The following is a 57,671-nucleotide window of genomic DNA, read 5'->3' as shown; positions in this document are numbered from 1 at the left end:
AGCTCGCATGACCATTTGCAATATGAGCATTGAAGCCGGCGCCAAAGCCGGCATGATTGCCCCTGACGAGACTACCTTTGCTTACATCAAAGGCCGCGAATATGCGCCTGATGGTACGCTGTGGGACGAGGCGCTGGCCTACTGGCAGACCCTGCACAGTGATGATGACGCCACGTTCGACACCGTGGTTGAGCTGCATGCTGACGAGATTGCCCCGCAGGTGACCTGGGGAACCAACCCGGGTCAGGTAATTGGTGTGACATCGCCGGTTCCGTCACCGGATGATTTTGCCGACCCGATTGAACATGAAAGTGCGGTTAAGGCGCTGAAATACATGGGGCTGCAACCGGGAGACCGGCTTACTGATACGCCAGTGTCGCATGTGTTTATTGGTTCCTGCACCAACGGCCGCATCGAGGATTTACGCGCAGCAGCAGCGATAGCTGCCAAAGGTAAGGTAGCCGACTCGGTGACTGCCATTGTGGTGCCCGGATCCGGGGCGGTAAAACGTCAGGCCGAACAGGAGGGACTGGACAAAGTGTTTATCGAGGCAGGCTTTGAATGGCGGCTACCGGGCTGCTCTATGTGTCTTGGCATGAATGACGACTTGCTGCAGCCCGGCGATCGTTGTGCGTCTACCAGCAACCGGAACTTTGAAGGTCGTCAGGGACGAGGGGCACGCACCCACCTGGTCAGCCCGGCGATGGCAGCGGCAGCAGCGCTGAAAGGCCGTTTTGCAGATATCAGAGAATTCCAGGAGTAAGTAATGACAGGATTTACCCAGCATACCGGCACAGCCGCCCCGCTTGATCAGGCAAACGTCGATACCGACCAGATCATTCCGAAGCAGTTTCTGACCAGCGTAAGCCGCGCCGGTTTTGGCAAACACCTGTTTCATGACTGGCGTTATCTGGACACCGAAGAGAAGGTGCCTAACCCTGATTTCACGCTCAACAAACCCGACTATGCCGGTGCCAGTATTCTGCTGGCGCGCGAAAATTTTGGGTGTGGTTCAAGCCGTGAACACGCCCCCTGGGCACTGGCGGACTTCGGATTTAAGGTGATCATTGCAACCAGCTTTGCCGATATTTTTTACGGTAACTGCATTAACAATCAGTTACTGCCGGTTGCCCTGGCAAGCGCGGACATGGATACCCTGTTTGGTCTGGTAAAAAGCGCGCCAGATACCGCCATCACTGTAGACCTGGCTGAACAGACCGTTACCGCCGGCAACTGGCAGGCCAGCTTCGGGATTGCCGAACACCATAAGCAGAATCTGCTCAAAGGACTGGATGCTATTGGTCAAACTCTTGAGCTGACCGAGCGAATTGCAGAATTTGAACAACGCCAGCCCGCCTGGCTCTAGCGATCATTGCCGGTTACAAGGCACTGTAACCGGCATCACTTCCTGTCTGCTTAGCCTTAAGTTTACCTCCTCCTGTCATCGCATCGTGGTATACTTTCCTGTGTTTTTTTGACTATCATAAAGCAGTAAACAAGGACGAGGAATTTGCGCTCGTGAAATCCGGCAGGACCTTGATGCTACTGCCACCTGACCCTCTTTGCACACAGGAGAAACCATGCTGAAAAAGGTCGCAATCGATGAATTGATTCCGGGTATGTATGTTAACCAGGTACTCGAACAGACCGGACGTCTGAAAATGCGATCCAAAGGGCTGGTAAAAACTCAGTCGGTAATTGATGCTCTGAAAGCAAAAGGGATCCTGACGGTGGAGGTAGATCTTGATAAGTCCCGCCTGCCTGAATCTCAAGAAACCGCAAATGAGCCCAGGCCCGGGTCTGCCGCTGAATCGGCGCCAAAGGCAAAACGCACAAACCAGGAGGCGCTGAGTGAAGCCAGCGACCTGTATTCACAGGCTAAGTCCATTCAGAAAGGGTTTATTAATGCCCTGAACCGCGAAGCACCGAAAGACTTAAGTACCATGAGCGACCTTTCGGCCAGCCTGATGGACAGCGTGTTTGATAACAAAGACGCCATGTCATGCCTGACCATGATCAAGGATACTGACGCCTACCTGCTGGAACACTCTATCAACTGCAGCATCCTGATGGGCATGTTCACTGAACATCTCGGCTATGACCGCGAGACCATTGAAGAAGCCGCACTTGGCGCCCTGCTGATGGACGTTGGCATGTCTTCATTGCCTGAAGAGTTACGTATCACCAATGGCAAGTTGTCGGCGGCAGATATGGCCACGGTCAGAAGCCATGTGGAAGTGGGCCTCGATATGCTGGAACAGTGTGGTGACATCTCTGATCTGGTGCTTAACATTATCGAGCAGCATCATGAGCGCGTAGATGGTAGTGGCTACCCGAAAGGGCTGAGTGGCGAAGCGATTGAACCACTGGCAAGAGCCGCCGCCATTATCGACTCTTATGATGCAATGATCTCAAACCGTCCGCACAAACAAAGTATTACCCCGACCCAGGCACTGAAGCGCCTGACCAAAGAGAAAGGCCTCGATCAGGATTTGGTCAAACAGTTCGTGCAGTGTATCGGCGTTCATCCGGTCGGCTCACTGGTGCGCCTGGCCAGTGGCAAGCTGGGTATTGTGTCACATATCGGTGAAAACGATATGCTGAGCCCGGTAGTGATGACCTTCTACAGCACTAACGGCGACGGCGGTTACCGTGAGATTAAGCGGGTTGACCTGTCGCACAGTGACGATGAGATTGTGTCGGGGATCCGGCCCGAAGAGTTTAATATCAACCTCGGTAAATTCTTCCGCGAAGTGTTTATTCACCAGGTACCCGGCTAACCCTTACCAGTCAGTCAGGGCCGCCATCGTAAATAATTCTTCTTCAAACCCCAGCACCACCAGCTGGGGTTCAATGCTGACAATCTGCACCCGATCATCAATCCAGTCACCCTCACCCAGTTGTTTGCCGTTTACCCGTACCCAGCGATCTCGTTTTTTAGACGCATACATATGGGCACTAAAGTTCATTGTGGGTAACCGGGTCAGCAAACGCACCGGCAACTGATCCACACGCGGCAGGTTGTCATGAACCGTCACTTTCGGTTCCATGCTCTCACCGTCCTGCGCTTCATTGTCCAGCGCTTCAACCGCTTTATTGAATCTGGCCAGCAAGTCGGCCGACACTTTCACATCACTGTCCTGTGGCTGGTTCAGAATACGCCCCTCAACATCATCCGCGTTGGGCGCTGCATCGGAAGCGGATTGTTGCGCCACGGTCGTCGCCGCCGGCTCAGGCGTTGCCTTATCCTGACTGCCTTGTGCTTGCCCGGCCTGCACCACGGACTGCGTCTCTCCGGACAGCATGCCTGCGGCGTTATCCGGCTGCGGCTTCTGCAACGCCTCAGAAGGCGCTGCGGCGGACGACTGCACAGCCACCGGCGTCACTGTCGATTCGGTGGAAGACCCCGCGGTTTGCGGACCTGCGGCTTTCGGCCACCATAACGAATAGGTCGCCGCGGTAAAGCCAATACTCAGCCCGCCAAGAATAATCAGAGCAAAGACCAAGCTCTGGCGCAGGTACAGTTTCCACACCGACGGCAGGCTCTGCACGGTGGGTAAAAACAGACTGCGGTTAAACTGATCTGACAGCGTATGGTCAACCCGGGCGGTGGTGTCATGCTGACCGCGCAACAGCGCCTGAGTCTGGGTCCGATGTGTGACCGGTGTGGCAATTTCTACCGTTTGCTCAGGGTCCACCTCTACTTCCTGCACCCCCATTTCGGCCAGTCCCTGGACCATTGCTTCGCTGCTGACCAGGCCGGATTTTCGAATTTTAACCGGACCATTCTGACGGGTGATCTGAATAATCACCATGCCCGGCTTTACCTGCTCAATGCCGATACGCTCAGACATACAGCCTCCCGACACCATAGCCCACGGCAATCGCCACAATAAAGCTCAGCACCAGGGTCACCTTGCGCTGACTCTGGATACGCTGCGCCACCACATCCTCACCCAGGATCTGCTCCGCGGCAGCAATGAACATCGACTTTCTCACCACCGCGTACTGGCGGGTAAAAGACAGGGTCAGGGCGCGGTCACATAGCAGGTTAATGACACGCGGGATCCCGCCGGTTATCTGATGCACGGCTTTGAGGGTGTGTTTACTGAAAATGCTGATATCTCCGTTTGCCACCGACAGCCGGTGAGCAATGTAGGCAGAGACTTCAGGGGCTGTCAGCGGTAACAGGTGATACCGGGCTGTGATGCGTTGTGCCAGCTGACGAAGCTCATTACGCTTGAGCAATTGCTGTAACTCCGGCTGGCCAATCAGCACCACTTTGAGTAATTTTTCGCGGTTGGTTTCCAGGTTGGTCAGTAAGCGCAGTTGTTCGAGCACTTCCGGCATGAGGTGCTGCGCCTCATCCACCATTAGCACTGTGTTCAGGCCCGCCTGATGATTGTCAGCCAGTTTGGCCAGGATCCGATCGGTAAAATATTTCAGACTCGCTTTGTCTGCGTCGTAGCTCACCCCCAGTTCATCACAGACTGTGGCAAGCAGCTCCAGTGCCGATAGCGTCGGATTGAGGATCATTGCAACCTGGGTATTATCCGGTAACTGCTGCAACAGCTTACGCGACACGGTGGTCTTCCCCGTACCGACCTCTCCGGTCAGCATCACAAACCCACCACTTTCGCGCAATCCAAAGGTGAGGTGCGCCAGCGCCTCTTTGTGACGCGGGCTCATGTAAAGGTAATCCGGGTTGGGCGCAATCGAAAACGGGTTATCATTCAACCCGTAATAGTTGAGATACATGCACTGCCTGACTGGAATGAAATTAGTGTCTGGAAGTAAACTACCAGAGCCATGCAAGATGTCAAAACTTGCCAGCAATCTGTGTACAGGTAAGGCATAATTAACCCCGAAAATTCGCAATAAAGAGACTTTCAGCAACATGCAAACGTATTTGGTTGGCGGCGCCGTTCGAGATGAATTACTTGGCCGACAGGTGACTGAACGCGACTATGTGGTGGTTGGCGCCACCGAGCAGGAGATGCTTGACCGCGGTTTTACGCGGGTGGGTAGCGATTTCCCCGTCTTCCTGCATCCGCAGACCAAAGAAGAATACGCCCTGGCCCGTACCGAGCGTAAAAGTGGTAACGGCTACACCGGGTTTGTGTGCAATGCCTCGCCCGATGTCACGCTGGAGCAGGACTTACTACGCCGGGACCTGACGGTTAACGCCATGGCGCGCGATGAACATGGCGCACTTATCGACCCCTACCACGGCCTTGACGATCTGCATCAGCGTACGTTGCGCCATGTGTCCGGGGCGTTTGCAGAAGATCCGCTGCGGGTGTTCCGGGTTGCACGTTTCGCTGCACGGTATGCGCACCTGGGGTTTCAGGTACATGCCGACACCCTGTTGCTGATGCAAAAGATGGCTGCCGACGGTGAGCTTGCTCACCTCACGGCCGAGCGGGTATGGACCGAAACCCGTCGCAGCCTGATGGAAAACGATCCCGATGTGTATTTTCGTGTGCTTGCCGACAGCCAGGCCCTCACGGTGTGGTTCAGTGAGCTCCCACCGCCGCCTCACGCGGCGTATGATGCACTTCGTCGCTGTGGTTCGATGGCGTTACCGCTGGAAGCGCGGATGGCTGTGCTGTGTGCGACACTCAGCGTGGATGAGGCCACCCGGCTTTGTGCAAGGCTAAAAGCACCGAACACGGTATCTGCCCTCGCGGCACTGGTGGCCGCGCATTTGCCGCAGGTTTGTCAGTCGCGTCTGTCTGCCTGCGACGTGCTGACGCTGTTCAACCAGACCGACGCCTGGCGCAAGCCTGAACGATTTACTCTGCTGTTAAAAACCATCAGGTGCTACTGCCCCGATGCCCATACCGATTACCTGCAGTCCGCCCTTACCGCAGCGCAGGCCGTCGACGCTGGCGCTATTGCCAGACAGGGGCTGAAAGGCCCTGACATCAAAGCTGCCATTGCCAGCGCCCGGCACGATGCCATTGCAGACGTTATCGGTGAATTTTGAGCGGCATTCGCGCCGGTAAATGCTACAATACGCGCCATTAATGACAGGTAACGATTATTCATGACTTTCGAAGATCTCGAACTCGACGATGCAATTATCCAGGCGGTAACTGACCTGGGGTACAAACAACCCACCACCATTCAGTCTGAAGTGATCCCCGTGGCAATGGACGGTAAAGACGTGCTGGCCAGTGCCCCTACCGGAACCGGTAAAACAGCCGCATTCCTGCTGCCGGCCATTCAGTTTCTGCTCGACTTCCCGCGTCAGAATCCGGGTGCATCCCGTATTCTCATTCTGACACCAACGCGCGAACTCGCGCTGCAGGTGTATGAGCAGGCGCTGGCACTGACCAAACACACCGACCTGATTTGTGGTGTGATCACCGGTGGCATTAACTACGGCACAGACAAGGAAATCCTTAGCAAGCGACTGGATATTCTGGTAGCGACCCCGGGCCGGTTGTTTGAACACATTCAAAAGGAAGCGGCAGACTGTCGCGACATCGAATGTCTGATTTTGGATGAAGCCGACCGCATGCTGGACATGGGTTTTTCCGGCATTGTGAATCAGATTGCTGCCGAAGCACGCTGGCGCAAGCAAAACATGCTGTTTTCCGCCACGCTGGAAGGCACAGGTGTAATGACCTTCGCACGCGATATCCTCAAGGATCCTGAAGTTATCCAGGCCAGTCCGTCGCGTAAAGAAAGCAACAAGATCCACCAGTGGTACCATCTTGCCGACGATCTTGAGCACAAGCAGGCACTGCTGGAACACATTCTTAAACATCAGGCTAAAACGGCCATTGTGTTTGTTAAAACCCGCGATCGTCTGCAGGCGCTCAAAGACGAGCTGGCCCGGCGCGACATTCCGGTCTGCTGGTTACAGGGTGAAATGCCCCAGGACAAACGCATTGCAGCACTGGCCCGCTTTAAAAGCGGCGAGGTACCGGTACTGCTGGCGACCGACGTCGCGGCTCGCGGTATTGATGTTCCCAATGTCAGCCATGTCATCAATTTCGACATGCCGCGCACTGCCGACGTATATGTTCACCGTATTGGCCGCACCGGCCGCGCAGGCGCAAAGGGCACCGCTATCTCTCTGATTGAGGCACATGATATTGATATGGTCGGTAAAGTCAGCCGGTATACCGGCGACGTACTGAAGCCGCGCAAGATTGAAGGCCTGGAACCGAAGCATAAGGCTCCGAAGGCAGCGCCGAAGAAAAAGAAAGTGAAAAAGAAAACCGCGAAAAAGAAAAAGTAAGTAACAGGAGTCACTATGGCATTTCCTCAGAAGATTGTACTGGCTACCGGTAACCCGGGTAAGGTCAGAGAATTCGCCAGCCTGTTTGAGGCCTTTGACGTAGACATTGTGCCCCAGAAAAGTCTTGGCGTGAGTGACGCGGACGAGACCGGCACCACCTTTGTCGAGAATGCCATTATTAAGGCCCGCCATGCTGCCCGAGAAACCGGATTGCCTGCCATTGCTGACGATTCCGGTCTGGTGGTTGAGGCCCTGAAGGGCGCGCCGGGCATTTACTCTTCGCGGTTTGCCGGCGTCGGCGCCAGTGACGATGACAATATCGACAAGCTCCTGAGGGAGTTAGGCAGCACCCGCGAGCGTAACGCGCATTTCTTCTGCACGCTGGTATTTATGCGTCATGGCGACGATCCGGTTCCGCTGATGAGCCAGGGTCGCTGGAGCGGCCGTATTCTGACCGAGCGCAGTGGTGAGGGTGGCTTTGGCTATGATCCGGTATTTTACGTTCCCAGTGAGAACAAAACCGCTGCCGAGCTGGAAAAAGCCCGCAAGAATACGATCAGTCACCGCGGTCAGGCACTGCGCGCACTGCTTGAAACGATGAGACAAACCCTTGCGTAATCCACCGCTTGGTCTGTATGTGCATATTCCGTGGTGCGTACAGAAATGTCCGTATTGTGACTTTAACTCACACGGCGTGAAGTCAGCCATTCCTGAACAGGAATATATCGCTCACCTGCTCGACGATTTGGTCATTGACGCAAAACGCGTGCATGGCCGGACTGTGTCGACCATTTTCATTGGCGGCGGAACACCGAGTTTGTTCAGCGAAGCCGGTATGGCGCGCTTGCTTACCGGGATCCGCGAGCGGATTGATGTCGCCCCGGACGCTGAAATTACGATGGAAGCCAATCCCGGTACGCTCGAAGCCGGTCGCTTTGCAGGCTTTTATGATGCGGGCATTAACCGTATTTCCATTGGGATCCAGAGTTTCCAGCAACGTCATCTTAAACTGCTCGGCCGGATCCACGACGATGCCCAGGCGTTGTCGGCGATATCACAGGCAAAAGCCACCGGGTTACCGACCTTTAACGTCGACTTAATGCACGGTCTGCCGGATCAGAGCATCGACAATGCCATGGATGATCTGCACACCGCGATTGCTCAGGCGCCTTATCATTTGTCCTGGTATCAGTTAACGATCGAACCCAATACCGCCTTCTATTCGAAGCCGCCGGTGTTGCCTGACGACGATATTCTGTGGGAAATACAGGAGCAGGGTCACCGGGCGCTGGAACAGGCCGGGCTGCATCAGTATGAAATTTCGGCGTACGCACGACCGGGACACCAGTGCCAGCACAATTTAAATTACTGGCGCTTTGGCGACTATCTGGGAATTGGCTGTGGGGCGCACGGTAAGATTACCGACGCCGACACCCAGCGCATTTATCGCACGGTGAAAGTGAAGCACCCTCGTGGCTACATGGAACTCAGTCGTCCGTATCTGGACAGTGAAACACAGGTGGCGCAAGAGGACCTCGCCTTTGAGTTTTTTATGAACCGTTTCCGACTGACCGAGCCCTGCCCCAAAGCCGATTTTACCGCGCTGACCGGCGTGAGGCTTGACGAGGAACAGCTTCAGGCACTCAACAACGCAATAACCGATGGGCTGCTGACAGAGAATGAACGCAGCTGGCAGGTGACGGAGAAAGGCCGACGCTATCTGAATACGCTGCTAAGCGCCTTTGTTTAGGTGTCAGCCTTGTGTGACGTAATGATATTGAATTTCTGAAATGCCGGTACGCTCTCTCTGAGCTTCTCTTCGGCTTCATCCAGTTGCTTAAGCTTGTTACAGAACCACTGTGCTTTGTTGCGCAAACTGGTCGCTTTGGGCCCGACATCGCGGCCAAGCTGTTCGCCCATGGCTTCCAGCTGACGGGTCAGCTCGGCAACACGTTCGCTGTCGACTTCTGCCCCGTTCGTGTTAATGCCACTGATGGCAGACAGGATCCCGCCGATAGACGTGGAAATGGCCTCTTCCAGTTGCGCTTCTATTTCTGAGTCAACAAACTCATCAACACTTTCAAGCGATCCCGGACCAATAAAGTAGTGGTTGCTGGCGTGACGGAACTTATCCTTCACACGGTTCTGAACCCGCTCCATGGCTTTACGCAGTCGTTCATAACTGTCGTGGTCGCTGCCCACCAGCCCTAGGTAAACATGGTCAATGGTATCAATTGCAAGATCGACGCCCTCGGTCGCCAGCACAATCATTTTAGGCACCACGTAATGCAGGCCGCTGGCGTATTCCTGAAGCCAGACCTGCTGCTGTTCGTTAAGCTGTTGCCAGCGCCCCTCAACAAACAGCTGTGACTGATCGTTAATCTGCACCAGCGTCCGTGACTTTTCCATCACCCGAAGCTGGCTACTGTTGACTGACAACCCATAGGCAAAGTCGATGTCGCAGGTAAACTCGGCACGCGCGGCTGCCGGCCAGACCAACAGCAAACAGAAAGCGACCAGCGCGTGGGAGTAAGGAATACGCAATTTCATAGCAATATTGTGGACAGCTTGCAGGTAAATAGGAAGGTGTTATGAGTTTAATACCCAAAAAATCAGGTCGAAACCGTCGGGCGTTACACTCCGGTCTGCTGGCGTGATGCCCGCTCTAATTCTTCGCTGCGGGTAACCTGCAGGGCTTCGAGCTGTTTTTTACCAATCGCAATGTCCGTCATGTCATAAATCATCATGCTGATATGTTCCACCTTACCATTGGCAGACACCAGTGGCGAGAGAGTAATATTCTGATACATAAAGGATTCACTGCCGGTAATAGGCCGGTAATTCGGGAATTTAAACAGGTACGGGCGCTGCTCCCAGGTCATAAACGCACGGGTTTTCAGTTCGAATACCGGACGTGCTTTTTGTGCAAACCACTCTTCATTGATGGCAGGGAACAGCGAAAATAAGGGTTTGTCGCGCACATCACTGGGTAGCAGGCCGCTGTGGCTCTCCATAAAGCTGTTCCACACTTTTACCTGAAACTCACGATTCAGCACCACTATGCCAACGTCCACGCTTTGCAGCATGTCCATCATCCAGTGAAATTCCTGCAGGTCATCCAGCGGAGTCGACATTACATATCCTCCAGCAAATGGGCGAGTTTTGAGTTCATTGTCTGCATCGATTCTTCGGTAAACAGCAGGATAAGATCGCACTGCACATTATAGCCTTCGAGCCCGTAGCTCAGTTCGATGGCCAGCGTGCGTTTCCAGCGGATCCGGTTCATGGCAATAATTTCGGTAATTGCGCGGTGTTGTCCCAGTACAATCGGGTGGCCCTGACTAAAGTTAATGTCCATCTGTTCGGCCAGACCTGATAAACAGGTACCAATCAGAATGCTGGCCGCATCCATCAGCAGCTCCAGCTGCAGCTGATCATCAACCTCCTGGCTGATATTAAGGATTTTTGCGACATCATCGAAACTGGAGTCACTTAAGATACACAGCGCTTCACCGCGGATACCCGGCCCCAGGAAGCCCTGACACACGGCAGTCACCTCTTCATGACTTTCAATATCAGACAGCATCATATGCAGTTCGGATACTTCAATGAGGTTGACATTCGGAATCGGCAAACGGACGAAGACATTCATGATGCGCGCGAGGTGATCACCCGCCTGGCCCATCGCGATGTTGGTAATTTCCTGATAACAGTCACGAATATCCGGTGCCAGCAGACCTTCTTCGGTGGCAACGTCTTCTTGTGCGTCAAAAATCTTGTGCTTTTTCAGCACGTCGTGCAGCACATCGGGCTTCACGGGCTTCTGAATGAAATCAATGGCACCGAGTGACGTTACACGCTGATGGGCTTCAGGCTGGATATCACCGGAGATAACAATAACACGGGTGGCGTAACCGGCTTTTTTGATGGCTTCGAGGGTGGCATAGCCGTCCATCACAGGCATATTCAGGTCAAGTAACAATAACTGCCCCTTACCCTGCTCGATGGCTTCAATCGCTTCTTTTCCATGCTTGGCAAAATGCAGGGCAACTTCCCAGTCCTGGGGCAGACATTTTGCGACCTGTTTTCTTGCTACCAGTGAATCATCACACACTAACACTGAATACATGAAAAATTGCTACCATCCTGACGTTGAATACACGCTGCACCCGCAATGACTTTGCTCTGACAATGCAACGACATACGTTTCGCTCTGAGCATTGTATCGACCACACCGGCATAACCTGAAGCGGCGATAACTACCGGGTAATAAGACTAGCTGAAAAAAAGCCGTAACGTCATTAGCCAAAAGAACAAATTTCCTGCGTTACCCTTGGATAAATAGCAGTTCCTCTGCAAAATGCCATATCCATCAGGCACTATGCCAGCAGCAACGGAATAATAATTGCCGTCATAATGCCGTTTACACACAGCCCCAGTGTCGACATAGCACCCGCCTGCTCAGATAACTGTAGCGCTCTTGCGGTGCCGACAGCATGCGCCACTGATCCCAGCGCGATGCCTTTCGCATGCTCATCGGTGACACCGGTCAGACGAAATACCAGGTTACACGCCATCGCACCCACAATACCTGTAACAATAACAAACACCGCGGCCAGCTCGGGCACACCGCCAATCAGCCGGCTTGCCTCCATTGCCAGTGGTGTGGTGATGGACTTCAACAGCATGGTGAGCTGCATGGCGGTGGGAGCGTCAGCAATGAACAGGGACGTCCAGGCCAGGACCGGGGCGATGACCCCGCCGATCCCGATCGCCAGCGGCAGCCGCCAGCCAAGATGACGGATCTTCTGCCACTGGTTAAACATGGGTAACGCCAGCGCCACCGTGGCCGGTCCAAGCAGCCAGTGTAACAAACTGGCGTACTCACGATAGGCGGTCATCGGTGTCTGCGTCAGCGCTGTGACACCGCCAACCAGACAGGCTGTAACCACCAGCGGATGCAATAACGGGTTACCACGACTGGCCAGGTGAAGGCGTAATGCCAGCACATAGCAGGTTACGGTGACGAGTAGCCACAGGGCTCCCTGCAGACTGAACGTGTGACGTATAACATCAGGAAGCGGCGAAAAAACAGCATCAGTGAAGCCTGCACTCATTGCGGCTTCTCCGGCTTAGCGCGCAGAATTTTATCGGCAGATATGGCCGTGATGGCAAGACTGATAATGGTGGTGATAACGATACTGACAAACAGCGCCAGTGCGTGGGCCTGAATATCGCTCCAGTAAAGCGTTACACCCAGCACGGCGGGAACAAACAACAGCGACATGTGTTTTAACAGAGGGGCGCCGGCCAGCGCAACCGCTTCGGCGGGGCGTCCTCTCACTATCAGAAAAACCAGCAGTGTCATCAGCCCGATCAGCGCGGGCGGCAGAGGAATATGGGTCACGGCCACCACCGCGTTGCCGAAAAAGAAACACCCCAGAATGCCTGCCCAGCCCATCACATAGTGACGCAACGTCGACATGTTTTCTCCTGCTGATACACCATGATGCCAGTGTACAGCAGGTCTGCCTGCACAGCTACACGACCAATGTCTTACGCTTCGACAGGCTGCGGCGCCGACGTCGCCAGCGGATGGTGCTGCCAGTATGACGCGTAGCACCGGCGACTGATCTTGAGCTGCACGCCGTCATCCAGAACCGCCACCAGCATTCCGGGTGCAAGCCATTTCAGCGCTTTAACGTGTGCCGTATTGACCACCACTGAGCGGTTGCAGTGCACAAACTCGGCGCGCTCAAAGCGTCGGATCAGGGCGCTCATGGTGGAGCGAACAATAAGCTGCTCGTGTGTCGTGTGCAGACACATATAATCCCCCGCCGCCTCAATCCAGCGAACTTCTTCCGCCCCCAGACAACACCAGCCTCTACTGCTTTTAATGCCAACTTTATCTGGTGCACAACGAGCGCGATGCTGACGACGCAACAAGGCCGACAGCGCCGCCTCTCCCAGCCCGAACTGCCGGCACAGGCCTGAGGCCAGCGTACGATACTGTTGCCGTTTGCGCTGTGCAGAGAAACGGCGCAACAACAACGCGCAGCAGCGCTGCAGTGCATCGGAACACAAAGGGACATTTAAAAACCCCATGGCATGCAGTGAAAAGGCACTCAGGGCTTCCTCGTTAGAGGTCCCAAGAATAGTCCAGTTTGCATATTCACGGACATGATATTTAAGCCGTTCGGCGGTGGTCAGGTCGGTAAAAACAAACGCATCGGGATACTGCGCACTAGCCTCTTCCAGCGCTTTATATGTGTCACACTGAATCATACTGAGTCCGGGTTCACCGTGTCGCAGTTTGCTGCACAGCGGCGCCAGTGATGTAGTGTCCGGATAACAGAGCAGTATCGTCAGCGTCGCGGACTGCTCGCCGTCATTAGATTGTGCCGGGCTGACAGACCGTCCCGCCGGGACGGACCTAACAGCCCGTGGTGGCATAAACCCTGGCCCCGGTGGGAGGTCTGTGTTGCGAAACGTCATGATGGTTACCGGCTCGCTGTCATCTGATCTTTATTGCGCAAGGTGCGACGGACAATTAAATCGGCAGCGAACGTCGCGTTATGTCTGGTAGCAAACGACAGCATATCGTCGCCATTGCAGACCAGCCCTTCATTCAGATCGCGGAAGCTGAGACGGCTTTGCTTCACCGCTTTTCTGAGTGATTGCAGACTGTTGTCTTTAATGGCGTCACAGACCGCCACCAAATCGTTCTCAATCTGAACAGGATAAGTGTTAGCCATGGCGGGAACGGCAGCCAGCGTTGTTGCAAATGCACAGCCAAGTAATACAGTTTTGAACATTTTCATAGTCATTCTCCAGGACGGATGTTTAATGCGTGGCGATACCGCTGCCTTTTGTGAACGCATTGTTAACGTAGTGGAATTTATCGCCTGAATGCCCCACAATTCGGTCAACTCCCGTTATTTGAGATAGTGCGATAAAAAGACTATAACTTCAGATAACCAGACGCATGGACGTGACGTTGGTCGCAGCCTGCACACATTCAGACACATTTACACAAGGATGTCCCATGCTCGAGAGCCAGCCCTACCATCTGGTGCGTCGGCAGATGCAACCCGGCGACATTATTGCCTTTGGCGGAAACAGCCTGTTTTCACGCTGGACCAAACTCACTACCCGCTCTGCGGTTACCCATGTAGCCATTGTGATGCACACACAAATGCGCGACGAAACCAGCCAGCGGTATTTTAATCAGGTGATGGAAGCCACAGCTTACGACGGCAAGCGCGGCGTGATGATTAATCGGTTGAGTGAGCGCATTGCCAGTTATGACGGCGATATCTGGTGGCTGCCGCTGGCACCGGAGGCCCGGCAACAGTTCGACAGCAACCGCACGGCATTTTTTGACTTCATGTTTGCCCAGCACGGCAAGGAGTATGACGTGCTGCAGTTGTTTGGTTCTGCGGTCGATGTGATTGACGACCATCCGGTGTTCGGCCGGCTGAGCTACAACAATGAAGAGTTCAGCAGCTGGTTTTGTTCAGAGCTGGTGGCCGAAGGGCTGGAAACCGCAGGAATTGTGTCGGGCGTTAACGCCTCAGAGGTGACGCCGGTCGACATCTGCCGCTTTGCCATCTACAAAGGACGATACACACAATTAAAGGGCGATGCCAGACCCATCATCGGGTATAACACCCTGTTGGCGGACAACTGGGGGCAGATTGCCTGACTGCCCCATTTGTCGGTAATGCGAGTTAAAAAATGCTGTCCTGGTGAATGCGGATGAACAGCTTGGTACCCACCTTGCTGTAATCAATTTTGTATTCTTTGCCGTTGATGGTCTGAACAAACACCAGCGTTTTTTCATCGCCAAACACATCGGAGGCTGTCAGATCCACCAGCTCCATATCCATCATTTTGGCATCACGTTTGTTGTCCGGCACTTTGCCGTCATACTCTTTAATGCCTTTATAGGTAACCAGTACCGGCGGATGGTCATCGCCGTTTACCAGCAACAGGTCGAGTTTACGAATCTTGTGAATGATGGTGTTTCGACCACTTACCAGAAAGGGTCTTTCTGTCATTATTATCTCCGAGCTGGGAAGCCGTAGTCATGAATGTGATGACGGTATCAAATCCTGGCTAAGGTTGCACCGCCTACTCATTTGATTTTAGCCATTTAATTGTCTGAATGTAAACAATAATGGCCTAATCAGCCGGCGGGCCGAAGCGTGCGTCGTGCAAAAACGACTGATCGGTCAGGCTGTTGAGAAAGTCGATCAGGGCATCTTTCTCTTCATCGGTGATCTCAAACCCCTTAACAAACGGGCTCTTATAGGGACTGAACCGGCCTGCATCACGTCCGCCGCTGGCATAGATATCAATCACCTCGGCCAGGGTTGCCACACTGCCATCGTGCATATACGGCGCGGTAACAGTGATGTTTCTTAAGGTCGGTGCACGAAACTTGCCCATGTCCTCCGGATTGAAGCTGACGCTATACAGCCCCTGGTCAGTTTCGGGATAAGCCCCGTTACCGTCGGTATTGTACAGCCCGGTATTATGAAACGGCCGTAAGTCGAGTTGCTGACCGGCGTGCTTTGAAGACTGGGTAAAATTAACCCCGCCATGACAATGAAAACACTCCAGTCGTTCTGAAAAAAACAGCGTCATCCCTTTTAGCTGTCGGTCAGTCAGCGCCGCGTCGTTGCCACCGTAAGCGTAGTCGTCAAACGGACTGGAAAACGACACCAGACTTCTGACAAAACTGGCCAGTGCTTTAACAATGTAATCCCAGCTTGGATCAGGCTCACCAAACGCCTGTTCGAACATTGCCCGGTAGCGGGGCGTATTGAAACGTTCGAGTAACGCCGGGTTGCGGGTGGAAAGACCAAGTTCTACTGGGTCGTCGTTAAACAGGGGAATGAGCAATTGCTGCTCAATGGTCTTCAGCCCGTTATGCGCCCAGGTGAGCGAGCCATTATAGGCCACATTTACCAGCGCCAGGGCGTTACGACTGACCGCCTCCCCGGTGGTCCCGACAGACTGCCTGACCGGCTCAGCAAAGCCATTGGCCTGCTGGTGACAGGATGCACAGGACTGGCGCTGATTCTGACTTAATGCCGTGTCGTAAAACAAAGCGCGTCCGAGCGCGACTTTTTCTTCGGTCATGGGGTTATCTGCAGGCACCACAGGTTCAGGCACCGAATACGGCAGTTCCCATTCATATGGCGTAGGTGAGCGCTCACACCCACCAGCCAGTAGCAGAATAAAAACGATTACTGCCAGGCGAGCCATGGGCGGGTCAGCAGGTTGCGCAGCAGCTGGTCACAGGGTGCTTCTTCTGGTGTTCTGAACATACAGCCCTGGCTGGCGTTAAGGTTAACCTGAGCAATCAGGTTTGCCATCGACAACGACAAATCCAGCTTGGAGTCGAGTTGCGTGGTAGGCAGAATCATCTCCACCCGGTTAGTAAACCGGCAGGCTTTTGCTGGCGGCCTGACCGGCGCGTCCGACTCACAGCCAATACTTCCGAGATGGTAAGAAAACGTATGCTGCGATGCGACGTTCGTCAGATCCAGTCGCATAAATTTGTGTCCCGCCTGCCATGACCAGAACATGCTGCTGTCGTTTAACGGTGACGGCTGGGTCAGTGGATTGGCATGATTCTGCTCAAATGGAACACCCACCGTAAACCGTACATTGGTGGCCAGTTGCATCAGCTTATCAGATGCCTCAAGCTGCAGCATAGTATTGGCGGCCCCGGCGTTGTTGCACAGAGAATGAAAGGACAGCAGCGCAACATCATTAGTCTGCCAGGGACTGTTTTTGAACCTGACCGGTTGCCATTTCCCGTCAATCCGCAATTCCGGTTTGCTGACATAAAACGCAAAATACCCTATCTCCCAGCGGTCCTCACCTACCGTCATGGTCATGGGACACGACGACGTATTCACGCCGGTCAGATGAACCGGGATCGCACCTGGCGCACGGGCGCCCGGCAGTTTGTCGCAGCCCGCCAGCAACATTACCAACACCAGTAACGTGCTATGACCATTTTTTATCCAGCGAGATAATTTCACTTCAGCCCTTTCTCTGCTAGTTTATGCCCATTGATTGCAAAGGATGCATACCATGAAACACCCTCTCTTCGTTGCCTGCATAGTGCTGCTATCGGGTATGGTTAGTCAAGCCGCACTGGCACACAGTGAACATGACAAAGCCCGGTTTGTGGCCCCCGACGGCAAGGACACCGGCCGTTGTGACAACCGTTTCCGTCCCTGTCAGACAATTGCCTATGCCGCCAGTCAGGCCGGAAAAGGTGACCGCGTGTTACTTGCGGCGGGCACCTATACCCTGAGCGATGACAGAGCACTGTTTTACTTCATCAGTGAACTGGTACCGGTTGTTGGCGGGTACTCACGCCTCGATCATTATCAGGTACAAAACCCTGCAACCAACCAGACCGTTTTAGAGGGGGTTCCTGCCGCGTATGCCGAGCGCCTGTATAACCAGGGCTTCCAGGTTGTGTCTGATGGCAAGGCAGGCACGCAGCCGGCTGTGAGTATTGCGAAGTCAGCCATTGAAGCCATGACCCGCTCACAGTCACAAACCACCTGTGAGAACGGCATGGCCGGAGGCTTTCCGTGCAGTAACATCAGCCTGCTTGCCCATGTGCCGCTAACCGATTTACCCACAGGTTCGTCGACAGCCAATGATATCTGGGGCCACGTAGACCTTAACACCCAGCGCGAATATGCCATCATCGGCCTGCGTCGTGGCGTGGCCGTGGTGGATGTGACGACCCCAACTGCCCCTGAGGTGGTTGGGTCCATATCAGGAGCTGCAACGACCTGGCGCGACATTAAGGTTTATCAGTACTACCACGCGCCGTCCAAAAAGTGGCGTGCCTATGCGTATGTGACTGCCGATTCAGCCAGTGAGGGGCTGAAAATTATCGACCTTAACAACCTGCCCGATGCCGTCTCACTGGCAGGCTCAACGCGCGACGACGTGCGCGCCCACAACGTTTATATTTCCAATATCGATTATACGCTGAACACCGCCCTGCCCGGCGTGACACCACAACTCCATATTGCCGGTTCAGAAAACTACGGCGGCGCCTGGCGCTCTTATTCGCTGGACAACCAGACTGCGCCCGGACAAAGCTATGCACCGGTGGGGATGAACCGCAGTGACTACACGCATGACGCGTCGTCATTACTGATCACTGACGCCCGTGCCACCACCGACTGCACCCGTGCAACCGACGCCGGCTGTACGGTAATGCTCGATTTCAACGAGGACACGCTGCGACTGTGGGATCACAGCGATCCCGCCAGCGCGACAGAGCTGGCGCAGGTTGGCTACCCCGACGCAGAATATACCCACAGCGGATGGTGGAGCGAGGACAAGCAGTACGTCATTTTGCATGACGAGCTGGATGAGGCCTACCGTAACCTCAATACTACCGTTCACTTCTTTGACATCAGCAGTTTAAGTACACCACAACTGGTCGCCACCTGGACCGGCAGTACCAAGGCCATCGATCATAATGGCTTTGTGCGCGGTGACCGTTATTACATGTCGAATTATGAGCGCGGGCTGACGGTACTGGATATCAGCGATCCGCTGGGACCTCGGGAAGCCGGCTTTTTTGATACCTTTCCGGCCTCTGACAGCAACGCCTTTAATGGCGCCTGGGGCGTTTACCCCTATCTGCCAAGCGGCACCCTGCTGGTCAGTGACATTCAGGGCGGTCTGTATATTCTCCATGACGACACCGTAAGCACAGAGCCCAACACCGCGGGTTTTGTGGCTGCGGCGGTATCAACCGACGACAACCAGACACTGAACCTGGACATCATGCGCACTGGTAGCGGCACCCTGACGGTCAACTACGAGGTACTCACCGGCTCAGCCGATGCCTCCGACTTCAGCCTGGAAAGTGGTGAGCTGAGCTGGCCGGCCGGTGACAGCACCGGTAAAACACTGACAATTCCAATTACCGAAAATACTGCTGACGAAGCCGAAGAGCTTTTCGCGATTAAGCTAATGAACCCACAGGGCGGCTCAATTATTCCCGGAAAAGGTATTACCCTTGTCACCATTAATAGTGACGCCGTGTTTAAAGGGGCGCCGAGCTTTGAACAGGACAGTATGAGCGTTAATGAGAACAGCGATGCCTTTTCGGTTCCGGTTAACCGTCAGGGCGGCAGTGACGGCGAGCTTACCGTGACATATCGGATCCAGAGTCAGACCGCCGTCGCCGGCGAGGATGTTGTCGAGGCAACCGGCGAGCTGCGCTGGCAGGATGGCGATGAGACTGCAAAATCCTTCAGCATTTCACTGATTGATGACGAGAGTGAAGAAGATGACGAGGCCTTTCAGGTGGTGCTGGAGTCTGACAGTGACGGTGAATTCAGCACGCTCACCGTGACCATTCGCGATGACGAGTCTAACCTGCCACCTGTTGTCAACGCGGGCGGCGACCAGGAAGTGAACCCGCGTGCGAATGTCGCACTGGGCGGCTCGGCGCAAGACCCGGACGGCAGTATCACCGCCCTCGAATGGCAACAAACCGAGGGCCCGGCCGTGTCGCTCAGCAGCACACAAAATACGGTGACCACCTTTACCGCGCCAGATGAAGCGGCTGAACTGACCTTTAGCTTTACCGCCACCGACGAGTTTGGGGCCAGTACCACCGACAGTGTCAGCATCAGTGTGGTGGTACAGGACAATACCAGCAACCCGGGTACGGGCAATGGCGGCAGCTCGCCCGAGCCGGTCACCGTCAGCGAACCCTCAAGCAGCGGCGGGGGTAGTGTCAGTACCGGATGGCTACTGCTGCTTGGCCTGTTTGCCATGCGACGAGCAAGGCGCTAAACCGGATTGTCGAGGATTTAGTCGGGCGGACGAATTCCGCCCTCTGATGGGGTGACAAGGCAAAAAAAACTGCTTATACTGCGCCCCGCTTATAAAAACAGCCGTTTTTATATCACACACTTCATATGGCCCCATAGCTCAGTTGGTTAGAGCATCCGACTCATAATCGGCAGGTCCCCTGTTCAAGTCAGGGTGGGGCCACCATTTTTATCTTTCTTATCAATTCACTTTTACCTTTCTATTGATGTAGATCGGCGCGCTTCCCCTGAACACAGACTATAATTAGCAATTAGGGAGGAGCGCATGTTCACCAAGCACCGTTGGTTAGAAATTTTTGTTATTTTTATGCTGCTAGTGCCGCATGGACAGGCTGGTGCCGATGTTTGTGAGTGTAACGAGGATGATTCCGTCAAAACTCACGCTAATCTGTCGCACGCTTCTTCAGGAATGAATCCAGACCCTCAAACGCACTACCTGAAAGCCGAAAGCGAACATTGTGCTTCTCATTGTGACATGTGTGATCCTGAAAAATGTTTGTGTTGTGAAGGAGGGTACACCGGCTTTCACCTCTTCGCACTTAGCCCTATTGATGGTGACATTTGGTTCCAGAAGGCGTTTTCCTTTTCGTCGATAACCACAAAAGCTCAGTCACTTGCGCCTGGCTTTTCAATCCCACCATATCACCCTCCAATTAGTTGTTAACCGCAGCATCGCTGTGCCTGACAGCCGCAAATATGGGCTATTTGCACAGCCAATAGCACACTTTTTCACATCGGGTAATCAGGAAGCCTTGACCTGTGAGTCAGACACAGTTTTACGCTATACATTGAGATTACCCATTTTAAATAACTGCGGAGCAAATATGACAGTTAATGAAATTGCCACGTTACTAGCGACAACCGCCGATACTGTGCGTTATTACACGCGTTTAGGACTGGTAACACCCGGCAAATCGGACAACGGTTATAAGTTCTATTCAAACAGCGATCAATCAAGGCTTCGGTTCATTCTGAGTGCCAGGCAATTGGGCTTTTCCGTCAAAGATATCGAGCAGATCCTGCAAGAGGCAGATCATGGAAAGACCGCCTGTCCGCTGGTTCGCAAACTTATTAAAGCGCGATTAGATGAAACTGAAAAACAATTTCAGGAAATGTTGCAACTGAGAAAAAGGATGAAAAGCGCTCTGAAGCAGTGGGAGGTAATGGCAGACAAAGCGCCTACCTCTCATATGGTATGTCATCTGATTGAAAACGTTGATAACACTGGTAGCGGGGAGGCGTAAGATGAATAAACCCACTACAGAACAACAACTGATAATTGAAGGTGCAGGCTGTGCCAGTTGCGTTGGCAAAATAGAAACGGCGCTAAAAAATGTTCAGGGCGTTGAACGTGCCGAAATGAACTTTGCAGACCGGACGGTACTGGTTTCAGGTACAGCAGAAACAAAAGCCCTGATTACCGCCGTTGAGTCTGCGGGTTATAACGCAAAAGCCCTTAGCGACTCGCCTGGTAGCGACGCGCTAGACGAAAAGGAAGCTGCTGACTGGGCATATTATAAAAAGCTGATCAGAGACACCGTGATTGCTTTGTCACTGGGCATTCCACTTATGATTTACGGTCTCCTAATCGGCGAAATGACGGTAGAAACAACCTTCCAGCGTGGGGCATGGCTTGTTGTCGGATTACTGACTCTTGGTGTTATGTATTTTTCAGGCAGGCATTTTTATGTTGGAGCATGGAACAGCCTGAAGAACCATTCAGCCAATATGGACACGCTAATTGCACTGGGTACCGGCACAGCCTGGATCTATTCCATGCTGGTAGTGTTTATTCCTGACGTTTTCCCATTAATGGCCAGGCATGTTTATTTTGAAGCCACTGCCATGATCATCGGGTTAATAGATTTGGGGCTTGCGTTGGAACTGAAAGCGCGAGGAAAAACCTCAGAGGCAATTAAACGTTTGATTGGATTACAGGCGAAAACCGCCACGGTCATTCGCGACAATAAAGAGGTCCAGATTGCTATCGAGCAAGTGCTTCTGAACGATGTCATCAAGGTCAGGCCCGGAGAGAAAGTGCCCGTAGACGGTGTCGTTGTCGAAGGCCACACGTCAATTGACGAGTCCATGCTTACCGGCGAACCCATGCCGGTTGAAAAAGCACAGGACGATGAAGTTGTTGCCGGAACTCTCAACAAGTCTGGAATGATTCTGTTCAAAGCAACGCGAGTAGGCAAAGACACCGCGCTGGCGCAAATTATTGCAATGGTTAAACGGGCACAAAATTCAAAGCCGCCCATTGGGCGCTTAGCCGACGTGATATCCGCTTACTTTGTGCCTGTGGTGATGATCATTTCGGTGCTCAGTGCACTGGCATGGCTGAATTTTGGACCTGAGCCCGCACTGGCCTTCGCTATCGTTTCAGCCACCACAGTACTGATCATTGCCTGCCCTTGTGCGCTTGGTTTGGCCACCCCGATGTCAGTGATGGTAGGGGTTGGCAAAGCCGCGGAAGCCGGCGTACTCATTCGCAACGGCGAAGCGCTACAAACGGCATCAAAAATCACTGCCATGGTACTGGATAAAACCGGCACCATTACGGAAGGCACCCCGAAAGTCACTGACATTATTGTAGCCAATGCCAGTAACGAAAAATCCGTGTTGCAGTTAGCAGCCAGCCTGGAAAGTGGTTCAGAACATCCGTTGGCAATGGCAATTGTAGAAAGTGCCCACGACCAGGACATCGAACTGCTGAAAACCGAAGGGTTTAACGCAATTACCGGAATGGGGGTTGAAGGGCGTTGTGAAGAAAAAGCCTTGTTGTTTGGCAACAGCAAACTTATGGCAACGAAAAAGGTGGACTTAGGTAATTATTCAGAAAAAGCACAAGCTCTGGCCAAAGAGGCCAAAACACCGATGTATTTTGCTGTCGACGGACAACTCGCGGCCATCATAGCGGTTGCCGACCCGATAAAACCTGACTCTGTCTCTGCCATTAAGCGCCTTCAGGCCAATGGTATCCGGGTCATCATGTTAACGGGGGATAACAAAGAAACGGCTGCTGCCGTGGCAAAGAAAGCGGCGATAAGCGAATTTTTTGCTGAGGTATTGCCCGAAGATAAAGCCAACAAAGTACAGGAACTCCAGCAGCAGGGCGACGTTGTTGGCATGACGGGCGATGGCATTAATGATGCCCCGGCTCTTGCCCTGGCTGATGTAGGCTTTGCCATCGGTACAGGGACAGACGTTGCCATTGAAAGTGCCGACATCACGTTAATGCGCGGCTCGCTGCACGGACTGGCAGATGCAATAGCGGTCAGTAAGGCCACGTTGCTCAACATTAAGCAAAACCTGTTTGGTGCCTTTATCTACAACGTTGCAGGTATACCTTTCGCCGCTGGCGTGCTCTATCCCTTCTTCGGTGTGTTGTTAAGCCCGGTTATTGCCGGAGCGGCCATGGCATTTTCTTCGTTAACGGTGGTGTCGAATGCGAACCGGCTTCGTTTGTTCAAAGCAAAAGACCACTAAGGAGCGTTCTTATGATGATAATTAATATTGCCGGAATTGCGGTTATCGCACTGATTATTTGGTGGTTTTGGTTGTACAAGCCTGATCAGACCGTCACTGACAGCAATGAAATAACCATAGAAGTAAAAAATGGCGTGTACTCACCAGCCTCAATTCAGGTAAGCGCAAACCAACCGGTTACGCTGAACTTTTTGCGCAAAGATGAATCTCCCTGCTCCGAGGTACTGCTAATCCCTTCATTAAATATCAGTGAGCAACTAACACTGAATGAGCTAACACCAATACGCCTCGAAAACGTCCCACAGGGTGAACACGTCTTTCACTGCCAGATGCAGATGTATCGAGGTGTTCTTACGGTGGTATAGGAGGAGTCATGAAAAACAGTCACCCCAGATTTTGGTCAACACCTACAGGGTGGGCAGCATTAGCGATGATCGCTGCCGTTACTTATTTTTTAATTTTTGAACATGGTCATCATGTCCTTCAGTTTCTTCCCTATTTGATTTTATTGCTGTGCCCATTCATGCATATCTTCATGCACAGTAGCCACGGTAAACACGGTCACGCCCACGAACATTCTCGCGACAGTGACAGCAAGCAGAAAAGTTTTCAGGAATTGAGTGATAAAAACTCGGCGTATCGTGATGGATACATTCAGGGGTTGGAGGAAGGCCGAAAGGAATCACTTAAAAAGGACAACCGAGATGAATGACACATATGATTATGGCTTATGGTCAATGGTGATACTCAACTCAGCTATTTTTATCTTTTTTGCATTCAGTTTTGTAAAGCCAAAATCTTCCACCGACTGGCGAAGCCTGGGGGTATTCTCTGCTTTTATTGTAGCCCTGTTTACCGAAATGTATGGCTTCCCACTCACTATTTATTTCTTGTCAGGGTGGCTTGCTGAAACCTATCCGGAAGTGAACTTTTACGCTCACGAAAATGGTCACCTTTTACACACTTTCTTTGGTTTTGATGGTGACGCCCACTGGGACCCGTTTCATATCGCCAGCATGATATTTATTGTTGCAGGATTCTTTATATTGTCCTCAGCATGGAATGTGCTGCACCACGCTCAGAAACACCATCAGCTAGCAAAAACTGGATGGTATGCGCGGTGTCGCCACCCTCAATACTTAGCTTTCATACTGATCATGTTCGGCTTTTTGTTGCAATGGCCAACCATTCCCACACTGGTCATGTTTCCAATTTTAGTTGTTGTGTATGTAAAACTGGCTAAGCGTGAAGAAGCTATAGTTATTGCTGAATTTGGCGAAGAGTACCTGAACTATATCAATACAACCCCAAGCTGGATCCCAATCCTCAATCTTAAATTAAAAGGTGAAAGCCATGAAAAAACTCACTAAATCAATCATTTTTTCAACTTCATTATTAATGGCTGCTGCGGTGCCCTCACAGAGTATGGACTAACATAAAAATCAACATTCTGATAAGTCCGAAATGCACATGAAAGTGGCGATGTCAGGGAAGAACAAGCAGATGATGCACGAAAAAATGGAAGGACAACCCATGCAAAGCCAAATTGATATGGCAGAAAAGCATCTTAAGATGATGGAAGTGATGATGTCGAAAATGACGGGTGCTCAATCACCCATGCCTGATATACATTCACACTAATATACGGGAAAAGACAATGAGTGATTTAGAGCACAGAGTAGGTGTAAAAGAAGTCAACTTAGTCATTCGTAATTTACGGCTCAGTAATGTCAATGAGGCGAATTGCGATGCCCTAATTGAAGAGATAGATAAGCTCTTTGGCATTGATGAGGTGAGTTACAACATCAAAGAGGGCGTTATTCACCTGGCATACGATGCAACTCATATAAATTTAGATGGTATTGAAGAGGTCATACGAAGACACGGTGCCGACCTTCACAACGATTGGTGGACTCACTCGAAGGAGGGTTATTACCAGTTTGTCGACCAGAATATTAAAGACAACTCAACGCACAAAGCGTGGAGTTGTCACACTGTCCCACCGGGAGCGCATAAGAAGAAAAAATAAATCTGGAGCGTCTTGCATTTCACTCAGTGTCCGCACTAAGTGCGGCCGCTTTATTGTTCTCAGATTTAGGAGGTATTAGATGAAAATTCAGGAAAATGCTTTTGCAATAGCCTGTGCGGCAGCGTTTGGCATTGTATGGATCGTTTGCTCCATATTTGTAATAGCGATGCCGAACATGATGTCTGATATGACAGGTAAAATGTTACACACTGACTTACAAGCTATGGGCTGGCATATGTCGGTATTGGGTGTATTGATAGGAGGCGTTTTTTGGGCTTTTCTGGCTGGTATATTGGGTTGGCTTATTGCCAGAATTTATAATATGCAGCTTCAGGGCTTATGATTGGATAATTGCGCTCAAAGTAGTTTGCTAATGTTAAGGCATGAAAACAATTGTAGTAAAAAGTGCTGAGAAATCAGGAATATTGTCCATATTGATAAGGCTTACTAAAGGAAAACAAACATGTTTAAGAAAATAGCCACAACCTTACTCTTAACAACTTCATTTTGTGGAATTGCGCATGAGGAAACACATCACAGTGATGAAGCTCAGATTAAATACATCATCAGCCAGATAGATTATGGTTGGGAAAATGGTGATGGAAAGCCGTTTAGAGAGCATTTTCTGGACTTTAAAGGTGCGCGTTATATCGAGTCTGGTGGTCAAAATGTAGGGTTGAACGACCTCGTCGAGCACCATGTTGAGCCAGAAAAAGATGCACTGGTGTTTCTGGAACTTGAATTTAATAATATCGACATTAACGTTGAAGGCGATTTTGCCTGGGCGTTAGCAGATACCGTGGTTAAAGGAGAAGTACGAAAATCTGGCAAAAAGTTTAATAAAACGGGGTTTCAGACATTCTTATTCAAAAAGGTCGACGACGAGTGGAAAGTAATCCATACCCACTCTTCTAGTCGGGACCGTGCGAAGGAATGAGGCACTGGATTTTGTAAGCGTTGCCGCCACCATTTTGAATGGCATGGCAACCATGGTCATCGACGCCTTTAGTGGTAGTGATAGGAACTCCAGCATATCCCCATCACAAGATATCTAGTGGCACCCCCGAAGCGACGGGCAGCCTTCACTTTAAAAGCAAGAAATCAACATCAAATTTGCGTATCATTGACGCGGTTTTAGTTACAGGCTCTTGGTAACAAGTAGATACTCGAGTTCACCCATACTTTCAGTCCACACCACAGTGGCTTAAAGACCAATAATCAGAAAAGAGGTAACAATGCGAAACATTATGAATGTTGGGGTCGCCGTATTACTCATGTTCAGTGCTGGCGCGATTGCACACGGTGACGTTAAGCTGGAAAGCAGCTCACCATCAGACAATGCCATGTTGATGAGCTCTCCTGAACAACTAACATTAACCTATTCCAAGCCATTGCGACTAATGAAAGTCAGCATAACAGGGAATGAAACCGGTGAGGTCGATTTTGCTTTCCGACCAACCGCTGAGAAGCAGGCCGTTTATACCTGGCAATTGACAGACTTAAAGCCAGATACCTATACGGTTGAGTGGATAGCAATGGGCGGAGATGGCCATAAAATGAAAGCGTCGTTTTCTTTTATGGTTCACTAAGCTAACCCCATGGAGTTGATTCTTTGGAAAGCATCCATCGTTGTTTCCAAAGCCATTTTCTACTTTGGCTTTGCGAGCATTGTTGGTTTTGCTTTTTTAATGCACAAGCCTGCTGAGAATCGGGCTTTTTGCAACCATGTCGTTTACCATCTGGTTCCTGTGCTGGTGCTCTCACTTTTTGCCTCTGCGGCATGGTTTTTTGCCAAGACCGGCGCGTTTTCTGAAAGCGGCTTGCAAGGGGCGTTTGATCCCATCATGCTTGAAGTGATGTGGGACTCGCCGGTGGGTGATGTCGCGCTGGCCAGAATGCTGATGTCTGCAATTGCGATCGCCTTACTGCTTGGGGCTTTAATGAAGCAAATACCATTGCTTGCCGTACGAGCAATAATGACTGTCATTATAATTTATGGCCTTTATAGCTTCACGCTCATTGGTCACATTGCAGAAAAAGGCCCCACTGATAAGCTGATACTGGCGACGCATATTGCCATTATGGGCTGGTGGTTTGGCGCTTTATTACCGTTGAAAATGGTATGTCGGCACTTCAGCGCAGAAGACACAAAAACAATAATGACTGACTTTGGCAGGATTGCAGGTTACCTGGTAACGACATTAGTCCTGCTCGGTATTTATATGGCGTACTCCCTGTTTACGTCACCAGACGATCTGATCCAGTCACAATATGGCCTTACCTTTCTGAGTAAATTGCTGATTGTCGGCTTATTACTGTTACTGGCAGCACGGCACCGCTTTATTCTGGTTCCGGCTATGCAGAATGCCGACGACAAAGCACAACTGAAACGCTCTATTAATATTGAAATACTTTTAGCCTTTGCGCTGCTGTTAATCACCTCGGTATTAACCAGTGTTGTGGGCCCCCAGTTTAACTAGGAGAATAAAAATGCGGGAACTGTTAGTGGCATGTATCTTGACTGCCGTCTCACCCACCCTTTTGGCTCATGGCAACGAAGCCGGGGAGCACGAGTCTAAACTATCTGGCAGCGAGACTGCACCGGGTCAGGTAATAATGTCGTTTCATAAGGCGTTAAAGGAGCAGGACAACGTCGTTGCAAAATCATTACTGTCAGAAAATGTCATGATTGTTGAGGGTGGTGGTATTGAACGAAGCGCACAGGAATACGCATCTCACCATATGTTGTCAGATATGAAATATGTCAGCAGCTTGTCTTCAAAACTCCTTGAGCACACAGTAACCGAGTATGGCGATTCAGCTACATCACTCTCGGTGTCTGAAAATACCACTGAATCAGGAAAAACATATCGCTCGTACGAAACGGCGGTTCTGACAAAACATGAAGGCAAGTGGAAAATCGCACACTTGCACTGGTCAACAGCAAAGTAAGTCTGTGACAGCCGGAAGCTGCGGCTTCTTGGCATCCTCCCTAATTGGTGACGCTAACCGCCGAACAATGCGATAGAATAGTGAAAAAGTAAGCATTTAAGGTAAGTTAACGTGGCCTTACAGTGGTTTCCGGGGCATATGCACAAAGCCCTGAAAGAAATAAAAGAATCATTAAGTCAGGTAGATATTCTGATTGAAGTGCTGGATGCCCGCATCCCCTACTCCAGTGAGAACCCCGAAATTGCCAAGATTCGCGGTGATAAACCCTGCCTGAAAATTCTTAATAAGTTTGATCTGGCTGATCCTGACATTACGCAGCAATGGCAGGATGAACTCGAAAGCCAGCGCGGTGTATTCACCATCACCACGTCTAACGATAAACCGACCGACAGCAAAAAAATTATCCAGTTAGTGCGTGAGCATTGTGCCCGCAAAGCGGCGTCGGTAAAGTCAATCAACGCTATGATCACCGGCATCCCTAATGTCGGTAAATCAACGCTGATCAACATTCTTGCCGACCGCACCATTGCAAAAACTGGCAATGAACCTGCTGTCACCAAAAGCCAGCAACGCATTAATCTGGGTAGTGGCATCGTACTGTACGATACACCGGGCGTACTGTGGCCGAAAATCGAAAACCCGCACTCTATCTACCGCCTGGCGGCATCAGGCGCGGTAAAAAATACCGCGATGGAATATGACGACGTTGGCTTTTTTGCGGCAGACTACCTGATTAAGGCCTATCCGGAACTCATGAAAGCCCGCTTCAAACTGGATGAGTTACCCGATACCGAACTGGAATTTCTGGAAGCCGCGGCCCGGCAACGGGGCGCACTGATGCGCGGCGGCCGGGTAAATCTGAATAAGATTTGCGAGGTGCTGATTAATGAACTGCAGTCAGGCATGCTTGGCCGGATAAGCCTGGAAACCCCTGACATGGTTGCGCAGGAAAAAATTGAGATGGCTGCCGAGGCAGAAAGAAAAGCCGCGGCAAAAGCCAAACGCAAGCAGCGGTTTAAAGAAGGCTCACTCACGCCGGACAAACGCGATCGCAAAGAGAAACGCACAGAAAAACGTGAAGCACAAAGCAAGCGAATGAAAAAAGGCGGGAGATAAGCCCCGCCTGCTGTTGTCACGACCAGGTAACCGCTGGCCGCATTACCCTTTAAAGCCTTTCCCCACCAGATAGACTTCCCGCGAGCGCGGTCGGGAGGCTGCAGGTTTACGCACAATGACCTTGTCGAATGAACGGCGAACGTCCTGCAGATATTCATCGTACCCTACGCCCTGAAAGACTTTGGCACAAAAGCTACCGCCGGGCTTCAGCACGTTGCGCGCCATATCCAGCGCCAGCTCAACCAGATACATCGCTGCATACTGGTCGGTATTTTTCACACCACTTAAGTTTGGTGCCATGTCTGACACAACGGTGTCAGCCTGACCGCCATCCAGTTCCTGCAAAATCGCTTCGTAAACGGATTCTTCGGTGAAGTCACCCTGAATAAACTTAACGTTAATGATGGAGTCCATGGGCAGAATGTCAGACGCGATGACACGGCCGCTTTCGCCGACCACCGGCGCAATAATCTGTGACCAGCCGCCGGGTGCAGAGCCCAAATCCACCACGACACTACCAGGGCGATACAGTGCATCTTTTTCGTTAATTTCAATCAGCTTGTAACTGGCCCGGGAGCGGTAACCATCCATTTGCGCTTTCTTCACATAGGGATCGTTTACGTGTTCTTCCATCCACTTCTTACTGGTTTTTGATCGCGCCATGAAGTTCGCCTGCTCCGGTATCACCAAAAGGGCGATTATTGTAAACTTGCCCGCGTAAATTGCAAAACTCACCTGTAGCAGGCCAGTGAAAATGAAATTCGATGACGTGAAAAAACTGCACCAAAAAAAGTACCGTGCAGAATTTGGTTATTACCTGGTTGAAGGTGAGCACCTCATCATGGAATTGCATAAGGCCTGTAGCAATGATGCCCGCAACATCACCCTGTACCTGACCGAGGCGCGACAGGACTGGGCGAGGCAACTTAATGCCGGTTTTAATCTGGTGGTAGTAAGCGATAAACAAATGGCGCAATTAAGTGATACCAAGACCCCGCAGGGACTGGTTGCGTGTGTGCCACTGCCGGCCAAAGACCGGTCTGCCGATGCTGCACAACATGAGCGCTGTATCTTTCTGCATGAGGTACAGGATCCCGGCAATCTGGGCACAATCATTCGTACCCTTGCGTGGTTTGGCGGCTTTCGTTTGCTGCTTAGCCCCAACAGTGTCGATCCGTTCAACAGTAAAGTGGTTCGCGCCAGCATGGGGGCTATTTTTCACCTGCCGATTGAAACTGATGTTCACCTTGATGTGTTACCACAACGCTTTAACAGGTTTGCCTGTCTGGATCTGGACGGTGAGGCAATTAACTGCGCCAACTTTGCTGAGTACGACTGCTATCTGTTTGGCAATGAAGCACGCGGCGTGCCAACCAACAGTGCTGCCATGTCGCGTGCCGACGCGTTCACCATCCCCGGCACCAACACCATTGATTCACTCAATCTGGCAAGCTCTGTGGGGATCTGTGCCTACCAGCTATCGGTACGTTGATAACCGGTTCCGGTCAGGCCGTTTTTTTAGAATATTTTACCGCGGCGTGTAACTGCTTGAGCTCCTCCTCTGTGAGGTTACGCCACTGGCCTGGCGGCAGCTTACCCAGTTTTATATGCATAATGCGGGTTCGCTTAAGCTTGGTGACTTCATAACCTAAAAACTCACACATGCGACGGATCTGGCGATTCAGCCCCTGAGTGAGAATAATGCTGAACTGGAATTTACCCCGCGCACTGACCTGACAGGGTTTGGTCACCGTGCCAAGTATCGGCACACCTTTGGCCATCTTCGATAAAAACCGCTCACTGATTGGCTGATTGACCGTGACGATATACTCTTTGTCGTGCGCATTCTCAGCACGCAGTACTTTGTTGACGATGTCTCCATCACTGGTCAGCAAAATCAGTCCTTCAGACGGTTTATCCAGTCGCCCGATAGGGAAAATACGCTCTTTATGGCCTACCGCGTCAACAATATTGCCTTTTACATGCCTTTCTGTGGTGCAGGTAATGCCAATAGGCTTGTGGTAGGCAATGTAAATCCGGTCAGATTTATCTTTGGCTACGCCACCAACAATTTTACCGTCCAGCTTAACGGTATCACCCGGTTGTACCTTGGTACCCAGTTCCGGCTGCTTTCCGTTAATGGTAACGCGCTTCTGCTCAATAAATTTGTCGGCCTCGCGGCGGGAGCAGACGCCGGTATCGCTCAGGTATTTGTTCAGTCTTTTGGGTGCGTCGGTAGTCATATTAAACAGACAATGTCACGATGAAACGTGCTTTTCATGAAAACTAGTAACGGTGCAGTATATCGGAATCCAGTGCAAACATCAGTGCTTTAGATGAAAGGAATATGTGCGTTAAAACCTGTCAGATAAATTTACACATTTCCAATGTACGGCGCATAGAGATATCAAAAAAACACAACAATTCATAAACTTAAATTTATGGCCTGAAAAATGCTTTTGCTACCGGAATTGTAAAAGCCCTTTTGCTAACTGCGCCTGGAGAGTTGTAATGAAGTTTATGAAGTTAATTAAATTAGTCGCGGCTTCTGCCCTATTCGTTGGTTCTGCAAACGCAGCACTGATAACTGTCGCTGATGGTGACCACAATATTAACGATGGTGCTTATGGCATACCCAGCATCACCAGTTTAGGTCACTCAATAGAGTATATGGGTACAAACCAATCTTCTATTTTTGCAGGTAGTGCCGACATCGTAATTATCGAGCAAAACCCGTACTTCGCCTCATTTGACATGTCGCTGGTAAATTCTTTCCTTGCAGGTGGTGGCCACATCATTCAATTTGGCGGTTCAGCCGGCGCACGTAACTTATTTGATCAAATCTACGGTACAAACTTTGGGTACGGAACATTCTCTTTTGATACCACTATGGCACCATCGGGTTCATCCTACTTCGACTCTTTCGCACCTACAAAAGGCGGTTTGCTGGACGAAGAAAGCAGTACTCATGGATATAACACGGCTTCATTACTGTCCTCTTGGGGCGGTACTTCTGTATTCAATGGTGGCGGAATAACTTCGGTCTGGACCGGGCAACACAATGGCGGACTGCTTACCTATCTTGGTTATGACTACTGTTGCGCTGCCTCCTCTCCTGACACAAGAGAACAGTGGGTTGAAGTGTTAAACTTCTCAATTAATAACGGCGCCGTTATCGAACGTGATGTTCCGGCTCCGAGCACAATTGCGCTGTTTGCACTTGCTTTACTGACAGTAAGAAGATTTCGTAAGGCATAAAAACTCAAGTATTTAGCAAGGGGGAATTTCCCCCTTGTTATCCCCAAACCTGATTTACATTTAAACGTTCAACACTATTTTCCCTCGCCACGTCTGTAAATAATCTGAAGCACAAGCTGGCGCCAATAACGAAATAGCACCAAACCCAATCAGATTAAGAGTCTTTTATTTTATAACACTGACGTTAAGTACTGTTTCTTGAAGTGATAATTTACCCACTTGTAGATTTCAGGCGTTAATCAACGTCATGTTCAAAGAACCCTCGAATCCCCCAACATTTGCGTTCACTGACACTGTCGTTTTTACTCAGGACGGGTAAACTCACAAGCGAGTTTGTTAAAAAACGATATCCCAACAGGACATCAACAATGAAAAAAATCACGTCTGTACCATTACGACTTTTTGCACCCTTGCTGTCAGTTATGCTGTTAGTCACTGCCCTGCCCGCCCTGTCCGATGAGCACGCGCGCAAGATCCCTATTGATGACGCCGTTGTGACCAAGCACAAAACGAAAATTCTGGGTAAAACGGTGGAGTACACCGCCACCACCGGCACGCAGCCGGTATGGAATGACAAAGGTGAGCCTACCGCCACACTGTTCTATACTTATTACAAACGCACTGACGTTAAAAAAGGTGAAGAGCGTCCCTTAATCATGTCATTTAACGGCGGACCGGGCTCAGCCTCGGTCTGGATGCATGTTGCCTATACCGGCCCACGTACGCTGAATGTGGACGATGAAGGCTACCCGGTACAGCCTTATGGTGTAAAAACCAATCCGTACTCCATTCTGGATGTGGCCGACATTGTGTTTGTTAACCCGGTAAACACCGGCTACAGCCGTGTGCTGGAGAACAAAGACGGCGAACTGCCCAGCAAAGACGCGCAGCGTGACATGTTTTTTGGTGTCAACGCCGACATCAAGTACCTGGCGGAATGGCTGAATACCTTTGTTACCCGCCATGAGCGCTGGACGTCACCGAAATACCTGATTGGTGAGAGCTACGGTACAACCCGTGTGTCGGGTCTGGCGCTTGAGCTGCAAAACAGCCAGTGGATGTACCTGAACGGCGTGATCCTGGTCTCGCCCACCGACATTGGTATTGAGCGTACTGGCCCGGTGAAGTCAGCCAACCGTCTGCCCTACTTTGCTGCCACAGCCTGGTACCACAACAAACTGCCAGCCGACCTGCAAAGCAAATATCTGATGGACGTGCTGCCAGAAGTGGAAGCCTTTACCATGAATGAACTGCTCCCAGCACTGGCAATGGGTAATGCACTGCCGGCAGAGCGTAAAGCGCAGGTTGTTAAACAGTTCGCGCGTTACTCTGGGTTGTCTGAAAAAGCGATTGAACAAAGCAATCTGGACGTCAGCACCACGTTCTTCTGGAAAGAACTGCTGCGTGACGAAGGCAAGACCCTTGGCCGCCTGGACAGCCGCTATTTAGGCATTGATGAAAAAGAGGTTGGCGCTCGTCCTGACTACTGGGCAGAGTTATCCTCATGGCTGCATTCATTCACGCCGGCGATTAATCACTACATTCGTACCGAACTGAACTACAAGACGGATATCAAATACAACATGTTCGGTCCGGTCCACCCGTGGGATCGCACCAATAACGAGACCGGCAAACAGCTGCGTCTGGCAATGGCTGAGAACCCTTACCTGAATGTGATGATTCAGTCAGGCTACTACGATGGCGCCACAAACTATTTCGATGCGAAGTACAACATGTGGCACATTGACGAAAGCGGTAAAATGGCTGATCGCTTCAGTTTCAAAGGCTATCGTAGCGGACACATGATGTACCTGCGTCGGGCCGATCTGGAAGAGGCCAATAACGACTTGCGGGAATTTATTAAGTCAACAATTCCTGCACAAGGCCAGCCAGCAATGTATCAGCGCTGAGTGTTTACCGTCACCGCGATGCGTCGCGGTGACGACTCCTTCCTTACGCCACTACGCCAGCCTCCCCGTTACAACGCCCTTTTCTCAGCCCGGTTACGGGTTAACCGAAGCAACGTTACGATATGCCTGCGTTCCCCACAACGGCACCGTCGACAGGCTGTGTTTAAAACTGCCTGACGTCTCTTTTGTCGAGTAAGCAACGTACATCAGCGTCTGGTTCTCGGCATCCAGAATGCGTCTTATCTTCATGCTTTTGAAGAAGATACTCTTGGATTTGGTAAACAGTACCTCGCCATTTTTGCTTTTATCTATCTGCGCCACCATCTGCGCAGTGATGGGACCGGTCTGGCGACAGGCGATGGAACTGTCTGACGGATCAGAAAAGTCCAGATTGGCCTCAATACTCGACACATGGCAGGTCACACCGGTCACCACCGGATCGGTAAACGCATCCAGTTTAATGTCTTTGGTAGTAAATAAACCCAGCGACACATCGCCTACTTCGTTGGTGTCACAGCCACTCAGCAACAGGATGAAAAGAACACTGTAGATTGCCCGCATCAGTACTTTCCTTTTAAGTCATGGATACACCTGACAATTACAACAAAAAACGGCACGCAAGGTGCCGTTTTTTTTCATCAGCGCCTAAACGCTTACTGCGTGATCACCGGCGCACCGGATGTCCACGGCCCTTGTGCGTCAACAATGGCTCGTTGCAATGCAGGTATTGCCGTTTCCTGCAGAGTCAGTACGCGTTTGCTCACCGCGTTTAGTCCATCCAGCGCATAGCCAAACTGCTCGCGATGCTGCGCGGTCGGACCATAGGAAGTACCCAGGGCTGACATCGCATAACCCAGTCTGCTTGAGATATTGGCGGGTTTCGCCCCCATCCGGTCTCTTGACGAGAGACCGTTAAGCGCCTCGTCAATGGCATGCATTTCACGCTGAATATCGGCGTACTGTTTTTCGAGCGCAGCAATATTACCCGGCGTTCTGTCCAGCGCGGTACGAACTGCTGTCATGGTGCCGGTCATGCCCTTCATTACTGCATTCAGTGAAGAGTAACGCCGTTCAGCGGCAACGATGTCCTTACCAAACGCCAGCACGTCCTGCTGAGACATACCCGGTAAGGCAGGCTCGAAAACAGGGGTTAATTCAAACGACACCGGCTCGGTCAGTGGCGTAATGGTACTGCCTTCACGTTTGTACAGCGTTGCCATGTATTGTCCCGGCGCGGCCATTAAACCGTCTCCCATCGGATCCCATGGCGACGGCTTGTCCCCGGTGATGGCGCTGACTTTGGCATGCGTCATGTTCCAGGTTACACGGTGCACACCTTTGGTGGTTTTTCCTTCAACCCGGTTAACAACGTTGCCGCTGGGATCGGTAATTTCCAGGAATACCGCCGGTTGTGGCTCTTCGTTTTCCTTTTCAATGGCTTCCCACTCAGGGTATTTCGGATATTTTTTCTCTTTAACCAGTTTCTTCTCTGCTTGCTGACGCCGTTCTTTTGCCGTCAGCAAACTCTCTTTCAGGAAGTAGGTCAGCGTTGCACCGTGCTCAGGGTTGTCTGCCACAAAGCGGTCGTCACCGTCGGTGTCGGTGTGGTTTTCATCCAGTCTGAACCATTTAACAGGCCGGCTCGGCGCAAACAGTAAGGCGTCTTTCTGCATGGCTTTTTCGTTCAGTGCACGAAGTGGCGCATAGTCATCCAGAATATAAATACCGCGTCCGAATGTGCCGGCAATCAGGTCGTTTTCACGCCGCTGAATTTGTACATCGCGGGTCGAGATAGTCGGCATTCCGCCGGTCAGCTCAAGCCACTTTTTACCACCGTCGACGGTGAAAAACACGCCAAACTCAGTACCAATAAACAGCAGTTCCTTGTTCACGTGGTCCTGCACAATACGCCACACCAGATGCTTAGCGGGCAGATCATCGGCCAGCGAGCTCCAGCTTTTGCCAAGGTTGGTCGACTTGATAAGGTACGGCTTATAATCGCCGTACTTATGATTATCCAGCGCGACATACACGGTTTCAGGGTCGTACAGGTCAGCGCGGATATCGTTCACATACGCGGTCTCGGGAACGCCTCTGACTTTGCTTAAATCAATTTTTTTCCAGTTTTTGCCACCGTCCTGAGTCACCTGAATCAGTCCGTCATCGGTGCCCACCCAGAGAATATTTTCATTCACCGGACTTTCCGCGAAATTGGCAATGGTGTGATATTCAGACATGGCGTACAAATCCCAGCCCGCTTCCACTGACCACGTACGCCCCATCATTTTGCTGTGCATCCGGTTGCCGTTTTTCGTCAAATCGCCAGAGATGGGCGTCCAGCTGTCACCCCGGTTATCCGAGCGCCATACACGCTGAGAAGCGAAGTAAATTCGTTTGGGATCGTGGGCGGAGACATTAATCGGCGCATCCCAGTTGTAGCGTTCAGCCGGATCGCCTGGCAGCGGCTGCGGCTGGATATATACGGTTTCTCCGGTTTTACGGTCAACACGATTCAGGTTGCCCTGTTGCCACTGCGAATAGATGATATCCGGGTTACCCGGTTCGGTTGCAGGCTGATGGCCATCGCCGCCCAGCGTCAGGAACCAGTCTTTGTTTTTTATCCCTTCTGCACGATCGGTGCGGGACGGACCTCCCTGCGTTGAATTGTCCTGAGTACCGCCGTATACCATATAAAATGGCTCGGCATCATCCACCGCGACTTTGTAAAACTGTGACAGCGGCAGGTTGGCCATAAAGCGCCAGTTTTCCATGCGGTCGTGCGACATATAAATGCCGCCATCGGAGCCAATCAGCACAAAATCAGGATCGGAAGGATGAAATGCCATGGCATGATCATCGACGTGCTTACGTTTGGTATTAATGGGCGTCCAGGTTTTCCCGCCGTCATCAGACACTTTGCTGTAATTGCTGGCAATATACACGCGGTCAAACTGATGCTGATCGGCAAAAATTTCCTGATAATAATGCGGGCCGGTGCCGCCGCCGACTTCATCAGACATCTTTTCCCAGCTTGCCCCGCGATTGTCAGAGCGATAGAAGCCCCCCTTGCGGTTATCGGTTTCAATGGTGGCGTACAACACATCCGGTTTAACCGGTGAGATTGCCAGACCGATTTTACCGAGGTTTCCTTCCGGTAAGCCTGTTTTCAGTTTTGTCCATGACGCACCACCGTCCTCAGACGTATAAATACCTGCGCCAGGACCGGTGCCAACATACGCCTCTATCTTTCTCTGACGGGACCAGGTTGCCGCATACAAGCGGTCAGGATTGCGCGGATCCATGACCAGTGACGTCACTCCGGTCCATTCATCGTCAGGTTTGAGCACCTGTGTCCATGTTTCGCCGCCATCCGTGGTTTTATACAGCCCGCGCTCTCCCCCGCTGGTCCAGAGGGGACCTTGTGCAGAGACCCAAACGGTATTGGAATCCTGTGGATGAACAATGATATCAGAGATATGCTCTGAGGCCTTCAGGCCCATGTTTTTCCAGTTTTTACCGCCGTCTACCGATTTATATACCCCGTCGCCAAAACTGATATGGCGGCCACCATTGTTTTCGCCGGTACCTACCCAGATAATGTCTGAGTTATTCGGGTCAATGGTTACATCCCCGGTGGAATACACCGCCTGTTTATCAAATACCGGCGACCAGGTTGTCCCTGCATTGTCGGTTTTCCAGACGCCACCGGAGCCAACGGCAACATACCAGGTGGACGGATTTTTCTGGTCTACGGCAATATCGGCAATGCGGCCCGACATATACGCTGGTCCGATACTGCGCATTTCCATCGCTTCAAAGGTCTTGGTGCTGAACAGCGGTTTGTTATCCGCATCATCGTCGGCGCTCAGGACCTGTGCTGAAGACAGCATAAACGACGCAGCCAGCGCTGTTTTAATAAGAGTTTTCATGTCGTTCCTTACATAGCTAAAGGGTAAGAGTAGAAGGCATTACAGTGTTAACCTATTGTTAACAAAAGAACAGCGCAAGGAAAAAATGACCATGGTGAACTTCCATAACGCGATATCCCCAAACAGATATAGTTGATTTCTGTTAATGTTGCACATGCTGTCTCAACGCTTCCGGGCCAATCTGCTGCCACAAGGTATCGCATCACGCTCATGATCAAAGCCCGTATTTGTTTGCTCTGCGCCCTATTTGTCAGTGCTGTGTCCCTCGCCGGTGTGCCGGAAGAACGGATAGAAGTCACCGCCCGGCTGCCTCATTACCAGAGCGCGCTGAAACATATTCTGCCCGCACAACGTGTCACCGATGAAACCACCTTCAGTTCCGACAGCGTGGCCACGTTACTTTCCCAGTCTCCGGAGATAAACCTGAACGGTCAGGGTGGCCTGTTTCAGGCGATTAATCTGCGCGGTTTTGCGCGCTGGCGTATTCAGACACGTGTTGAGGGGATCCCCATTCATACCGAGCGACGCGCGGGTACTGCGGCAGAATTTGTGCCGCCGGGTTTTATCAGCCAGGCCTATGTCACACCGGGGGCGGCCTCTACACAATTGGGTTCAGGCGCCATCGGAGGCGGGGTTGATCTGATGCTGTCGGCGCCGCAGCGCAGTGCCCTCACCTACCGGTACGGCCACCTGGCCGATTACCGCGACATTCAGGCTGCGGGAGTAACCCGGAGCAACACAACAAGCTGGATACTCAGTCACCGGCATGCCAACAACAGCCGTGATGCTAACGGCTCGACTATTACCGACGGTTTTGAACAGCACAGCGTGCTTATGCGACACCGCCCGGACAACAGCCTGCTGAATGAGAGTATGTGGCTGTATTCGACTGCCAATAATGTCGCCAAAGCCAGTGCAGATAACCCCGCTGAGCGCCTGACCACCTATCCTGCCAATGACCACCTGCTGGGCAAACTACAACTGAACTGGTTTAACACCCTGTTGTATGTGCATCACAGCAAGCAGACCACTCGTGTAGAGCGGCCAGGTACCCGGGTGAATACCGTTGAGAACCGCTCACTGGATTTTGGTGTGCAGGCGCATGACACGCTGGATTACGGCGAGGTACAACTCACCTGGCGCGCAGGGGTCGATGCCAGAACCGGTGTAACAGCGGCAGAGCATGAGACAGATAACACCGGCAACAGCGTATTCCGACAAACCAATCTTGATGCGCAGCAGTGGGAAGGCTTTGTGGCGGCCGACTTTAGCTACCCGACCGACACCGGAACCGTGGCGGGCGGCGCGCGACTGGCTAAGCAGTACCAGCGCAATCAGACGTCCAGTCATACCAGCCACGACAGCAACCTGAGTACATTTATTGGCTATGCCCACCCGCTCAGTCAGCACTGGCGGTGGTCGGGATACCTGAGTCAGGCCTACCGGGTTCCCAGCCTGACCGAACGTTACTTTGACGGTACAACGCCGCGCGGGTCAGTGACCGGTTCAGCCAGTCTGGACACCGAACGGGCACTGAATGTACAAACCAGCCTCGCGTTTCAGGGTGCCGCCACCGGCATCACCGTCACGGCGTTCCGGCAGCATATTGACGCCTATATCGAACGCATTCAGATTGCACAGAACGCACTGGCTTATCGCAATCTCGACCGTGCGACCGTGAGCGGCGTGAGCTATGAGAGCTGGTATCAGTTTGATGCTGCCCAGCTTCAGTGGACACTGCGGCTGTCAGGCCAGTGGTTAACCGGTGAGGACAGTCAGGGGCGGCCCGTTGCCGATATTTCTCCTGCCAGCCATCGTCTTTCTCTGACCATGCAGGGTGAGAATAGCCAGGGGTTCGTGGTTATCAGTCATCGTCAGGCCAGCACCGCGCAAGTGGGCGGCGAGCTGCCCGTTGCCAGTGTGACAACGCTGGATGCCGGATACACCTATCAGGTCAGCGACACGGACTCCGTCACCGTAAACCTGACCAACCTGACCAACCGGCACTTTGTGGTCTCGCGCGACGAACAGGCACCGTTTGCAAAAGGACGGGACATGCATGTGTCATGGCAGCGCGTATTCTGAGCACGCTGACAGCAGACCGAACACTGTCGTAGTTTGCACGGCAACACGCTATGATACTGCCAGGTCGTTCATCAGGGGTGTCATACCATCGTGTCAGGGAAACTGCGACAGTTTAGTCGTCACATACATTTATGGCTGGCGCTGGCCATACTTGTGCCTTCGGTTATTGTGATTGGCAGCGGCATCCTGCTGCAGGTAAAAAAACAGTCTGACTGGATCCAGCCTCCCACACAAAAAGGCCAGTCAACTGCGCCGGGTATCAGTTTTGAACGTATTTTAGAGGTGGCAGCGTCTGTGGAGCCGCTCAATGTCTCAGGCTGGCAGGACATAGATCGCCTTGACGTGCGCCCTGATAAAGGGCTGATAAAAGTGCAGGCAGTGAATCACTGGGAAGCGCAAATCGATGCGCAGACCGGCGCGCTGTTGCAGGTTGCCTATCGGCGCTCTGACATCATCGAAAGCATCCACGATGGCAGCTGGTTTGCCGATGCAGCAAAGCTGTGGCTGTTTCTGCCCGCGGCCATTCTGCTTTTTATCATGTGGTGCACCGGGACTGTGCTGATGTACACCACACTTAAAAGCAAATATAAGAAGCAACACGCCAGACGCGGCCGGACGCCTTTGTGACAACCTGCACGGCCTGGACTGACGCTGACATTACCCTGTCCGCCCGGTCAGGCGCGCAGGTAACGTTCGCGCCCTTTAGCATTACTCACTGGCGATATACGCCTCCACAATAACATCCAGCAGCGGATAGTTAGCTTCCAGATAGGCACTGCCCTCTGATTTTATCGGCCCCTGTTTGCCGCCACGCATGCCGCCGCCGGCCGACTCTCCGTACAGCGAGTACAGACGCCCGACCACATCCATCCCGGCGGTCACCTCGCCAAACGGGGAGAAGCCGTCATTATCCAGCCGCGTGTTATCCACCAGGTTAATGTACACCTGGGTGTTGCGGGTATCCGGCCCGGTCATCGCAAAAGCCACACGGCCCCGGGTATTGGTTTCAATCACCGGATCATCACCGAAGGCCTGATCCTCCCACGCCGCTGTCACAGCCGGTGACGGGCTTAAACCAAACTGGGCAATAAAGCCGTCAACCACCCGGTTTATGGTCACACCATCATAAAAGCCGTGTTTCACCAGATGATAAAAACGCGCAGCACCTAACGGCGCCCAGGCTTTGTGCACGGTAATTTCAAACGCACCCTCGGTGGTGTCAAAGCGGGCGGTAAAGACATCGGGAATGTCACCTGACCAGGCCGGCGCGGTCGGCGTCAGTAACAGCGCATTGTCGGGCTTATCTGAGGTTGCCGTTTTCTCCAGCAGTCTGGCCAGATAAGGCCCCCAGATACCGGGCAGCGAGTGTGTACCGTGTCCGCGGGTAAGTTCCGTGATCGCCAGCGTTACCGCCTCGCCATCAGGCACGTTGCGTATTTGCTCTTTCAGGATCCCCAGCTCAGGCGGGTTTACCTGATCGTCCGCAGAATTAATCGCCAGTAACGGCGCGGTAATTTTCTCAAGGTGAGGCTGGGGATTGTAAAAGCGCGATGCATCAAATGCCCATACCAGATCATTGGCGTCCATGGCCGCTGCGTAACGGTCAACCATGTTATCGAGCATGGTTTCTGCCTGTTCCCGGGTCGGTGCCACCTGCTGATAATAAAGCGGACTCGAGACCATCATGATCAGCGGGTACATAGCTTCACGCAGTCCGGGCGGCTGACTGGTATAGTGGCCATTATTCCACTGCGGATCCTGTTTCACCGCATCAATGATCATTTTACGCAGCATGCGGTTACGCCCGGCTATTTCGACCGGCAGGCTGGCCAGCGGCATCAGCGCATCCATAAAATCAGGGTAGGTATAGCCCCATACCCAGGAGAACATGCCCCCCATCGAGGTGCCGGTTACCAGACGCAGATGATTAACACCCAGGTGTTCGGTCAGCAGCCGGTACTGGGCGCGCACCATATCGTCATACGTGTAGGTGGGAAATGCACCGGCCAGGCCATCACTGGGCTTACTTGACTGGCCGTGGCCAATCGCATCGGGCAAAATAATGAAGTACTTTTCTGCATCCAGCAGCCCGCCTTTTTCAAACAGAACCCCGGCATAGCGGTCACGCAAAAATCCCGCGCCACTGCCTGTGGTGCCGTGCATGATGAGCACAGCGTTGGTGACCTGTCCGTTTTCATCCCGCCTGATCTTACCCAGGGTGCGATAGTGTTGTCTGAGATCCAGCGTGCCGCCGGTTTCAAATGAAAATTGCCGGATGGTGAAGTCACCTTCCTCAACAGCAGGCAAAGCCCGGGCACACACAGAAAAAAACAAGGTCGTCAGAATTACTATGATTCGGCTCATCATTATTCTCAGTCATGTTGTATTGCAACGTCCCGTCGTGGTAAATCGTGCTAACGGTGACGTCAGAGGATGTCGTGCTCAACCATAAAGAAAAGGCGCGATAACCTTCGGGTTAGCGCGCCTGTTGTTGGTTAGAGTTCGACTCTGGCCTCGGAGCCCAAGCCCGGGCCGTAGACGATGGCATTCAGCAGCAGGCGGTTGGTACCGCGCGCGGAACCGCGGAAGTTGGGCTGTCCAGAGAACAGAATCACCTGACCGGCACCAACCGACTCGCGGGTCAGATAGGCGGTATTGGCAATACGCTGCGCCGCTTCAGGCCAGATCAGGCCGCTCATACGCACATTCAGCGCCTGACCTTCCGGCAGGGTGAACCAGCGGTCTGCCTCTTTTTTGTCCTTGCTGTTTTCAGCCGCTTTTTTATCCATCGGCTGATAAACCCCGGCACGAATAACCGCCTCAGATCCCGCACCTGACATCAGCAGTGGCTGGTTAGCATACAGCAGGGGCAATACCTCAGGAGTACCGATGGTGAGCCAGTGCTTCTGATCGGTTCTGCCCGAGACCATTGCACCACTTGGCATGAAGATTTTCAGCCATTTGTCACGGCGTTCCAGTTCTTCTTTTTTCAGCGGCTTAGGCTGACCATCCCACGGGAAAGTGAAACTGGTGTCCAGGTTATGCGCCATCACGCTGTTTGTATCCAGCGTTTCTGACTCTGCCAGCCATTCACGACGAAGGGCGATGTCATAATCAAGCGCATCGTCAAAGCTGTTTTCGATGGTGCGCACTTTGCTGAGGCCGTCCTTATCTGCCAGTTGTCCGGCGCTGCTGCCATGGGCAATCAGAGTACCGCCCATTTCCACCCATTTTTTCAGCGCGTCTTTCTGGCCTTTATCCAGCTTGCCCCACGACGTAGGCATGATCAGTACGTTATAGCGACGCAGATCGGTGCGACTCAGTGCGCCACTGTCGAGCTGGCTGTGCCGGATCCCCAGATTGGAATCCAGGCTCCACCAGGTAGCGCCCACGTCATAACTGGAGAAATTCCCATGGCTGATAATGCCCACCTGGGGCTTTTCCAGCAGTTTGAAATGCTCACCACCCCAGTCCGGCAGTTCGCCTTCACCAAACCCACTGTTCACCGCATGCAGCGCAATGCCCAGTTCGTCCGCAGTCAGTTTGGATACCGCAGCGAGATCATCCCGCTGAGGGTTATCGGTGACGGTCACAATAATGGCACCACGGTTGAATGCCTGGCCGCTCAGTTCTGAGGGCTTGTCAATCAGACGCACCTCTACGCCACGCTCCATCATTCGCGCAGCAAAGCTGACAGAGCGATCATCCTCACCATCAACGACCCAGGCGATGGCGTCATTCACCAGCGGATTAGTGACATCCTGCGGGGCGTAAGGCGTCAGGTTACGCGTCAGGTGCTCCGGTACGGTCAGGCTTTCCAGACCATACATCATGGTCAGGTTCCACGCGGTAGTGTCATACATGACAGACGAGCCGTCGCGCAGTGTTTTCTGACGCTCTTCGCGCAGCACTTCGTCTTTTACACCGGCTTCAAACTCAAGGATCGCGGCAATCAGCGGCGCTTCAGGCTGACGGTTCGGAATAACAATACTGTTTGCCGGGATCACCACGTCTTTCTGAGTCTGCCCCAGCTGGTTAACTGCGCGGTCAACCTTAATATCCTTATCGGCTACAAACACCTCAATGTCCTGCGCCAGCAGACGATCCACCAGCGCCTGAGTGCGCCCGTGGTTCTCATTGGCCAGGATTACGTAGGTGCGGTTAGCAAACTTGCCTTTTGAGGCAATATTGTTTTTTCTGCCCTGCCAGAAATCGCGGTACATGGCTTTACTGTGTTTAGCCAGGGTTTCCAGGTTTGCCAGTGTTGATACAAACTGGTGATGTACCGATTCCTGATAGGTCTGCACCGTTCCTTCCGGACGGCGGACACCGTCTTCTGCCATGCGGGATTGTTCGTACAGAATGTGCATCGAACCACGGTACTCGGCATAGTTGGAGTAGCCCGGATACCAGTTCTCAAACCATTCACCGGTGTAGTACCGCCAGCCGCGCGCATCGAAGGCAGCTGACTGTTCACGGGCAAAGGTTTTCGCCCATTTCTGCAGGTTCGGATCAATATTGTCATTCAGCGGCTGACGTGGTGGTCCCATCAGAAAGGTATCCTGTGAGCCCATCTCATGGCCGTCAATCATCAGCTGAGGACGCCACTGATTGATCAGTGCCACGCGTCCAACCGTCTCAGGCTGCGTCAGGTAAAAGAAGTCACGGTTAAGATCAAAAAAGTAGTGATTGGTTCTGCCATACGGCCAGTCGCCACGGTGCAGCAGTGACTGATCGTCCACGTTGGGGGCAGTGCCACGGTATTGCTCCAGCGACTTGGCAAAACGGGCACGGCCATCCGGGTTCATCATCGGATCAATGACCACCACCATGTCATCCAGTAATGCGCGGGTTGCAGCGTCCTCACTGGCAATCAGGTGATAAATGGCGGTGAGTGCCGCATCGGCACCGGAGGTTTCGTTACCGTGAATGGAATAGGCCATCCAGGCGACCGCAGGCAGTGAGTCAATCAGCGATTTGGCTTCACTGTCAGACGTTGTGCGAGGATCAGCCAGTTTACCCAGACCGGCTTTAATGCTGTCCAGACGCCCCAGATTGTCGGGCGTGGCAATGAACGCGGCGATCAGAGGGCGGTTTTCGTGCGTGCGGGCGTATTCCACCACCTTCAGGCGGTCAGACTCTGTCGCCCAGGTCATGACGGCCGCATGAATTTGTTCCGGTGTAGCCACCCGGCTGCCAATTTCAAAGCCCAGTAGCTGTTCCGGTGGCGTAATCGCCTGGTTGTAATTGCCGGTCAGCAACTCCCCCTGATAGGTCAGATCAGGATCCTGGACCGGAGACATTAACACCGCCGCATAAGCGGGCAGCATAACCATACTTAGCAGTGGTATCACCCACCGTGAGATCGCTCGCATGTGTGTTCCTTCATTATGATTGTTGTTTATTTTCAAGCCATAAGCATAGTCCAGTGTCGTTAAAATGCCGTCAATGCATGCGCGACTAAATGCGCAGTTTCATCGACTTGCGACCAGAATGCGTTTTAAACCGACGAAAAGCTCACAGTATGCCGTTATCGGCATAGCGCCTGGCGACGGCATATCGTACTCTGAGACTAACACTATCTTCTGCGAGACCGACATGAAGGCAATAATTTATCTGGCGAGCCTGCTGCCACTGACGCTGGCCGCCCAGACCACAGAAACCGACACCACGCTGAATGCCTACGCAGCAGGTTATGTCGCCAACTTTACCTGCAGCGCAACCTTTAACGGGGGCAAAACTGCCGGGCAAATTCGCGAGGATGAGTTAACCGGCATTTACCCACTGATTGCAGACCGGGTGAGTACGCTCCGGGCAGACGTTGATACTGACAATAAGCGGGTTGTGGTGGCGTACGACAATGGCAAGCATCAGCGCATATCTGTATGGCGCCCGCGCCTTGGTTGTGTCGACCTGCCGGTAGGCGCGTCCCTTGACGACGCAGCACGGGTAATGTCTCCCTTTGCCGAAAGCCAGCCCGAGCCGGATGATGGTTCACCCTGGACAACCCGGCAGACGGTGAATACCCCCACCGGTAACGCCCAGCTTGATAAGGTGATTGCCAATGCATTTACCCGCCACTATGGTGAAGGCGCAAGAACCTCTGCCGTATTGATTGCGACACCGGACCGTATTGTGGCAGAGCATTATAAAGCGGGCTTTACCCCAGACACTGCGCAGCGTACCTGGTCTGTTGCCAAAAGCATTGGCGCCAGTGTGATTGGCGTGGCCGTTGCACAGGGCCGGGTTGACGTGAAGAAGCCCGCGGGTCTGGAAAACTGGTCACATCCGCTCGATCCACGCGGCAAAATCACGCTGGAAAATCTGCTGCATATGGCGTCAGGTCTTGACAGTAATGTCGCCGGAAACCGCACGGACCGGCTGTATATGGGCGGGGGACTGGTATCGGATACCGCCACCGAAACTGCGCTTGAAGTGGCGCCCGGCACCCGCTGGAAATATGCCAATAATGATACGCTGCTGGCACTGCGCACACTGCGTGAGACCTTCAGTGATGAAACCGACTACCTGACCTTTCCGTACACCGAATTGCTCGACAAAATCGGCATGAAGCATACGTACCTGGAAACAGACTGGCAGAGTGACTTTATTCTGTCTTCCCAGGTATGGACCACCGCACGGGATCTGGCGCGTCTGGGCTTACTGCACCTTAACAATGGCCGCTGGGGTAACCAACAAATCCTGCCTGAAAACTGGCTGACTTACATCAGCACCCCTGCCCCCGCTCAGCCCGGCGAGGGCAGACCAGGCTATGGTGCGCAGTGGTGGCTGTACAATGAACGCTTTAGTGAACTGCCCGATGACACCCTGGCCGCACGCGGCAATCGCGGTCAGTTCCTGGTCATCATTCCAAGCAGGCAGCTGGTTATTGTCAGACGCGGCTATGATCTGGCGGGTCAGCCCGGCTTCAGCGAGCATGACTTTACCCGCGATGTGCTGAAAGCTCTGCAGCAATAACGGATTGACAGGTTAATCCCCGTGAGTGCGCCCGCAGACCCGGACCTGTTCAATCTGGTGGTTGTGCGGGCTTAGTAGTATCAAATCGGCACGTGCTCCCACCGCAATACTGCCCGACTCACGCTGCATGTTCATAAATGTGGCGGGCACAGTACTTGCCATGGTGATGGCATCCTCCAGCGGGATCCCAAGCCCATGATGGGTATTCAGCACGGCGGTATGCATATCCAGACACGAACCGGCAAGTGTCCCGTTCGGCGTGGTCAGCTTGTCACCATGCCGTTCAATGGTACTGTCAAAAAACGCCATCGAGGTTATCTCACTGCCAACATGCGCCATGGCGTCTGTTACCAGCATCATGTGACTGATCCCTTTGGCATGGATCGCAATGCGGGCACTGGCAGGATGCACATGATGATGATCGACGATCAGACCACAGTAACTTGCAGCATCATCCAGCGCGGCGCCGACAACACCGGGGGCGCGCGATGTCATGGCCGACATGGCGTTATACAGGTGCGTAAAACCGGTCGCGCCGGCCCGCAAGGCTTCGCAGGTTTGCTCATAGGTGGCATTGGTATGCCCCAGTGATACCACCACGCCTTCTGCCACCAGTTCGCGGATAAAGCCCGGATCGGTCTGTTCCGGCGCCAGTGTCACCAGCACACGACCAATGTCTTTGCGCATCAGCACGGCCACATCGCGATCAGCCGGGGGGCGAATAAACGATGCGCTGTGTACCCCTTTTTTATCAACACTTAAAAACGGGCCTTCAAAGTGAATGCCTGCCACTGTCGAATTCTGCTCTTTGACGACGTCCGCCACCGCGTCGGCCGCCCGGTGCATGACATCTGCCGTGTCGGTAATAACCGTTGGCAACATGCGGGTCGTGCCGAATTTTGCATGGGCACGGGCTATCGCACGCACACCGTCCACGTCGGGCTGCTGATTCAGCAGCACCCCGCCGCCCCCGTTAACCTGGGTGTCGATGTAGCCTGGCACCAGCATACCGGCGTGCATAGTGCGACATTCGTCTGGCGTCGCATCACGCACCCCGTCTATCAGGCCATCACACCAGGTCACGGTCTGTGAGGTTTTCCACCCTGTGGGGGTCAGCACACGGGCAACGGTGAGTGTGCCCGTGTTAGTGTTTGTCTGTGTCATTGTTATGTCCTTGTCTGCTGACGCACCGCAAACGCAACAGCGCCTTTTTCCGGGCTGTCCTCAGGTGTAATAATACGGGACTGAACGTGCGCCGGCAGCCTCGTCTGATAGACCCCAGACAGTCCGCCGACAAATGCCAGCGGTAGCGCGTTGCCATCCAGCATGCGCGTGGCAACAGCAGACAGATAATCACTGCCTGACTGAAGCAGGCGTTCGCTGGCGGGGTCTCCGGCCCGGGCCAGCCTGACCACCTCGGGCGCCAGTGCCGCATAGTCGTTCGACTGATAGTCGCTAACGGCGGCAACAAGATCAAAATCGGCATTAACATGTAAGTACTCACACACTTTCTGCGCAAGACTATCCATTGGAATCAGCGCATCCATTGCCATAAGTGTATGGCGCACAGCCTCAAGCCCCAGCCAGGCACCGCTTGCCATGTCGCCCAGCATAAAACCGTGACCGCCAGTATCAGTAAACCGGCCATTGGCAAAGCAGGTGGCGGCTGACCCCGTACCGCAGACCAGCACGGCACCGTCCCGGCCTCCATGTGCGCCAAGACAGGCCGCATGCAGGTCGCTGATAACATACAGGGTACGAAACGGATGCGGCCATTGCAGAAAGGCCGCTTTGGCCTGTGGAATATTGGCACCGGCAAGCCCGGCACACACCACCACATCAGACATCGCCAGCCCCAGTCCGGACTGTGACAGTGCGCTTTTGCAGACTGTCAGCACCGACTCACGCGCGCGTGCGGCATCACGTACAATGTTGGCCGGTCCGCCTTTCGCTGTGGCCAGGGTCTCACCCTGTGCATTGACCAGTATGGCCCGGCACTGCGTTCCACCGCCATCGATGCCAATGTAGTAACTTGTCATTCTGTGTGTTCCGGATACGTCACGTTTTGTTTAATCATGCATTTTACGTGAAAACCGGTGTAATACAGCCCCGCCGGCAAAATTGTCGGGGTCGTACCATCAAAGCGAACAGAACACGCCGGGAATAGCATGTTCCTAACGGGATTATTGGGCTGTGTCGTACCGGGTCAGGTCGTTGTACTCAATCATGTTTCTGAGCTCCTTGCCATATTCGGCGCCGCGCTCAGAATAACTGTTAAGCCCGCGGGTCAGCGGCAGGCCGGTAATTTCAGCATTTTTGTTACGCAGTGACGCCCGGATCTGACGCAGTTCGCGGTACGCGTCGTGGGCGTTAAGGTTCATCATGTAACTTTTGACCGAGTCACTGGGAGAGCGAAAATCCGCCACTTCATGCACCGCGCCGTCATTGCGGTCATTGGGAACAATGCCGCATCCTTTCTTAAAGCACCACTGGCCAAAGAAATTGTTGCCCTGCTGGGCAAAGCGCGACGTTCCCCAGGCACTTTCATTCGCCGCCTGGGCCAGTGCCAGTGACGCCGGAATAATGTCTGCGCGACGCAGCAGAACCTCGCATAAAGAGGTTCCCTGAAGATCCTTTTCGTCTATCCGATACTTCTCTTCAAATGCCTTTAAGGCATCATCGGCGTTTCTTTCTGTGCTGCAGGTCGACTGGATCTCTGTACGATCGCTCTGAATTTCCTGGTTAAGATCGGTCACGATAGGCGCAAAATAGGAGAAAAACGCTGCTTTACGCTCGGGGCCGGCCGGGTATTGTGAAAAGTCAGGTGGCGTTACGCGCGAGAAAAACGCCACGTAAATAACCAGTGCCACGGATAATACCACCAGCATGGCGATCAGTTTTGAAGTCATTGTCTTCATAAAGACACTCCTTATAACGTCAATACCCTAACCCTGTCATATTTTGTCTGTAAACGCCAAACTGTTCGGATTAAACCCCTGTCATGTGGGTGCGCGCCGGCCTGGCCGGGATGGGTAAAAAGTTAAAGAAATAGCCACAATACCCGATTAATTTGATACAGGTCATGGCGATAACCGCCGCATACGCTAAGCTCACGTGACATTCACGCTGACGTCCGGAAAGTGGAGCATTATGTTCTGGAAATTATATAACGCCGTAGAAAGCACTTTTTTCTACACGCTTACCCGAAAAATCATCGGTAATGTGCTGTTTCTTTTCCTGTTCCAGTTGGCTGCATTTTATCTGCTGTATCAGTACGCAGATGCAGACGCATCGCAGCGGGACACGCTTGAGACCTGGAGCCTTACGCTGTTTGTTGGCAGTGTGATGTGCGTGATTTTCACCATTTTTTATCTGCATTATCTGATTGTGCGCCCGGTCAACGCGCTGCTGGCGTCGCTGAACAAAATCAACCACACCCGCGGCAATCTGAACGTTCACCTGCCCGCCTTTACCCGCGATGAGTTCCGAACTCTGTCAGAGGCCTACAACCTGTTTGTTGATAACCTTGCCAGCCTGATGCTGCAAATCCATACCCAGGCCAGTCAGGGCAGTCATGCTAATGAAGAGGTAGCAGCACTGGTCTTGGGCGCGTACCAGAGTGCGGATAAGCAAAAACAGCTTAGTCACAAGGTGGCCTCGTCAAGCCATGAAGTCAGCAACAGTATTTCACGCATTGTTGATGCGTCAGATACGGTGGCATCCACCAACCGCCAGAACATGCACAGTGTGAATGAAGCCAGTCAGCAGCTTGCCTCGTCACAACAGCAGATTGATAAGATTATCGTGCTGTTGTCCCAGTTCTCTGCCACCGTGGAGGGGCTGCAGGAAAACGCCGGGAACGTAAGAAACATCCTGAAAATGGTAGAAGAGTTTGCCGACCAGACCAACCTGCTGGCGTTAAATGCCGCTATTGAGGCTGCCCGCGCGGGCGAGGCCGGACGGGGTTTTGCTGTGGTGGCAGATGAAGTTCGCACGCTATCAGCCAAAGTTGCCGATGCCACGCAGCAGATCAGTACCTTTCTGGGCGGGATGGAAAAACTGGTGGATGACACCCAGCGTGAATCTAACTCACTGATTAAAGAATCTGACGGGATGAAAACCGTGTTGTCGGATACCGGTGAAACCTTTGGCAAAATGGTCTCAGACTTTAACCAGAATACCGATCAGATCGACAATATTATCAAAGCGGTAGAGTCACTCGAAAGCCAGTACCGGCAAACAGAGCATGCGGTCAACGACATCAGGGAACTGAGCGATGAAGTACAGAGCCAGATGCAGGCTGTGACCGAACAGGCTGAACATGCCAGAACGCTCACCGGTTCCACCAGTACCCAGCTGGCCCGATTTATCGAATAACCAATCCAAGGTGTTCAAGTTTACCGTCTGACGGTAAACTTAGCGCCATGAATTATTCCATTCCCGCTCAGCTCACGGTCAGTGAACTGGAAGTAAAAAAAAGCCGGTTTATTGCCTATGCCGGTCATGTTGCAGACCGCGCCATGGCCATGGCACTGCTTGATGACATTAAAGCCCGTTACCCCGACGCACGCCATCACTGTTGGGCTTACCAGCTTGGCAATCCCGCGTCGCCGGTATCGGCAGCCATGAGTGATGACGGCGAACCGTCCGGCACAGCCGGCAAGCCCATTCTGAATGTGCTGCAGCATAAAGCGGTGGGTGACGTCATGGTCGTGGTGGTGCGCTATTTTGGCGGTATTAAGCTGGGTGCCGGCGGTCTGGTGAGAGCCTATTCAGGCGCAGCCCAGCAGGTCATGGAGCAGCTCCCGCTGCATACCCAGGTGGCGTTAAGCGCGGTGCGCGTAAGCAGCGACTTTAAGCATGAGCAGTTTATCCGCCACTTTGTACAGCAGCACAACGGTAACATTGCTGACGTACAGTATGGCGAGCGCGTAACCATGACGGCCAGTTTACCTGCTCCCGACCTTCCCGCCCTGCAGGAAGCCACGGGCGGAATGGATGTTCAGCTTAGCAACGAAGAAAACTGATCGCCCTGACCGGGCGTATCACCCTTTAACTTTTTTCTGATTACGACCTCGCAACTACGGAGCCAGGGAATGCGTGCATTGCTCTTTTGTATTTTTACGCTGGGATGTCTGACCGCCTGTGACAGCCAGCAGTCTGACGTCTCACGGTTACGCTCGGTGATGGCCACCACGGTCAGCGCCTTTGACGGACAGCAGCAACATAAATTATCCGGCGTCACCCAGTCTGCCGAAACCAGCCAGCTGAGTTTTGAAGTGGCAGGCATCGTCAACACGGTGAAGGTGAATCTGGGTGATGAGATTCAAAAAGGACAGTTGCTTGCCACCATTGATGACAAAGTGTTTTCACTGGCTGTGAAACAGCGTCAGGGTGCACTGTCTGAAGTGCTGGCCCGCCTGGAAGAAGCCAGGCGCGACTACCGCCGCAAGCAACAGTTGCGTGAGTCCGGCGCAGTGTCAGAGGCCGAACTGGATATCGCCTCAACCCAGCTGACCGCGCTGGAGGATCAGGTCGATATCGCGCGAGCGCAGCTTGCACTGGCGCAGGAAGAACTGGATGACACCCGTCTGGTTGCCCCCTACCCGGGCCGCATTGCAGGTCGCTTTATCGAACCCTCACAACGCATTACCCCCGCGCAGCCGGCGTTTTCTATCGAGGGTTCCAGCGGTATTGAGGTGTCGGTTGCCGTGCCTGAAAACCTAGTCAACAAAATTCACCCAGGCGATGAGGTCGACATCACGGTGTTTGCGCTGGATGGTAAGACACTGACCGGCCAAGTCTTTGAGGTCGGCAGCCGGGCACAAAGCGCCAATGCCTTTCCGGTAACCATCACGTTGGATAATCCGCCTAAGGGCCTGCAGCCCGGCATGAGCGCGGAAGTGACGTTTTTCTACGCAGAAACGGCGGTAAAAGCAGGATTTGAAGTGCCTCTGAGTGCGCTTACCTCCACCAACAACCACCAGCACGTCATCTGGGAACTGCAGGCGGTGGACGATCCATCCCGCAGTTTACCGGTCTACCGTGTTATCAGCCATCCGGTTGAGGTCGTCTCGCTGGAGACAGACGTAGCCCGTATCAACGGCCCGCTCAAAGAAGGTATGCATATCGTTCGTCAGGGCGGAGAGTATCTGCAGCCTGAGCAGCATGTACATCTGGCGAATGGCTCGCCCCGCTTATTTAACGAATAGGGGGCGAACATGTCGTTATCTGAGCTGAGTTTACGCCAGAATCGCCTGATGCTGGCGCTGGTGTTCATGCTGATGGCGTTCGGGGTCTACAGCTATGTGACTCTGCCTGCCCAGGAGGATCCGTCAATTACTATTCGTGAGGCCGTGGTGACAACAACCTATCCGGGGTTGCCCGCCGACAAGGTAGAGCTGCTGATCACCAAAACCCTCGAGGAAGCGGCGCGAAAGCTGCCTGAGGTGGATGAAATTCGTTCTGTGTCGATGACCGGCCGCTCCACCATTCACGTGAAAATTCAGGACCGCTACTTTGAGCTTGAGCAGATCTGGGATGATTTACGTGACGAGCTGGAGCAGGTACAGGGCGATTTGCCCGCAGGAACCTCGGCGCCGCTGGTCAACGACAACTTTGGTGACGTTGCGGTACTGACCGTTGCCCTGCTCGCCGATGACAGTTATACCAATGGTGAGCGCTTTGACTTCGCCCAGCATATCCGCGACAACCTGTTTAAGGTAGATGGCGTGAAGCGCATTGATCTGCTTGGGATTTTACCCGAACAAATCACCATTGAAGTAAATAACAGCAAACTGTCGCAAATGAACCTGTCGCCCAATCAGCTGATTGGGATCCTGCAGCAGCAAAATATTATTCAGCCCGGCGGCACCATTGACTCGAACGGCATCAATTTTGCCATTCAGCCCTCCGGGTATTTTGAAACCGTTGATGATGTGCGCAATGCGCTTATCACCGTGCCGGGTCAGCAGGAATCGTTTTTACTCAAAGACATTGCCACGATTACCCGCGAGACAGTTGATCCCCCGTCGCGCACCGCCTTCTTCAACGGCAAACCCGCGATTGTGTTTGCGATTGCCAAAAATGATCATGTCGATGTACTTAAATTTACGCCTGCCATGGAGCAGGAAATTGACGCGCTGAATGCCACCCTGCCAGCCGGTATGTCGCTGCACACCATCACCCGTCAGGCCGATGTGGTCGAAAACGCGGTTGATGGGGTCAGTATCAATGTGCTCGAAACCCTCGCCATTGTGTGCTCGGTGGTCATTTTATTTCTGGGGCTGCGCGCCGGTCTGATTGTCGGCGCCATTGTGCCCGGCGTGATCATGCTGACTATCGCCATCATGGCGTTTTCAGGCATGGTGCTGGAGCGCATGTCACTGGCCACACTGATTATCTCGCTGGGTGTACTGGTAGATAACGGCATTGTGGTGGCCGAAGACTTTAAACGACGGCTGGAAGATGGTGAGGATCGCCGTCAGGCGCTGACCGACAGCAGCCGTTCACTGGCGTTCCCGCTGCTGACCTCCTCGCTCACTACCATTCTGGTGTTCCTGCCTCTGATGCTGGCAGACAGTGTGTCAGGAGAGTATACGCGCTCAATTTCACTGGTGATCATGATATCGCTGCTGGTGTCCTGGCTGCTGTCGCAGACCATCACGCCGTATCTGTGTTATCACTTCATTCCCGCTCCGGGTAAAGGAAATAACACGCAGACCGGCATGAATATCAGTGAGTATTTCACCCGGCTAAATCCGGTCTATGAGTCAGGACTTCGCCGTATTCTTAACTATCGCGGGTTATTTATTGCGCTGATGATTGGGCTTTTTTTCCTCGGTGGATTTGCCATGTCGAAGGTGCCGGTGAAATTCTTTCCCGACTCGGACCGGGCACAGGTACTGGTGTACCTGGATTTGCCGGCAGGCAGTTCCATTCGTGAAACCAACCGTACGCTGAATGCCATCTTTAAAGAACTTGAAGACACCGGGCGCTTCCCGCATGTAAAGCGCCATGTGGCCTATGGCGGCTTTGGCGGCCCGCGTTTTGTGCTGTCACTGCGCCCCATCGACCCCGAGCCGTCCAAAGGCTTCATTATGCTGGATGTGGGTGAGCGACAGTACGTACAGCCCACGATTGAGGCGCTGCGCGATCTGTTCGCGGCGTCTTACCCCAACGTATATGCGCGCGTAACCAAAATGTTCCTTGGCCCCTCTGATTCCAGCAAGATTGATATTCAGGTTAAAGGGCCCGATAAAGACAAGCTGTACAACAGTGCCAAGGAAATCGAAGCTTTGCTGGCAGCCCTGCCGGGCAGCTATGATATCCGCAACGACTGGGAAAACCGCATTACCCAGATCAAGCTGGATATTAACCAGCAAAAAGCCCGTCGTGCGGGTATCAGTTCGAACGACATTTCGCAGACCCTGAATACCTATTTCAGTGGCCGGGCTATTTCTGAGTTTCTGGAAGGCGACGATATTCTGCCTATTGTGGTGCGCGGCAGTGATGACGAGCGCTTCGACCTGTCACGCATCAAGAGTGTGAATATCTACTCGTCGTCGCGTGGGGTGAGTGTGCCTCTAACCCAGGTGGCGGATATCCGGTATGAAACCAGTTTTTCCCGTATCGCCCGTGAAGATCTCTTCCGCACCATCACCATTGAAGCGAAAAATGCACTGCACAATGCCGAAGAAATGGTGCCAATGATCGACAAGGATATTCAGGCGCTGCGCGACACCCTGCCCTACGGCTATACCATTGAGTACGATGGCGTTATTGAAGAATCAGCGAAGTCACGTAACTCACTTAACGAGTATCTGCCGCTGTGCATTGCAATTATTGTGTTACTGCTGGTTGCCCAGTTCCGCTCTTACCGGCGTACAGCCATTATTCTGCTGACCATTCCGCTGATTATTATCGGTGCGGCCAGTGGCCTGCTTATCATGCAGGGCGATTTTGGCTTTATGGTCATTCTGGGCCTCTACGCGCTGGCGGGCATCATCGTAAACAACGGGATTGTGCTGATTGAGCGCATTGACGCCGAACGCGACGAACTCGACGAGGACGGCGATCATGCAGAAGCCGTGGTGACTGCCAGTGTGCGCAGGCTGCGCCCCATTCTGATGTCGACGTTTACGACTATTCTGGGGCTGGTTCCGTTACTGATTAGCGGTGACGTGCTGTTCTATGCCATGGCCAGTGCCATTGCCTTTGGACTAGCGGTTGGCACCATTCTCAGTCTGGGCGTGGTTCCGGTGCTTTACTCACTGTTCTTTTCACTCAAACCGGTGAAACACCGGCACGAGGCGCCCTAAACATCTACGATTAAAAGAGGGGAAAGCGCAGTGCAGCGTTTTCCGCTTTTTATGGTCTGAAGGACAGCTTTGTACGTGTTGCTGACACTACTGGTGACCGGAAAAGCTACCGTCATTGCGGCGCAGGCCGCATCCTCACTTGGCTTGCTGACTGCGCCAAAACTATACTTGCGTAATAAAAATAGCTGTACCATACCAACAGCAATGCATTTATGTATGAACCGTGGTTCGTATATAAATGGGGTCGCAAAATAGTAGAATTGATGCCAGCGCAGTCACAGCAATGGATAACGGGAGTGAACCTGTTATGGTAAGAATGACTATGCGGTTCTTAGTGTAAACCTCCCCTAAACTAGTGACATACCTTTTTAGAGTTCTTCGGCGTACACTGAGCCAAGAAGGAGAACTCCTGATGAAAAAGTCCCGATACACAGAAACACAGATCGTTAAGATC

General features: G+C 52.6%; 54 protein-coding genes and 1 tRNA gene (1 of these 55 running past the window's edge). 34 read left to right on the top strand and 21 right to left on the bottom strand.

The window, feature by feature from the left end:
- The 3 genes from leuC to AB1N33_RS14465 form a co-directional block, all read left to right on the top strand.
- Positions 1–763, top strand: partial view of a 3-isopropylmalate dehydratase large subunit gene (gene leuC, locus AB1N33_RS14475; protein WP_411272279.1) — the 3' portion only. Its footprint begins 638 nt before the window's first position; only the last 763 of its 1,401 coding nucleotides appear in the window; the start codon falls outside the window, past its left edge; its stop codon occupies positions 761–763.
- Between the two features lie 3 nt (positions 764–766).
- On the top strand, positions 767–1,366 hold the full coding sequence (gene leuD, locus AB1N33_RS14470) for a 3-isopropylmalate dehydratase small subunit (RefSeq protein ID WP_411272278.1): 600 nt from the start codon (positions 767–769) through the stop codon (positions 1,364–1,366).
- A 214-nt stretch (positions 1,367–1,580) separates the two neighbouring features.
- Positions 1,581–2,780 (top strand): HD-GYP domain-containing protein, encoded by a 1,200-nt coding sequence (locus AB1N33_RS14465; RefSeq protein ID WP_411272277.1) that lies wholly within the window; start codon positions 1,581–1,583, stop codon positions 2,778–2,780.
- Between the two features lie 3 nt (positions 2,781–2,783).
- On the opposite strand, the gene AB1N33_RS14460 is transcribed toward AB1N33_RS14465, so the two are convergent.
- Positions 2,784–3,854: a general secretion pathway protein GspB gene (locus AB1N33_RS14460; protein WP_411272276.1), complete on the bottom strand. Its 1,071-nt coding sequence runs from the start codon at positions 3,852–3,854 to the stop codon at positions 2,784–2,786.
- Entirely contained in the window at positions 3,847–4,758 is a 912-nt protein-coding gene (locus tag AB1N33_RS14455) for an ExeA family protein (RefSeq protein WP_411272275.1), read from the bottom strand. Before AB1N33_RS14455 ends, AB1N33_RS14460 begins: the two co-directional genes overlap by 8 nt.
- Positions 4,759–4,897: 139 nt before the next feature.
- On the opposite strand from AB1N33_RS14455, the gene AB1N33_RS14450 reads away from it, so the two are divergent.
- The 4 genes from AB1N33_RS14450 to hemW are packed head-to-tail and all read left to right on the top strand — an operon-like array spanning position 4,898 to position 9,002.
- On the top strand, positions 4,898–5,989 hold the full coding sequence (locus AB1N33_RS14450; RefSeq protein WP_411272274.1) for a tRNA nucleotidyltransferase/poly(A) polymerase-related protein: 1,092 nt from the start codon (positions 4,898–4,900) through the stop codon (positions 5,987–5,989).
- 60 nt (positions 5,990–6,049) lie between these two features.
- Positions 6,050–7,252 carry an ATP-dependent RNA helicase SrmB gene (srmB, locus tag AB1N33_RS14445; RefSeq protein WP_411272273.1) on the top strand — a complete coding sequence of 401 codons (1,203 nt, stop codon included), beginning with the start codon at positions 6,050–6,052 and terminating at the stop codon, positions 7,250–7,252.
- A 15-nt stretch (positions 7,253–7,267) separates the two neighbouring features.
- Positions 7,268–7,870, top strand: coding sequence for an RdgB/HAM1 family non-canonical purine NTP pyrophosphatase (gene rdgB, locus AB1N33_RS14440; protein WP_411272272.1), 603 nt, complete (start codon positions 7,268–7,270; stop codon positions 7,868–7,870).
- A complete protein-coding gene (gene hemW / locus AB1N33_RS14435) occupies positions 7,863–9,002 on the top strand; it encodes a radical SAM family heme chaperone HemW (protein WP_411272271.1) in 1,140 nt (379 codons plus the stop codon). Before rdgB ends, hemW begins: the two co-directional genes overlap by 8 nt.
- Here hemW and AB1N33_RS14430 read toward each other — a convergent pair.
- The 7 genes from AB1N33_RS14430 to AB1N33_RS14400 all read right to left on the bottom strand — a co-directional run bounded on the left by AB1N33_RS14430 (position 8,999) and on the right by AB1N33_RS14400 (position 14,073).
- Positions 8,999–9,802, bottom strand: a complete 804-nt coding sequence (locus AB1N33_RS14430; protein WP_411272270.1) for a YggN family protein — start codon at positions 9,800–9,802, stop codon at positions 8,999–9,001. The genes hemW and AB1N33_RS14430 overlap by 4 nt on opposite strands.
- 83 nt (positions 9,803–9,885) lie before the next feature.
- Positions 9,886–10,386, bottom strand: coding sequence for a PAS domain-containing protein (locus tag AB1N33_RS14425; protein WP_411272269.1), 501 nt, complete (start codon positions 10,384–10,386; stop codon positions 9,886–9,888).
- Positions 10,386–11,381 (bottom strand): response regulator, encoded by a 996-nt coding sequence (locus tag AB1N33_RS14420; protein ID WP_411272268.1) that lies wholly within the window; start codon positions 11,379–11,381, stop codon positions 10,386–10,388. The genes AB1N33_RS14425 and AB1N33_RS14420 overlap by 1 nt, the downstream gene beginning before the upstream one ends.
- A gap of 250 nt (positions 11,382–11,631) precedes the next feature.
- Entirely contained in the window at positions 11,632–12,369 is a 738-nt protein-coding gene (locus AB1N33_RS14415) for an LrgB family protein (RefSeq protein ID WP_411272267.1), read from the bottom strand.
- Complete coding sequence (locus AB1N33_RS14410; protein ID WP_411272266.1) at positions 12,366–12,737, bottom strand: CidA/LrgA family protein; 372 nt, start codon at positions 12,735–12,737, stop codon at positions 12,366–12,368. Before AB1N33_RS14410 ends, AB1N33_RS14415 begins: the two co-directional genes overlap by 4 nt.
- A 71-nt stretch (positions 12,738–12,808) precedes the next feature.
- Complete coding sequence (locus AB1N33_RS14405; protein ID WP_411272265.1) at positions 12,809–13,747, bottom strand: LytR/AlgR family response regulator transcription factor; 939 nt, start codon at positions 13,745–13,747, stop codon at positions 12,809–12,811.
- A gap of 5 nt (positions 13,748–13,752) precedes the next feature.
- The gene (locus tag AB1N33_RS14400) at positions 13,753–14,073 is read right to left on the bottom strand and encodes a DUF3718 domain-containing protein (protein WP_411272264.1); all 321 of its coding nucleotides are present in this window, start codon (positions 14,071–14,073) and stop codon (positions 13,753–13,755) included.
- A 224-nt stretch (positions 14,074–14,297) separates the two neighbouring features.
- On the opposite strand from AB1N33_RS14400, the gene AB1N33_RS14395 reads away from it, so the two are divergent.
- The gene (locus AB1N33_RS14395) at positions 14,298–14,957 is read left to right on the top strand and encodes a hypothetical protein (RefSeq protein WP_411272263.1); all 660 of its coding nucleotides are present in this window, start codon (positions 14,298–14,300) and stop codon (positions 14,955–14,957) included.
- Positions 14,958–14,982: 25 nt separating this feature from the next.
- Here the strand turns inward: AB1N33_RS14395 and AB1N33_RS14390 are convergent, their stop codons facing one another.
- The 3 genes from AB1N33_RS14390 to AB1N33_RS14380 form a co-directional block, all read right to left on the bottom strand.
- Positions 14,983–15,312, bottom strand: coding sequence for a hypothetical protein (locus AB1N33_RS14390; RefSeq protein WP_411272262.1), 330 nt, complete (start codon positions 15,310–15,312; stop codon positions 14,983–14,985).
- Positions 15,313–15,436: 124 nt separating this feature from the next.
- The gene (locus AB1N33_RS14385; protein ID WP_411272261.1) at positions 15,437–16,525 is read right to left on the bottom strand and encodes an MbnH family di-heme enzyme; all 1,089 of its coding nucleotides are present in this window, start codon (positions 16,523–16,525) and stop codon (positions 15,437–15,439) included.
- A complete protein-coding gene (locus AB1N33_RS14380; RefSeq protein ID WP_411272260.1) occupies positions 16,507–17,310 on the bottom strand; it encodes an MbnP family copper-binding protein in 804 nt (267 codons plus the stop codon). The genes AB1N33_RS14385 and AB1N33_RS14380 overlap by 19 nt, the downstream gene beginning before the upstream one ends.
- A gap of 52 nt (positions 17,311–17,362) precedes the next feature.
- Between AB1N33_RS14380 and AB1N33_RS14375 the strand changes: the two genes are divergently transcribed.
- The 16 genes from AB1N33_RS14375 to ylqF all read left to right on the top strand — a co-directional run bounded on the left by AB1N33_RS14375 (position 17,363) and on the right by ylqF (position 29,737).
- Positions 17,363–20,113 carry a choice-of-anchor B family protein gene (locus AB1N33_RS14375; protein WP_411272259.1) on the top strand — a complete coding sequence of 917 codons (2,751 nt, stop codon included), beginning with the start codon at positions 17,363–17,365 and terminating at the stop codon, positions 20,111–20,113.
- Positions 20,114–20,240: 127 nt separating this feature from the next.
- A tRNA-Ile gene (locus tag AB1N33_RS14370) sits at positions 20,241–20,317 on the top strand.
- A 99-nt stretch (positions 20,318–20,416) separates the two neighbouring features.
- Positions 20,417–20,815, top strand: coding sequence for a hypothetical protein (locus AB1N33_RS14365; RefSeq protein ID WP_411272258.1), 399 nt, complete (start codon positions 20,417–20,419; stop codon positions 20,813–20,815).
- Between the two features lie 160 nt (positions 20,816–20,975).
- Positions 20,976–21,395 carry a MerR family transcriptional regulator gene (locus tag AB1N33_RS14360; protein ID WP_411272257.1) on the top strand — a complete coding sequence of 140 codons (420 nt, stop codon included), beginning with the start codon at positions 20,976–20,978 and terminating at the stop codon, positions 21,393–21,395.
- 1 nt (position 21,396) lies between these two features.
- Complete coding sequence (locus tag AB1N33_RS14355) at positions 21,397–23,640, top strand: heavy metal translocating P-type ATPase (protein ID WP_411272256.1); 2,244 nt, start codon at positions 21,397–21,399, stop codon at positions 23,638–23,640.
- Between the two features lie 11 nt (positions 23,641–23,651).
- The gene (locus AB1N33_RS14350; protein WP_411272255.1) at positions 23,652–24,005 is read left to right on the top strand and encodes a cupredoxin domain-containing protein; all 354 of its coding nucleotides are present in this window, start codon (positions 23,652–23,654) and stop codon (positions 24,003–24,005) included.
- A gap of 8 nt (positions 24,006–24,013) precedes the next feature.
- Positions 24,014–24,352 carry a DUF2933 domain-containing protein gene (locus AB1N33_RS14345; RefSeq protein WP_411272254.1) on the top strand — a complete coding sequence of 113 codons (339 nt, stop codon included), beginning with the start codon at positions 24,014–24,016 and terminating at the stop codon, positions 24,350–24,352.
- Positions 24,345–25,010 carry a methyltransferase family protein gene (locus AB1N33_RS14340; protein WP_411272253.1) on the top strand — a complete coding sequence of 222 codons (666 nt, stop codon included), beginning with the start codon at positions 24,345–24,347 and terminating at the stop codon, positions 25,008–25,010. Before AB1N33_RS14345 ends, AB1N33_RS14340 begins: the two co-directional genes overlap by 8 nt.
- A gap of 100 nt (positions 25,011–25,110) precedes the next feature.
- A complete protein-coding gene (locus AB1N33_RS14335; protein WP_411272252.1) occupies positions 25,111–25,281 on the top strand; it encodes a hypothetical protein in 171 nt (56 codons plus the stop codon).
- A 16-nt stretch (positions 25,282–25,297) separates the two neighbouring features.
- Positions 25,298–25,669 carry a cation transporter gene (locus tag AB1N33_RS14330; RefSeq protein ID WP_411272251.1) on the top strand — a complete coding sequence of 124 codons (372 nt, stop codon included), beginning with the start codon at positions 25,298–25,300 and terminating at the stop codon, positions 25,667–25,669.
- Between the two features lie 79 nt (positions 25,670–25,748).
- Positions 25,749–26,012, top strand: a complete 264-nt coding sequence (locus tag AB1N33_RS14325) for a DUF5676 family membrane protein (protein ID WP_411272250.1) — start codon at positions 25,749–25,751, stop codon at positions 26,010–26,012.
- Positions 26,013–26,132: 120 nt separating this feature from the next.
- Complete coding sequence (locus tag AB1N33_RS14320; RefSeq protein WP_411272249.1) at positions 26,133–26,606, top strand: YybH family protein; 474 nt, start codon at positions 26,133–26,135, stop codon at positions 26,604–26,606.
- 298 nt (positions 26,607–26,904) lie between these two features.
- Positions 26,905–27,258: a copper resistance CopC family protein gene (locus tag AB1N33_RS14315; protein WP_411272248.1), complete on the top strand. Its 354-nt coding sequence runs from the start codon at positions 26,905–26,907 to the stop codon at positions 27,256–27,258.
- Positions 27,259–27,267: 9 nt separating this feature from the next.
- Positions 27,268–28,149: a CopD family protein gene (locus tag AB1N33_RS14310; protein WP_411272247.1), complete on the top strand. Its 882-nt coding sequence runs from the start codon at positions 27,268–27,270 to the stop codon at positions 28,147–28,149.
- Between the two features lie 10 nt (positions 28,150–28,159).
- On the top strand, positions 28,160–28,621 hold the full coding sequence (locus AB1N33_RS14305) for a YybH family protein (protein WP_411272246.1): 462 nt from the start codon (positions 28,160–28,162) through the stop codon (positions 28,619–28,621).
- Between the two features lie 111 nt (positions 28,622–28,732).
- Complete coding sequence (ylqF, locus tag AB1N33_RS14300; protein WP_411272245.1) at positions 28,733–29,737, top strand: ribosome biogenesis GTPase YlqF; 1,005 nt, start codon at positions 28,733–28,735, stop codon at positions 29,735–29,737.
- Positions 29,738–29,779: 42 nt separating this feature from the next.
- Here ylqF and rlmE read toward each other — a convergent pair whose 3' ends face one another.
- Positions 29,780–30,400, bottom strand: a complete 621-nt coding sequence (rlmE, locus tag AB1N33_RS14295) for a 23S rRNA (uridine(2552)-2'-O)-methyltransferase RlmE (RefSeq protein WP_411272244.1) — start codon at positions 30,398–30,400, stop codon at positions 29,780–29,782.
- A gap of 91 nt (positions 30,401–30,491) precedes the next feature.
- Here rlmE and AB1N33_RS14290 point away from each other — a divergent pair, with 91 nt between their 5' ends.
- Positions 30,492–31,229: a TrmH family RNA methyltransferase gene (locus AB1N33_RS14290; protein ID WP_411272243.1), complete on the top strand. Its 738-nt coding sequence runs from the start codon at positions 30,492–30,494 to the stop codon at positions 31,227–31,229.
- 13 nt (positions 31,230–31,242) lie between these two features.
- Here AB1N33_RS14290 and rluF read toward each other — a convergent pair whose 3' ends face one another.
- Positions 31,243–31,980: a 23S rRNA pseudouridine(2604) synthase RluF gene (rluF, locus tag AB1N33_RS14285; protein ID WP_411272242.1), complete on the bottom strand. Its 738-nt coding sequence runs from the start codon at positions 31,978–31,980 to the stop codon at positions 31,243–31,245.
- Between the two features lie 268 nt (positions 31,981–32,248).
- Here rluF and AB1N33_RS14280 point away from each other — a divergent pair, with 268 nt between their 5' ends.
- Both AB1N33_RS14280 and AB1N33_RS14275 read left to right on the top strand, forming a co-directional pair.
- Positions 32,249–32,995, top strand: coding sequence for a PEP-CTERM sorting domain-containing protein (locus AB1N33_RS14280; protein ID WP_411272241.1), 747 nt, complete (start codon positions 32,249–32,251; stop codon positions 32,993–32,995).
- 368 nt (positions 32,996–33,363) lie between these two features.
- On the top strand, positions 33,364–34,905 hold the full coding sequence (locus AB1N33_RS14275; protein WP_411272240.1) for a S10 family peptidase: 1,542 nt from the start codon (positions 33,364–33,366) through the stop codon (positions 34,903–34,905).
- 93 nt (positions 34,906–34,998) lie between these two features.
- Here AB1N33_RS14275 and AB1N33_RS14270 read toward each other — a convergent pair whose 3' ends face one another.
- Positions 34,999–35,466, bottom strand: coding sequence for a CreA family protein (locus AB1N33_RS14270; protein WP_411272239.1), 468 nt, complete (start codon positions 35,464–35,466; stop codon positions 34,999–35,001).
- A gap of 92 nt (positions 35,467–35,558) precedes the next feature.
- A complete protein-coding gene (locus AB1N33_RS14265) occupies positions 35,559–38,834 on the bottom strand; it encodes a VPS10 domain-containing protein (RefSeq protein WP_411272238.1) in 3,276 nt (1,091 codons plus the stop codon).
- Between the two features lie 210 nt (positions 38,835–39,044).
- Between AB1N33_RS14265 and AB1N33_RS14260 the strand changes: the two genes are divergently transcribed.
- The gene (locus AB1N33_RS14260) at positions 39,045–40,919 is read left to right on the top strand and encodes a TonB-dependent receptor plug domain-containing protein (protein WP_411272237.1); all 1,875 of its coding nucleotides are present in this window, start codon (positions 39,045–39,047) and stop codon (positions 40,917–40,919) included.
- A 90-nt stretch (positions 40,920–41,009) separates the two neighbouring features.
- Entirely contained in the window at positions 41,010–41,546 is a 537-nt protein-coding gene (locus AB1N33_RS14255; RefSeq protein ID WP_411272236.1) for a PepSY domain-containing protein, read from the top strand.
- An 81-nt stretch (positions 41,547–41,627) separates the two neighbouring features.
- Here AB1N33_RS14255 and AB1N33_RS14250 read toward each other — a convergent pair whose 3' ends face one another.
- A complete protein-coding gene (locus AB1N33_RS14250; protein WP_411272235.1) occupies positions 41,628–43,283 on the bottom strand; it encodes an alpha/beta fold hydrolase in 1,656 nt (551 codons plus the stop codon).
- A 131-nt stretch (positions 43,284–43,414) separates the two neighbouring features.
- Positions 43,415–46,294: a M14 family zinc carboxypeptidase gene (locus AB1N33_RS14245; protein ID WP_411272234.1), complete on the bottom strand. Its 2,880-nt coding sequence runs from the start codon at positions 46,292–46,294 to the stop codon at positions 43,415–43,417.
- Between the two features lie 223 nt (positions 46,295–46,517).
- Here AB1N33_RS14245 and AB1N33_RS14240 point away from each other — a divergent pair, with 223 nt between their 5' ends.
- Positions 46,518–47,897, top strand: coding sequence for a serine hydrolase domain-containing protein (locus AB1N33_RS14240; protein WP_411272233.1), 1,380 nt, complete (start codon positions 46,518–46,520; stop codon positions 47,895–47,897).
- A gap of 12 nt (positions 47,898–47,909) precedes the next feature.
- Here the strand turns inward: AB1N33_RS14240 and nagA are convergent, their stop codons facing one another.
- From nagA to AB1N33_RS14225, 3 genes are all read right to left on the bottom strand, one after another.
- Positions 47,910–49,061, bottom strand: coding sequence for an N-acetylglucosamine-6-phosphate deacetylase (gene nagA / locus AB1N33_RS14235; protein ID WP_411272232.1), 1,152 nt, complete (start codon positions 49,059–49,061; stop codon positions 47,910–47,912).
- 2 nt (positions 49,062–49,063) lie between these two features.
- Complete coding sequence (locus tag AB1N33_RS14230) at positions 49,064–49,936, bottom strand: glucosamine kinase nucleotide-binding domain-containing protein (protein ID WP_411272231.1); 873 nt, start codon at positions 49,934–49,936, stop codon at positions 49,064–49,066.
- A gap of 144 nt (positions 49,937–50,080) precedes the next feature.
- Positions 50,081–50,815: a glucosaminidase domain-containing protein gene (locus AB1N33_RS14225; RefSeq protein WP_411272230.1), complete on the bottom strand. Its 735-nt coding sequence runs from the start codon at positions 50,813–50,815 to the stop codon at positions 50,081–50,083.
- 232 nt (positions 50,816–51,047) lie between these two features.
- On the opposite strand from AB1N33_RS14225, the gene AB1N33_RS14220 reads away from it, so the two are divergent.
- The 4 genes from AB1N33_RS14220 (at position 51,048) to AB1N33_RS14205 (ending at position 57,217) form a co-directional block, all read left to right on the top strand.
- Positions 51,048–52,274: a methyl-accepting chemotaxis protein gene (locus tag AB1N33_RS14220; RefSeq protein ID WP_411272229.1), complete on the top strand. Its 1,227-nt coding sequence runs from the start codon at positions 51,048–51,050 to the stop codon at positions 52,272–52,274.
- A gap of 47 nt (positions 52,275–52,321) precedes the next feature.
- Positions 52,322–52,924: a YigZ family protein gene (locus AB1N33_RS14215; protein ID WP_411272228.1), complete on the top strand. Its 603-nt coding sequence runs from the start codon at positions 52,322–52,324 to the stop codon at positions 52,922–52,924.
- Positions 52,925–52,993: 69 nt separating this feature from the next.
- Positions 52,994–54,109, top strand: coding sequence for an efflux RND transporter periplasmic adaptor subunit (locus AB1N33_RS14210; RefSeq protein WP_411272227.1), 1,116 nt, complete (start codon positions 52,994–52,996; stop codon positions 54,107–54,109).
- A gap of 9 nt (positions 54,110–54,118) precedes the next feature.
- Positions 54,119–57,217 carry an efflux RND transporter permease subunit gene (locus AB1N33_RS14205; protein WP_411272226.1) on the top strand — a complete coding sequence of 1,033 codons (3,099 nt, stop codon included), beginning with the start codon at positions 54,119–54,121 and terminating at the stop codon, positions 57,215–57,217.
- Positions 57,218–57,671: the final 454 nt, after the last annotated feature.

This window comes from Alteromonas nitratireducens, assembly GCF_040812025.1.
Lineage (GTDB): Bacteria > Pseudomonadota > Gammaproteobacteria > Enterobacterales > Alteromonadaceae > Alteromonas > Alteromonas nitratireducens.
The sequence above is the reverse complement of the archived record's forward strand: the minus strand, read 5'-3'. Positions and strand labels throughout refer to the sequence as shown.

Excerpts from the sequence above, each read along its gene's own strand:
- leuD (WP_411272278.1), top strand. The coding sequence starts at position 767 with ATGACAGGATTTACCCAGCATACCGGCACAGCCGCCCCGCTTGATCAG.
- AB1N33_RS14465 (WP_411272277.1), top strand. The coding sequence starts at position 1,581 with ATGCTGAAAAAGGTCGCAATCGATGAATTGATTCCGGGTATGTATGTT.
- AB1N33_RS14460 (WP_411272276.1), bottom strand. The coding sequence starts at position 3,854 with ATGTCTGAGCGTATCGGCATTGAGCAGGTAAAGCCGGGCATGGTGATT.
- AB1N33_RS14455 (WP_411272275.1), bottom strand. The coding sequence starts at position 4,758 with ATGTATCTCAACTATTACGGGTTGAATGATAACCCGTTTTCGATTGCG.
- AB1N33_RS14450 (WP_411272274.1), top strand. The coding sequence starts at position 4,898 with ATGCAAACGTATTTGGTTGGCGGCGCCGTTCGAGATGAATTACTTGGC.
- srmB (WP_411272273.1), top strand. The coding sequence starts at position 6,050 with ATGACTTTCGAAGATCTCGAACTCGACGATGCAATTATCCAGGCGGTA.
- rdgB (WP_411272272.1), top strand. The coding sequence starts at position 7,268 with ATGGCATTTCCTCAGAAGATTGTACTGGCTACCGGTAACCCGGGTAAG.
- AB1N33_RS14430 (WP_411272270.1), bottom strand. The coding sequence starts at position 9,802 with ATGAAATTGCGTATTCCTTACTCCCACGCGCTGGTCGCTTTCTGTTTG.
- AB1N33_RS14425 (WP_411272269.1), bottom strand. The coding sequence starts at position 10,386 with ATGTCGACTCCGCTGGATGACCTGCAGGAATTTCACTGGATGATGGAC.
- AB1N33_RS14420 (WP_411272268.1), bottom strand. The coding sequence starts at position 11,381 with ATGTATTCAGTGTTAGTGTGTGATGATTCACTGGTAGCAAGAAAACAG.
- AB1N33_RS14415 (WP_411272267.1), bottom strand. The coding sequence starts at position 12,369 with ATGAGTGCAGGCTTCACTGATGCTGTTTTTTCGCCGCTTCCTGATGTT.
- AB1N33_RS14410 (WP_411272266.1), bottom strand. The coding sequence starts at position 12,737 with ATGTCGACGTTGCGTCACTATGTGATGGGCTGGGCAGGCATTCTGGGG.
- AB1N33_RS14405 (WP_411272265.1), bottom strand. The coding sequence starts at position 13,747 with ATGACGTTTCGCAACACAGACCTCCCACCGGGGCCAGGGTTTATGCCA.
- AB1N33_RS14400 (WP_411272264.1), bottom strand. The coding sequence starts at position 14,073 with ATGAAAATGTTCAAAACTGTATTACTTGGCTGTGCATTTGCAACAACG.
- AB1N33_RS14395 (WP_411272263.1), top strand. The coding sequence starts at position 14,298 with ATGCTCGAGAGCCAGCCCTACCATCTGGTGCGTCGGCAGATGCAACCC.
- AB1N33_RS14390 (WP_411272262.1), bottom strand. The coding sequence starts at position 15,312 with ATGACAGAAAGACCCTTTCTGGTAAGTGGTCGAAACACCATCATTCAC.
- AB1N33_RS14385 (WP_411272261.1), bottom strand. The coding sequence starts at position 16,525 with ATGGCTCGCCTGGCAGTAATCGTTTTTATTCTGCTACTGGCTGGTGGG.
- AB1N33_RS14375 (WP_411272259.1), top strand. The coding sequence starts at position 17,363 with ATGAAACACCCTCTCTTCGTTGCCTGCATAGTGCTGCTATCGGGTATG.
- AB1N33_RS14365 (WP_411272258.1), top strand. The coding sequence starts at position 20,417 with ATGTTCACCAAGCACCGTTGGTTAGAAATTTTTGTTATTTTTATGCTG.
- AB1N33_RS14360 (WP_411272257.1), top strand. The coding sequence starts at position 20,976 with ATGACAGTTAATGAAATTGCCACGTTACTAGCGACAACCGCCGATACT.
- AB1N33_RS14355 (WP_411272256.1), top strand. The coding sequence starts at position 21,397 with ATGAATAAACCCACTACAGAACAACAACTGATAATTGAAGGTGCAGGC.
- AB1N33_RS14350 (WP_411272255.1), top strand. The coding sequence starts at position 23,652 with ATGATGATAATTAATATTGCCGGAATTGCGGTTATCGCACTGATTATT.
- AB1N33_RS14345 (WP_411272254.1), top strand. The coding sequence starts at position 24,014 with ATGAAAAACAGTCACCCCAGATTTTGGTCAACACCTACAGGGTGGGCA.
- AB1N33_RS14340 (WP_411272253.1), top strand. The coding sequence starts at position 24,345 with ATGAATGACACATATGATTATGGCTTATGGTCAATGGTGATACTCAAC.
- AB1N33_RS14335 (WP_411272252.1), top strand. The coding sequence starts at position 25,111 with ATGAAAGTGGCGATGTCAGGGAAGAACAAGCAGATGATGCACGAAAAA.
- AB1N33_RS14330 (WP_411272251.1), top strand. The coding sequence starts at position 25,298 with ATGAGTGATTTAGAGCACAGAGTAGGTGTAAAAGAAGTCAACTTAGTC.
- AB1N33_RS14325 (WP_411272250.1), top strand. The coding sequence starts at position 25,749 with ATGAAAATTCAGGAAAATGCTTTTGCAATAGCCTGTGCGGCAGCGTTT.
- AB1N33_RS14320 (WP_411272249.1), top strand. The coding sequence starts at position 26,133 with ATGTTTAAGAAAATAGCCACAACCTTACTCTTAACAACTTCATTTTGT.
- AB1N33_RS14315 (WP_411272248.1), top strand. The coding sequence starts at position 26,905 with ATGCGAAACATTATGAATGTTGGGGTCGCCGTATTACTCATGTTCAGT.
- AB1N33_RS14310 (WP_411272247.1), top strand. The coding sequence starts at position 27,268 with ATGGAGTTGATTCTTTGGAAAGCATCCATCGTTGTTTCCAAAGCCATT.
- AB1N33_RS14305 (WP_411272246.1), top strand. The coding sequence starts at position 28,160 with ATGCGGGAACTGTTAGTGGCATGTATCTTGACTGCCGTCTCACCCACC.
- rlmE (WP_411272244.1), bottom strand. The coding sequence starts at position 30,400 with ATGGCGCGATCAAAAACCAGTAAGAAGTGGATGGAAGAACACGTAAAC.
- AB1N33_RS14290 (WP_411272243.1), top strand. The coding sequence starts at position 30,492 with ATGAAATTCGATGACGTGAAAAAACTGCACCAAAAAAAGTACCGTGCA.
- rluF (WP_411272242.1), bottom strand. The coding sequence starts at position 31,980 with ATGACTACCGACGCACCCAAAAGACTGAACAAATACCTGAGCGATACC.
- AB1N33_RS14280 (WP_411272241.1), top strand. The coding sequence starts at position 32,249 with ATGAAGTTTATGAAGTTAATTAAATTAGTCGCGGCTTCTGCCCTATTC.
- AB1N33_RS14275 (WP_411272240.1), top strand. The coding sequence starts at position 33,364 with ATGAAAAAAATCACGTCTGTACCATTACGACTTTTTGCACCCTTGCTG.
- AB1N33_RS14270 (WP_411272239.1), bottom strand. The coding sequence starts at position 35,466 with ATGCGGGCAATCTACAGTGTTCTTTTCATCCTGTTGCTGAGTGGCTGT.
- AB1N33_RS14265 (WP_411272238.1), bottom strand. The coding sequence starts at position 38,834 with ATGAAAACTCTTATTAAAACAGCGCTGGCTGCGTCGTTTATGCTGTCT.
- AB1N33_RS14260 (WP_411272237.1), top strand. The coding sequence starts at position 39,045 with ATGATCAAAGCCCGTATTTGTTTGCTCTGCGCCCTATTTGTCAGTGCT.
- AB1N33_RS14250 (WP_411272235.1), bottom strand. The coding sequence starts at position 43,283 with ATGAGCCGAATCATAGTAATTCTGACGACCTTGTTTTTTTCTGTGTGT.
- AB1N33_RS14245 (WP_411272234.1), bottom strand. The coding sequence starts at position 46,294 with ATGCGAGCGATCTCACGGTGGGTGATACCACTGCTAAGTATGGTTATG.
- AB1N33_RS14240 (WP_411272233.1), top strand. The coding sequence starts at position 46,518 with ATGAAGGCAATAATTTATCTGGCGAGCCTGCTGCCACTGACGCTGGCC.
- nagA (WP_411272232.1), bottom strand. The coding sequence starts at position 49,061 with ATGACACAGACAAACACTAACACGGGCACACTCACCGTTGCCCGTGTG.
- AB1N33_RS14230 (WP_411272231.1), bottom strand. The coding sequence starts at position 49,936 with ATGACAAGTTACTACATTGGCATCGATGGCGGTGGAACGCAGTGCCGG.
- AB1N33_RS14225 (WP_411272230.1), bottom strand. The coding sequence starts at position 50,815 with ATGAAGACAATGACTTCAAAACTGATCGCCATGCTGGTGGTATTATCC.
- AB1N33_RS14220 (WP_411272229.1), top strand. The coding sequence starts at position 51,048 with ATGTTCTGGAAATTATATAACGCCGTAGAAAGCACTTTTTTCTACACG.
- AB1N33_RS14215 (WP_411272228.1), top strand. The coding sequence starts at position 52,322 with ATGAATTATTCCATTCCCGCTCAGCTCACGGTCAGTGAACTGGAAGTA.
- AB1N33_RS14210 (WP_411272227.1), top strand. The coding sequence starts at position 52,994 with ATGCGTGCATTGCTCTTTTGTATTTTTACGCTGGGATGTCTGACCGCC.
- AB1N33_RS14205 (WP_411272226.1), top strand. The coding sequence starts at position 54,119 with ATGTCGTTATCTGAGCTGAGTTTACGCCAGAATCGCCTGATGCTGGCG.